The sequence below is a fragment of the Bacillus sonorensis NBRC 101234 = KCTC 13918 genome (assembly GCF_001592005.1).
Classification (GTDB): domain Bacteria; phylum Bacillota; class Bacilli; order Bacillales; family Bacillaceae; genus Bacillus; species Bacillus sonorensis.
Window position 1 is genome coordinate 57672 of sequence record NZ_BCVZ01000013.1, and the last position, 54386, is coordinate 112057.

Genomic DNA, 54386 nt, shown 5'->3' on the forward strand with positions numbered 1-54386 from the left:
GCTTGCGCCGTGCAATATCGCAGGGGCGCATCTCCCGTTCGATGTTTCCTGGACAGGGCGCACATGAACGCCGTAAAGATAATCGACATCGTCCAAAATGCCTTTTTCAATCATTTTTAAAGCGCCTCCGCCTTTTTCTTCCGCCGGCTGAAAAATGAAGCGGATCGTTCCCTTAGGCAGCTCCCGTTGCTCTTTCAAGGCCATTAAAGTTCCAAGCGCCATCGTCATGTGGGAATCGTGCCCGCATGAATGATTGGCCTGAAATGTTCCGTCGACTTCCTGCCAGAGGGCGTCGATATCAGCACGGACAGCTACTACCGGTGAGCCTTCGCCAATTTCGCCGATGACACCGGTACAGTCTGCAAATGTCTTTGTACGGCAGCCGTTTTCTTCTAATTGTTCCTTGAGAAATGCCGTTGTCTGATGCTCCTTCCAGCTGACTTCCGGGTGTTTGTGCAGGTGTTCGAAAATGTTGATCATCTTTTGTTTGATATGGTCTGTTAATGATGCCATCGTCAAACCTCCTAATCGTTTTATTTATGACATTTCATAAAATCAGTTGAAACCGGAGAATGAGGTTGTCTATAATATAGCACATGTATTTATTTTTCTGAATAATTTGATATTTTAGAAAATAGTTGCTGCATTATTTGAAGGAGGAGATTGAAAACATGACCGTACCTGCCGTAAAATCATCGCCCTCGCCTAATAAGAAACAGTTTCGCTTGAAAATGCCGGATGCGTATGTGCTGTTGTTTATGGTTGCCGTTGTCTGTGCCCTCGCCACATATGTCATTCCTGCAGGGGAGTTTGACAGAGTGACAAAAGGTGAAGTCGCAACAGCCGTACCCGGAAGCTATCATAAGGTAGATCAGTCCCCTGTGGGGGTTGTCAGTTTTTTTACAGCAATTCAGGAAGGAATGGTCGGGTCTTCATCCATTATTTTTTTAATTTTATTTACAGGCGGCGCGCTTGCGATTTTGGAAAAAACAGGAGCCGTCGGCGGTTTGATCCATCATGTTATCAGCCGTTTCCGCTCGAAGCAGCTGTTGTTCATCTGCATTGTCGGCGGCCTTTTCTCGATTCTTGGGACGACAGGAGTCGTGGTCAACTCTGTTATCGGCTTTATCCCGCTCGGTCTTATTGTCGCGAGGTCATTGAAATGGGATGCGGCCGCCGGGGCCGCCGTCATTTATATCGGCTGCTACGCGGGATTCAATGCTACCATATTGTCGCCGTCGCCGCTTGGACTTTCACAAAAGATTGCCGATCTCCCGCTGTTTTCTGGTCTGGGTCTAAGGATCGCGATCTACCTCTGCTTTGTCATTTCCAGCTTAATCTATATTTATTTCTATACGAGGAAATTAAAAAAGTCGCCTGAGTCCAGTATTCTTGGTGCGAATTGGTTTCCGGGAAAAGGGCTTGGCGGTGACGCGGATGAGGGGCAGGCCTCATTTACCGGGCGTCATAAGCTGATTTTGGCAGTGGCGGGACTGTCGCTGCTCGGCTTTTTATACGGCGCTTTGAAGCTCGGCTGGACGGATAATCAAATGGCCGGCATGTTTATCTTTATTTCGATTGCTGCAGGGATCATCGGAGGCATGAAAGCCAACGATATTGCCAAAACGTTTATCAACGGCTGTCAAAGTCTTGTATACGGCGCATTAATCGTCGGCATGGCACGGACGATTTCAGTCATTCTTGAACAGGGGAAGCTCCTTGATACCGTTGTGAACGGACTGGCCGGTCTTTTGGATGGATTCAGTCCGGCGGCTGGAGCGATCGGCATGTACATTGCGAGCGGTCTCCTGCATTTTCTGATTTCCTCCGGTTCAGGAGAGGCGGTTGTCTTTATTCCGATTCTTGCCCCGCTTGCCGATCTGATGAACATCACAAGACAGGTGGCTGTCGAAGCCGTCATGCTCGGCGAGGGCGTCGTCAACTGTATAAATCCGACATCGGGTGTCTTGATGGCGGTTCTGGCCGCAAGCGGCATTCCGTATGTGAAATGGCTCCGGTTCATGATCCCCCTTGCATTTATCTGGTTCGTGATCGGACTATTCTTCATTTGTATCGGAGTGATGACGGGCTGGGGTCCGTATTAATCAAAACAGCCGTTATGTCCGGCGGTCGGCATAACGGCTGTTTGCATTAAATTCTAATGGATTTCCCGGCGGCTTTCCATTGCTTTTTCCATCCGGCTTGGACGAACAAAAGGAGGCCCAATGCTATAAAAGCGATCGCGGAAAACGTGAGAAACCCGCTCGAATAAGTGCCTGTGACTTGTTTTAGCGTTCCGAGAATATTCGGCAAAAAGAAACCTCCGATTCCGCCTGCGGCCCCGACGATACCGGTCACCATCCCGATTTCTTGCTGGAAGCGCTGGGGCACAAGCTGAAATATGGCGCCGTTCCCCATGCCGAGACACCCCATACCGATAAACAACGCGGCCGTAACAACCGCAAGCGACGGCAGCGTGCTCACCGTGAACATACAAAGGGCAACTCCGATAAATAAAAATTGCAGCAGGCGCACACCGCCGATTTTATCGGCGATCAATCCGCCGACAGGTCGAAGGCAGCTTCCCGAGGCCACGACAAGGGTGACGAATTCCCCGGCCCTGACCGGAGAAATGGCATACTGTGAGGCAAAAAAATAACTTAAAAAGTTTGAAAGGCCGACAAAGCCCCCGAAAGTCACACTGTAAAGAAGGCAAAAATACCAGGTGTCCTTTTCTTTGAAAACAGCGAAGTATTCTTTTACAGGCTTGGGAGAAGGCTGGTTCGGCGGTTCTTTGGCCATCAAAAAATAGCTGATCAAAACGAGTGTCAAAGGAATGAGGGCAAGACCCATTACGCCATTCCAGCCCACATGCTCCGCGATGCGGGGGCCGAACAGCGTGGCAAGCAGGGTGCCGCTGTTACCCGCTCCTGCGATGCCCATGGCAAGCCCTTGAAGATGAGGAGGATACCAGCGGCTCGCCATGGGGAGGGAGGCGGAAAAGCTCGCTCCCGCCACGCCCAATAAAATACCGATGATATACAGCTCTGCGACCGTCGCTCCGAACAGCCATCCCCACAAAAGGGGAATCATGGTCACAAGCATTCCGCCGACGGCCGTTTTTTTCGGACCGAAGCGGTCGGCAAAAATACCCAACATGATGCGGAAAAACGATCCCGCCAAAGTAGGGATGGCCACAATCAATCCCACCTGGGAAGGCGATAAGTCAAAATCCGCCGTGATATAAACGCCGAGCGCTCCTAATAGGACCCAAATCATAAAGCTGACATCAAAATATAAAAAAGATGACAACAGGGAAGGAGCATGTCCGCTCTTCCTCAAATCCGCCAATTTCACTTGCAACACTCCCTATACGTATATTCTTAAATTTATGATGACAAAATGAAAGAAGGCTGACAGTATTTTTGTTAGCTTTACTTACAAACTAAAAGTTTGAATTTTTAAATTACTATTGCGCTGGAAGCCTTAAGCAGCTGCTGATATAAACGATTCCGCAGCAGGTAGCCGGTGGGAGAGAGAAAGGGAATGAAAAAACAGCCACAACCGGCCCGGCGCCAGTGCAGAGCCGTTGAGAGAGAGAACAGCCTTCAGATATTGCCTTGGTTTATCCTTCCTTCAACCCGCTGGATATTCATGGATGAATATTTATAATATTTAGGTGTTTTATCTAAAAATAGGGCATATATCTACCAGAATTTGTACAAAATTAGAGAAGAAATGATTAGAGACACAAAATATTCACAATTAAAAATGCATAAGACTTGAAAAGGTATGTGAAATATTGCACAATCTAAATGTGAAGAATTTCACAAACAACTTAGAATTAAAACTAACGGCAAAGGATGATGAATAATGGCAAACCAAAAAGTCAATCGTACAGTTTTAATTGGTGCCGGTTTTGTAGGAAGCAGCTATGCATTTACGTTAATTAACCAAGGAATCACAGACGAACTAGTGATCATTGATTTAAATAAAGACAAAGCAATGGGCGATGTAATGGATTTGAACCATGGTAAAGCATTTGCGCCTCATCCCGTGAAAACGTGGTACGGCACATATGATGATTGCAAAGATGCCGATGTTGTCTGCATCAGCGCCGGGGCCAACCAAAAGCCTGGTGAAACCCGCCTTGATTTGGTTGAAAAAAACCTCAAGATTTTTAAAGGAATCGTCGGCGAAGTCATGGCAAGCGGATTTGATGGTATTTTCCTAATCGCCACAAATCCGGTCGACATTCTGACCTATGCTACATGGAAGTTCAGCGGGCTTCCGAAAGAGCGGGTCATCGGCAGCGGTACGACACTTGATACTGCCCGGTTCCGCTACATGCTGAGCGAGTACTTCGGCGCAGCTGCCCATAATGTTCACGGCTATATCATCGGTGAGCACGGGGATACCGAGCTTCCTGTCTGGAGCCATGCGAATATCGCCGGAGTTCCGGTGAGCGAGCTTTTGAAAAAGAATGAGAACTACAAACAGGAAGAACTTGATGAACTGTTTGACGATGTGAAAAATGCCGCTTACCACATCATTGAGAAAAAAGGAGCGACATACTATGGCGTAGCCATGAGCCTGGCCCGGATTACGAGAGCCATTTTCCGCAATGAAGAAGCGATTTTAACAGTGAGCACTTATCTTGGCGGGGAATTTGGAGAAGATGATGTATGTATCGGCGTTCCGGCGGTTGTCGGCCGTAATGGGGTCACGAAAGTGATCGAGCTTAACCTGAATGAAAAAGAAAAAGAGCAGTTCAAGCATAGCGTAGGCGTGTTGAAAGGGATTTTAAAACCACATTTTGCGAATTAATCCAACAAAAAAGAGAGATGATGAACATGTGGCAGCAGGTTTACGATCCGTTTGGGAATGAGTATATCAGCGCTTTTGTTGCAATCCTGCCGATTTTATTCTTTCTTCTTGCGCTGACCGTATTTAAAATGAAAGGGATTTTAGCAGCGTTTTTAACGCTTGCGGTCAGCTTTCTTGTTTCAGTGTTCTGTTTTCACATGCCGGTGGCAAAAGCTGTTTCCGCGGTGTTCCTCGGAATAGCAAACGGGCTGTGGCCAATTGGATACATTGTGCTGATGGCCGTCTGGCTTTATAAGATTTCTGTCAAGACAGGAAAATTCAAAGTGATCAGAGCGAGCATCGCCGGAATTTCATCCGACCAGCGGCTTCAGCTGCTCTTGATCGGCTTCAGCTTCAACGCCTTTTTGGAAGGAGCGGCCGGCTTCGGAGTTCCGATTGCGATCAGTGCGGTACTGCTTGTCGAGCTCGGGTTTAAACCGTTAAAAGCGGCATCCCTCTGTTTGATCGCGAATGCGGCTTCCGGTGCGTTCGGCGCGATCGGGATACCGGTCATTACGGGGGCGCAGATGGGGGATATGACTCCTCTTGAACTGTCCCGTACATTGGCCTTAACACTTCCGGCCATCGCCTTTTTCGTTCCTTTCCTGCTCGTTTTCATTTTGGACGGGTTCAAGGGCATAAAAGAAACGCTGCCCGCCCTTCTGGTTGTAAGCGGAAGCTATACGGCAGTGCAGACGTTTACGATGCTTGTGCTCGGTCCTGAGCTCGCCAACATTTTGGCGGCGCTTATCAGCATGGGAGCACTCGCGCTGTTCTTAAGAAAATGGCAGCCGCGGCGTATTTATAGAGAAGTTGGGAACGAACAGGAGCCGGCTCTCAAGTACGGTGCGCTAGAGGTAGTGAAAGCATGGTCTCCGTTTTACATCTTGACCGGCGTCATTGCCCTGTGGAGCCTCCCCGCTTTTAAAGGGCTTTTCCAGGACGGCGGCCTGCTGAAGCAAACAACGCTTTTGATCAAAATGCCGTTTCTGCATCAGGAAGTGTTAAAAACACCGCCGATTTCCCCGCAAGCAGCACCGCTTGACGCCGTGCTGAAGCTGGATTTGATTTCGGCGACGGGCACTGCCATTCTGCTCGCGGTGGTCATCACCATTTTGCTGAGCCGAAACATTGATATCCGGGGCGGCCTAAGCTGCCTGAAGGACACAAGCCGTGAATTATGGCTGCCGATTCTTACGATTTGTTTTGTAATGGGCTTTGCCAATCTGGCAAACTACGCGGGGTTAAGCTCTTCCATCGGCTTGGCGCTTGCCAAAGCGGGCGGAGTGTTCCCATTCCTCAGTCCTGTGCTGGGCTGGATCGGCGTATTCATCACCGGATCAGTTGTCAGCAATAACGCTTTATTCGGTCATTTGCAGGCGGTCACCGGAGCACAGATCGGTACGAGTTCGGCGCTGCTCATTGCCGCCAATACGGCGGGCGGAGTCATGGCCAAGCTCATTTCCCCGCAGTCGATTGCAATTGCCGCGGCGGCGGTTCAGCAGACAGGCCGGGAATCAAAGCTGTTCAGTCAAACGGTAAAATACAGCCTCGTTCTGCTCCTGATCATCTGTATTTGGACGCTTGTGCTGTCAAATCTCGGATGATATAGCGTAAAAAAAGCCTTTTCCGATTAAGGAAAAGGCTTTTTGATTTGAAGATGTTCTAACCATCCCTTTTTTTGAATACATTGTACAAGTTATCGCGAAGGGGGAAGCGCGGTATGTTGAACATTTTTCTCAGCTATGTGTTTTTAGGCTTGTCATTGGCTGCACCGGTCGGCCCGGTCAATGCGGCACAGATTGACAGGGGAATGAAAGGCGGTTTTTTCCATGCCTGGCTGTTTGGTTTAGGGGCGGTAACAGCTGATGTTGTGTACATGGTGCTGATTTATTTCGGTGTTGCTCAATTTCTGACTATGCCATTTTTAAAAACGTTTTTATGGCTGTTCGGTTTTTTTGTTCTGACCTATACGGGAATCGAAAGCTTGGTCAAAGCCAAGGAAGTCTCGCTGATGAGAGGCCAAAAGGAGAAGGAATCGTACCGCAAATCCTTCTTTTCCGGGCTGGTGATTTCACTATCCAACCCGCTCAGCATCATGTTTTGGCTCGGCATATACGGAAGCATCCTTGCGAAGACGATTGAGTCATATGCTTCATATCAGCTGCTGCTATGCAGCTCGGGCATTTTAATCGGGCTGTTTTTGTGGGATTTGGCCATGTCTTTTCTAGCAGGGACATTCAGAACGTTTTTGAGCCCGAGAATGATCCAGGTGACGACATGGATCGCCGGCATCACGTTAATCATCTTCGGCTGCTATTTCGGCTATCAAGGGATTCAGGAATTGATCCGGCCAGCCCGCTGATCTTACGACCGCGAGCTGGTCCATTTCTTTTTCATCAGCAGTGTCACAGCGGCGATAATAGCGAGAAACAGAAGACTGACGAAAAAGCCCGGCCTGCTGTTTTTCTCAAATAATGTGCCTGACACGGCGAAGACAATCAGGATCAGCGCCGCTGCAATTTGAACGTTCCCTTTCAGCTTCGGCTTTGTCAGTTTTTTGCTAGAAAACAGGATAAACATCCAATTGTAAAGCAGCATCAAGCTGGCGGCCGTTGTCATATGTTCATACAGCTGTTTAGGAAGAAGCAAAGACAGGATGATCGAAGCAGCGAGCACGAGCACGGTCAGCCCCAGCGCCGGCCATGATACTTTGGCGTTTTCTTTTTTAGAAAAGCACGCCGGTGCATCACCGTTTTTCGCCATTGTCCCCATCAGCGTCGTCACCGCAAATAATGAAGCGGTCAGCGTCGAAAAGCCGGCGATGATAAAAATGCCGTTGAAAATGTGCATGATCAAGTCGAGCTTGAACGGTTTTAATGATGTAATAAACGGGCTATCCTGTTCGGTAAAGGCGCCGACCGGAATAAGCAGCAGCGCGAGCCCGATGGAGATGACATAAACCGATGCAAGCGTGATCAGCATCAAACTGCCTGACTTTCCCGCCTCTTTCGGGTCTTTCAAATCAACCGCCATCAACCCCAGAACTTCAATGCCGCCATAGGCGTAAAACGTGTAAATCAAGCCTGTCCACAATCCCATGAAACCGAAAGGAAACAGCTCATGAAGGCGGTCCGGCACCTGGGCATCCGGTGTTTCACCGGGGAGAACGCCGCATAAGGCCAGAATGGCAATGATGACAAACATCAAAATCGCGGCCGTTTTGAGAACGGCAAGCATGTTTTCCGTTTTTTCAAAGCTGCCCCGTCCTGTGAAAATGATGATCAATCCGAGAATGGCGTAAATCGAAGCAAACACCCAAAGCGGGATCTGCTGAAACCAATGGCGCGTGAAAAGTGAAATCGCCGTTAATTGGCTTCCGATAATGAGCATTTCAGATGACCAGTAAACCCAGCCGTTGCTAAAGCCCGCCCAGTCGCCGAACGCTTCTCTGGCATAAGAGCAAAAAGACCCTTCAACAGGATGGTCGGCCGTCAATTTTGCCAGCTGCTGAAAAACGAGAAACGTTCCGAGTGCAGCAAGAAGAAAGGCGGCTAATACGGAAAAACCGCTTTTCCTAATAGCGATGCTTGATCCCAGAAAAAAACCTGTTCCTATTGTGCAGCCGACACCGATCAATGACAGCTGCCACCATTTTAACTTTCCTTTTGCCGTTTGCTGTTTCATGAATTCAACTCCTCTAACCTACTCGTTATTGTGCCAGCAGGAACCGCTTTTATTCCGGCGGCGCTGAAACTGTCATTGTGCGCTCCTTGTTATTCACTTCAGAACGAAAACTGTGCTATAGTTAAAGGAGATCTCATAGTTAAACGGCTCATTCAGACAAAAGATAACAATAAACATAATTCTCTTATATCAGGAGGAATGACGGATGACTTTGCAGGAAAAAATTATCCAGGAGCTGAACGTAAAGCCTTCTATTGATCCGAAACAGGAAATTGAGAAGAGGGTCGGATTTTTAAAGAGCTACATGAAAAAAACAGGCGCGAAAGGCTTTGTTTTGGGAATCAGCGGAGGACAGGATTCTTCGCTTGCAGGCAGACTGGCCCAACTTGCAGTGGAGGAACTGAGGGAAGAAGGAGTGCAGGCGGAATTCATCGCGGTCCGGCTTCCGCACGGCGTTCAGCAGGATGAAGACGACGCTCAGCTGGCTCTTCAATTTATTAAGCCTGACAAATCGCTGGCTTTTGATATTTCGTCAACGGTTAGCTCTTTTGTCTCCCAATTTCAATCTGTTACAGGGGAGTCGCTTGCCGATTTTCATAAAGGAAATGTGAAAGCAAGGGTGCGGATGATTGCCCAGTATGCAATCGGCGGACAAAACGGATTATTGGTCATCGGCACAGATCATGCGGCAGAAGCTGTTACCGGGTTTTTCACCAAGTATGGCGACGGGGGAGCAGATCTTTTGCCGCTAACAGGGCTGACGAAACGGCAAGGCCGCAGCTTGCTTGAGGAGCTGGGCGCCCCGGAGCGGCTCTATACGAAAGCGCCGACGGCGGATTTGCTGGATGAAAAACCTCAGCAGGCTGATGAAACAGAGCTGGGTCTGACTTATAACGATATTGATGATTTTCTGGAAGGAAAAACGGTTTCCCGCGAAGTGGCCGATGCGATCGGGAAGAGGTACCTTGCGTCAGAACATAAGCGCCAAGTGCCGGCTTCCATGTTTGACGACTGGTGGAAATAAATTCGAAAGAGGCTGTGAAAACACAGCCTCTTTTGTTTATATCGGTTATATCATTGCACATTGATTTGTCATATACTAAATATAATTTGTGATTCCTTTAACCAAGGAGATGAAATCTAGAGATGAATGATAGAAGAGCCATTCGTGCGAGCGAAAAAAATATCGTGCTGATCGGGTTTATGGGAGTCGGAAAAACGACAATCGGACAGCTTGTGGCCAAGACATTATCCAGGGACTTTATCGATATCGACCAGGAAATCGAAAAGGACTTTGGGATGACGATTCCCGAGATGTTTGAACAAAAAGGGGAAGCGTTTTTTCGGAAAACGGAAAAAGAATATATTATGAATATATGTGAAAACACAACATGCAAAATCGTCTCTCTTGGAGGGGGCTCTTTTCAGCAGGAGGACATCAGAAAGAAATGCCTGGAAAGCTGCATTGTGATTTTCTTGGATGTATCATGGGAGAATTGGAAGCAGCGCTTGGATCTCTTGATTGAAAACCGCCCGGTTCTGCATAATCGTACAATCGATGAAATGGAACAGCTGTTCAATGAGAGGAGGAGCATATACGCTCTTCATCATTCAAGAGTTGAGACGGACAACCGGGAGCCGGAGGAAGTGGCTGAAGACATTGTGGACATGCTCAAGGTTGACTGGGAGCTGCATCAGCCTTAAACAAACGTTTGATGAAGCCCGGATTTCTCATATAAAATAAGGAGCTGCGACCTTTTGATTGAGTAAGGAGCGATCGGTGTGAATGGCCATGATCCAAGAAAGATATAGGAAATCAACATGTCCAGTTTGTCAGCCAGACGATTACCAAACCGAATATCATCGTCGGCGACTGCACATATTATGATGCAAAACATGGCGAATCTTTTGAGGAGCAAGTATTATATCACTATAAGGGATTGGACGACCGTTTGATCATCGGAAGATTTTGTTCGATTGCCCCAGGCGTCCGGTTTATGATGAATGGAGCCAACCACCGAATGGACGGCTCCACATATCCTTTTAATATTTTCGGCCATGGCTGAGAAAGGCACACGCCGGCTCTGAATGAGCTGCCGTTAAAAGGAGATACGGTAGTCGGACATGATGTACGGATCGGTATGGATGCCGTTATAGTGTCCGGCGTTACAATCGGTGATGGAGCGGTTATAGCGGCGAATTCAGTAGGATGTGCCTCCTTAAAATCGTCGGGGGAAACCCCGCCAGGCAAATAAAAAAACGTTTTTCCGATGAGAATATCGAAGCCTCGCCGGCCATCAAGTGGCGGAATTGGGATATCGGGAAAATCAATAGACATTTGGATGACATTGTGAAAGGCGACCTGAATCTGAGCCGCCGGCGACCATACGAAAAGAGGCGGTGATCTTTTCTGAAGCAACGTATTAATGAAGAATTGGCGAACATCGAAAATATGAATCACGTAAAAATCCTTTTTGCGGTGGAGTCCGGAAGCAGGGCCTGGGGTTTTCCTTCGCAGGACAGCGATTACGATGTCAGGTTTATTTATGTTCATCAAAAAGACTGGTACCTCTCCATTGATGCAAAGCGGGATGTCATCGAGCGCCCGATTCATGAATCTCTTGACATCAGCGGCTGGGAGCTGACAAAAGCGCTGAGGCTGTTCCGAAAATCAAATCCTCCGCTTCTTGAATGGCTTTCATCGGAAATGGTTTATTATGAAGCTTTTTCATTGGCGGAAAAGATGAGAAAGCTTCGCCAGCGGGTTTTTTCTCCGCCGGCCTGCATGCACCATTATTTAAATATGGCTTCAGGAAATGTTCGCCGTGAACTTCAACGGGAACAGGTGAAAATAAAGAAGTATTTTTATGTGCTCCGTCCGCTGCTGGCTTGCAAGTGGATTGAAACCCGCCAGACGGTTCCACCGATCGAAATTCGAGTGCTGATGGATGAGCTTCTTGAAGACGGACGCCTGAAAACGGAAATTCTTAAGCTGCTTGAACGGAAAAAGCAGGGGCAGGAGTTTCAGCTTGAGCCCCAGCACCCTGTGCTGCTGGAATTTATCAAAAACGAGATGAAGCGGCTCCAGCCGGCGGCAAAAGCAAGCAAACCGAATACAGAAGATCTGACTCCCCTTCTTGACAGGCTGTTTCGAGAAACGCTTGACGAAGTGTGGGCATAAAATATATTCCCTTTAAGTATTTTCTTAAGGGGTTTTTTCTTTGTTGTCAGCGGGAATGGTTTAATATACAAGAAAACGTTTTCATTAGAAGGAGATGATGGCTATATTCACAGCTGCTGTCCGATCTGCGCCTTTTTCTTTTGAAAAACTTCTTTTTAATCCTATTGTCGTATAGCTTTAATGTTTTTAGGAAGAAAGTTTCTGTTTGGATGCGGGCGGTTGTCAAACATTGTGGAAAAAACACAAAAATCGTCAGCTTTTTTGTTTTTTCGAAATATTGTGAATCAGCCCTCAGCTCTTATAAAATTAAGAATATAAAGAAATATTTCATGAGATGGCGGGGTGTGATAATGGAAGTGATAACAAGGGACTTTTTTTTATTCTTATCTAAAAGCAGCATCCTGAATCGCCTGGCGAGAAATTGGGGGAGTTCTGTCGCAACTGGAAAAATTATCGGAGGAAAGGATTTTGAATCTTCGATTCCGATTATCAGAAAGTTGAATGAGCAAGGGCTGACTGTTACTGTTGATCATTTAGGCGAGTTTGTGGACAGCAGGGAAGTGGCAAGGGAACGCACACAAGAATGCATTCGGGCCATTCAGCTGATCGCCCAGGAAAAGCTTGAGTCACATGTTTCCTTAAAAATGACTTCATTGGGTCTTGATATTGACCTTGATCTAGTCAGAGAAAACATGACCGGCATTCTGGATACCGCTGAACAGCATCAGGTGATGGTGACGATCGATATGGAGGATGAGGTGCGCTGCCAGAAAACGCTTGATCTGTTTAAGGAATTCAGACAGCGCTACGAATATGTCAGTACGGTTTTACAGGCTTATTTGTACCGGACAGAACAGGATTTGGAAGAGTTAAACCCGTACAAACCGTTCTTCCGTCTTGTGAAAGGAGCATATAAGGAGTCGCCCCAGGTGGCGTTTCCGGATAAGAAGGATGTTGATGAGAATTATAAAAAGCTCATTAAAAAGCAGCTGCTTAGCGGCCATTATACAGCCATCGCAACTCATGACGACAAGATGATTGATTTCACCAAAGAAATTGCGAGGGAGCACCAAATCGGAAAGGACCGCTTCGAGTTTCAAATGCTGTACGGCATGCGCAATAAAACCCAGCTTGAATTAGTCAAAGAGGGTTATAACATGCGCGTATACCTTCCGTACGGGGATGACTGGTACGGATACTTTATGAGACGGCTTGCCGAACGGCCTGCCAATATCGCATTTGCATTTAAAGGAATGACCAAAAAGTAAAACGATAAAAAGGGGAGATTTAGAATGACAACACCTTACAAACACGAACCATTTACAGATTTCGGGAGAGAAGAAAACCGGGCTGCATTTCAAAAAGCACTGGATACGGTAAATGAATGGATGGGTCAATCATACCCTCTTGTTATCGATGGGGAAAGAATCGAAACTGAAGACAAGATCGTTTCGATCAATCCGGCAAACAAAGATGAAGTCGTCGGGACGGTGTCAAAAGCGACGCAGGATCATGCCGAGAAGGCCATTCAGGCGGCGGCGAAGGCGTTTGAAACATGGAGATACACTGATCCGGCGGAAAGAGCGGCAGTTTTATTCCGTGCGGCAGCAAAAGTTCGCCGCAAAAAGCATGAATTTTCGGCGCTCTTGGTCAAAGAAGCGGGCAAACCGTGGAATGAGGCTGATGCGGATACAGCTGAAGCGATCGATTTCATGGAATATTACGCACGGCAAATGCTTGAGCTTGCTAAAGGCAAACCTGTCAACAGCCGTGAAGGGGAACGGAATCAATACGTCTATACACCGACTGGCGTAACGGTCGTCATCCCGCCTTGGAACTTCCTTTTTGCGATTATGGCAGGTACAACAGTGGCACCGATCGTTACGGGAAATACGGTTGTGCTGAAGCCGGCGAGCGCGGCGCCTGTCATCGCCGCGCGGTTCGTCGAAGTGCTTGAAGAAGCGGGGCTTCCAAAAGGGGTCGTGAACTATGTTCCGGGCAGCGGCGCTGAAGTCGGGGATTACCTTGTTGATCATCCGAAAACAAGTCTGATCACATTTACCGGTTCAAGAGAAGTCGGAATCCGCATTTTTGAACGGGCAGCCAAGGTTCAGCCGGGGCAGACCCACCTGAAACAGGTGATTGCGGAAATGGGCGGAAAAGACACGGTTGTCGTTGATGAAGACTGTGACATTGAATTGGCGGCTCAATCGATTTTCACATCTGCCTTTGGTTTTGCCGGCCAAAAATGTTCAGCAGGTTCCCGTGCGGTCGTTCACGAAAAAGTCTATGACCAAGTATTGAAGCGCGTCATCGAAATCACCGAGTCGAAAAAGGTCGGCGCTCCTGACAGTGCAGATGTCTACATGGGACCTGTCATCGATCAGGCGTCATTTGACAAAATCATGGATTACATTGAAATCGGAAAACAAGAAGGCCGCTTGGTCAGCGGAGGTAAGGGCGATGATGCAAAAGGGTATTTCATCGATCCGACCATCTTTGCCGATCTGGACCCGAAAGCCAGATTGATGCAGGAGGAAATCTTTGGACCAGTCGTTGCTTTTTCAAAGGTGAAGAACTTTGACGAAGCTTTGGAAGTTGCCAATAACACGGAATACGGGTTGACCGGCGCGGTCATTACAAATAACCGCGATCATATCAACCGGGCAAAACAGGAATTCCACGTAGGAAATCTGTATTTTAACCGGAATTGTACAGGTGCGATCGTCGGCTACCATCCGTTTGGCGGATTTAAAATGTCAGGAACGGATTCAAAAGCGGGCGGCCCGGATTATTTGGCTCTCCACATGCAGGCGAAAACAATCAGTGAAATGTTTTAAATGACAATCAAGTAGGGGAGAGAAGGCAGTCTTTTAAGGCTGCCTTCAATAAAGAGAAAAGAGTCGAAAAATTTAGACAAAACGGCACCTTGGGGGGATTCTTATCCAAAACGTACAATTGATCATTTCGATTGCAATTTATATGGTTGGCATGCTTTTGATCGGGTATTACGCGTATAAACGAACATCAAATCTTTCAGATTACATGCTTGGCGGACGCGCGCTAGGCCCTGCGGTCACAGCGCTCAGCGCGGGTGCATCCGATATGAGCGGCTGGCTGATGATGGGTCTGCCGGGGGCAATGTTTGCCACGGGTTTAAGCGGGGCGTGGATCGTCATCGGGCTTGTGCTCGGGGCTTGGGCAAACTGGATTTATGTGGCGCCGCGCTTAAGAAGCTATACGGAAATCGCCGGCAATTCAATTACGATACCGTCATTTTTAGAAAACCGGTTTGGCGATAACACGAAAATTCTCCGGATTTTTTCGAGTATTGTCATCATCACGTTTTTTACCTTTTATGTATCATCCGGAATGGTGTCCGGGGGGGTTTTATTTAACAGTATATTGCATTTGGACTACCATACAGGCTTATGGATCATATCGGCCGTTGTCGTATGCTACACGCTTTTCGGCGGATTTTTGGCCGTGAGCTGGACCGATTTCGTACAAGGAATCATTATGTTTGCCGCCCTGATTCTTGTTCCGCTTGTGACGATTATTGAAACCGGCGGCCCGTCTGAAGCCTTTACGGAAATCCGCTCGATTGACCCGGATCTGCTCAACGTATTTAACGGGACGAGTGTTCTCGGCATTATTTCTCTATTCGCCTGGGGGCTCGGCTATTTTGGACAGCCTCACATTATTGTGCGCTTTATGGCGATCTCCTCTGTAAAAGAAATCAAAAAAGCGCGCCGGATCGGCATGGGATGGATGATATTCTCAAGCATCGGGGCACTCTTGACCGGATTGATCGGTCTTGCTTACTATTCCCAAAAAGGACTTCATCTGGATGACCCGGAAACGATATTTATTCAATTGGGCAATATTTTATTTCACCCGATTATCACCGGCTTTTTGATTTCAGCCATTTTAGCCGCAATTATGAGTACAATATCCTCGCAGCTGCTTGTTACTTCAAGCTCATTAACGGAAGATTTATACAAAACAATTTTCAAACGCTCCGCCTCTGATAAAGAACTGGTCTTCTTTGGCCGCCTGGCCGTTCTTGTTGTTTCGATTATCGCCCTTTGGCTCGGCTGGTCAAAAAACAATTCAATATTGGGGCTTGTCAGCTACGCATGGGCGGGATTCGGATCTTCATTCGGCCCCGTCATCATTTTAAGCTTGTATTGGAAGCGGATGACAAAATGGGGGGCTCTTGCCGGGATTGTTGTAGGGGCAGTCACTGTCGTTATATGGGCTGCAGCAGGGCTTTCCGATTTTCTTTATGAAATGATACCGGGGTTTGCCGCAAGCTTATTGTCTGTATATGCCGCAAGCATCCTGACTTCAAAACCGAATCAGAAGGTCGCCGAGCAATTTGAAAATATAAAAATGTGATGCATCTCTTAAAAACGCCTCTGTCCAATGGACAGAGGCCGTCTAAATTTTCAAAAAGTAACATCTATACAAGAATGCAAAGGAGAAGTATGATTAAGTTAAAAACGGGTAGGAGAAAGGATATGGAAGAGCTATTAGAACAAGTTGTTTCTCTTTCAGATATTAACCAGATCATTGATTTTATCAGCGATGAGCTGAAAAAACCGGTCATACTGGAAAGCGCGGATTTTTTCCTATTAGCTTACAATTCCTATTATATCAACCACTTTGATGCGGCAAACCAGCAAACCATTTTCTCCAAAAAATGTCCGCTGCCGATTTTCGAAAAATTTGTCGAAGAAGGAATCATTGATCAATTGAAAACCATTCCGACTCCTTTTCGGGTAAAACAGATTGAAGAGATCGGCCTGAACCAGCGGGTGGTGGTCAGCGCCAAACACAAAGGTGAAATCATGGGCTACATTTGGATTCAGGAGATTGAAAACAACCTGACGGATGAAGAGCTTGATTTCTTATATAGGGCTTCTTTTCATGTTGGAAAGATCATCTACAAGAAAGAACGGCTGAAGCAGGAAAAAGAGGAGCGGGTCGAAGAGCTTTACAGGCAGGCGATCAATGACCAGTTCCAAACGGAAAAAGACCTGAAAGCCGCAGCCGACAAAGCGAATGTTGTGCTGCCCTCCATATTTACCGTGATGGTGCTTCAAGTCGTCGACGGGGAGAATGAGCTGCTTGATGATCTGAAAGAAACGATCAGATCATATTTAAATCTGAAGGACAATATCAGCCACGTATTGGAGGATCATTCCAACATCGCCATTATTGTCGGCAGCGTGTCGCGGAAGCGCTCCGCCATTGCCGCGGCGTCTGAGCTGATCAACAGGCTCTTAACCCATCTGCGCTCACAAATGCTGCCTCTTATCTTCATCGGGGTCGGCAATGAATACAGCAGTCCGCTGATGCTCGGCAAAAGCTACAAAGAGGCTCTGCAAGTTACAAAAGCAGCGGAAATCACCGGAAGCCAGGAGCATATTCCCTATGAGTACCAAAAGCTCGGTCTTTTCAGGTATCTTGATCAAATCGCCGCAAAAAACGACCATCTGCAATATTCAAATCCCGATCTTATGCTGCTGAAAGAAAAAGACAAAGAAAGCCACACCGAATTTTTGAGAACGCTTGAAATTTATCTCGTCAACAATTGCAAAGTCAAACCATCCGCAGAACAGCTGTTTATCCACCAAAACACCTTAAACTACCGCATTAAGCAAATATTGGACATGACCTCGATCGACCTGAATGACTTTAACACGAGATGCCAACTGTTCATCGATTTGATGCTGATGAAAAAAGCCGGCTACAAATCGTGAAAACGCTTCTGCCCGGAAACGCGCTCCCGGGCCATTACAATTGAATAGGAAAAGCCGGTACATCTTGGACCGGCTTTTTAATATGTGCGATAAACGTAAGGATCTTTCGGTTCTTTGATTTTGGACCATTCTGTCACTTGCAGAACCGGAATCGTCGATTTAAACGGCTGGTAGAACTGCGATGTCAGGGTGCCCTTTACATGGAGCCATTGATCATTTTTGATATTGATATCATCGGGAAACTCCACAAGCATGCCATAGACGCCCGAGTCGGCGATACAATGGATGATTCCGAAACGAAGCACAAACAGCTGCCTGTCATGAATCGATTCCCCTTTAAACGCGAAGCCGCTGAATTCGATCGTTTTATCGAGGAATTCTCCGGGAGCATTATAGATGGCTTCCATCCCTTTCAAATAGTCCTCGTCCTGCAAAGCGATCCGTTTTTTTCCTTTATAGTTTTTCAGCGCTTTTTCCATGAGCTCGTCATAGCCGTCCTGCCCATAGTAGATGCTTGTATCAGGACGCAAATATTGCGTTTGGGAATAATGCTCAGGCTGTTCGATCGCTTTAAACGAAAAGCCCTTCGATTTGACGATATTGGAATCAAGCGTGGCAACCGGAAGGAACAGCCCTGTACATAAAGGGAAGATGAACACAAAGTAAATAAACATTCTTTTGAAAAAAGGCTGATCTTTCTCATGGCTGTGATCATGTCCGCACCCGCAGTCATGTCCGCATTCTGTCTCATTCGCCCCTTTCAAATAGAGATAGAATTGCACCGCGGTCAGAATCGCCAGCAGAAAAATCGCAATATAAGAGAGATAAGCATATTTCATATTAATATATTTGGTTAAATTCCCGGAAGCGTGGAGATGAAAAAAGAAAAACGTAAAAAACATCAAAATCAGTGTGCGAAACATGATCTCACCCCTTTACCAAAAGTGATCCGGCCAGAACGATGACAGCGATATAGATGATCAAGAAACAGACAAAGCGTTTTTTAAAGATTCCGAGCATCATCAGCAGGTTTTTCACATCAACCATTGCCCCGAAAACAAGGAATGCGATCAGAGAGCCCAGTGAAAATGTACTGCTGAAGGATGATGCGATAAAGGCATCAACCTCTGAACAAAGGGATAATACAAATGACAGACCCATCATGACGAGCGATGAGGATACGTCATTTTGGCCGATCGCCAAAAGGGTCGATGTTTTAATAAATGTTTGCATCGCAGCTGCCACAAAAGCGCCGATGATCAAGTATTTTCCGACTGAAAAAAATTCGTCTACCGCATGGCGGAGCGTCCCTCCAAGCTTGCTCAGAAAAGACTGCCCGGCATGGCCGTGATGGTGATGGCGGTGAGACTCCCCTTCGATCAGCTGATTTCCTTTAAATTGAAAAGAGATGATGACTCCCGCGATCAGAGAAACCGCAATGGCCAATCCTCCGCGGTACAATACAACATCCCATTTGTTCCCGAAAGCGATAAAAGTAGAAAACAAAACGATCGGATTGATGATCGGAGCCGTCAGCATAAAGGCCACAGCCGCATGGAGCGGCACGCCTTTTAGAATCAAGCGGCGGGCAATCGGCACGATGCCGCATTCACAGGCCGGAAACAATATACCGGCAAATGTACCAGACAGAACGGCAAGAAACCGGTTTTTCGGAATGATTTTCGCCATCATTTCTTCTGTCACGAACATTTGAATCAAACCAGATATAAAAACCCCGATCAACACGAATGGGATGGCTTCTATTAATATACTGATAAAGATGGAATTGAGCTGCAGAAAAGATTGTGAAGCCACAAAAAAACCTCCGTTTCAGTCTAGCATTATATCATAAAACAGAAACGGCGGCGGGGACGGCGCAAAATCTTTGTGATGGCATGAGAAATGCGGACTGACGACAGCCGGTCCGCTTTTGGTCTTTTAAGTGGGCCGTTCAACAGACAGCGTTTCACCCAATGAGGCATAGTTATTTCCCGCAAGCCGGGCGATAGGGCGCAATGCTTCTGTGCGGATATAGCCTTTTTCAGGATCGTACACTTCATCAGCCAAATGGATGCAGACGACCCTTCCAATTAACAGATCATTGACCGTTTCTCCGCCGTCATGATCAAATGTAAGGTGGCGCTCCAGTCTGCATTCAAACCGAATCCGCGCTTCGCGGATGGCGGGAACTGAAATATGATCGCTTTGAATAGTGTGAAGACCGGTCAAATCGAGCTCGCTTTCATGTGCGGGAAGGGAAGCGGCCGTCTTATTCATATCCCCCACAAGATCTTCATCTACAATGTGAACGACGAATTCTTTCATTTCCGCTGCATTCCTGGCTGTGTCTTTCATCACGCCATTCCTTCTGCCGACAGATATAGAAAGCAGCGGAGGGTCGGAGCTGACCACATTAAAAAAGCTGAACGGCGCGGCATTGACAGCTCCGTTGACAGTCGAGACCGTTGTCACGAATGCGATCGGCCTCGGAACGACAGCCCCGGACAACAGTTTGTACGTTTCTTTGCTGGAGAGATGCTTTGGCAAGAGAGTAAACATGTCAGATCCCCTTTCTTTTTTTCTTGCTCCATTATAACGCAGCAGGCGATAGATTTATGGTAGAATATTCGCACAACTAAAAGAAAAGGAGACGAAACAATATGCAGCAGCCTTATGATTTACCGCTTGACCAATTATATTCATATAAACCCGAGCGGACGGCGCCCCGGGATTTTAAGGAGTTTTGGAAGGAATCACTCGCAGAGCTTGCAGAAGAAGAGGCGGAGCCCAAGCTTGAGCGCTTCGATTATCCGGCTGACGGGGTCAGCGTTTATTGGCTGACATACCGGAGCATAGGCGGGGCGCTTATCAAAGGCTGGTATGCGGTTCCCGACGGGAACGGCCCGCACCCTGCAATCGTGAAATATCACGGCTATAACGCGAGCTATGACGGAGACGTTCACGATATCGTCAACTGGGCGCTCCATGGCTATGCGGCATTTGGGATGCTTGTCCGCGGACAGAACGGCAGCGAAGATACAAGCGGCTCCCCGCACGGACATGTGCCGGGCTGGATGACAAAAGGAATCCTTGACCCGAAAACATATTACTACAGATGGGTTTACCTTGATGCCGTAAGAGCGCTCGAGGTTGTCAGCGGATTCGCCGAAGTCGATGAAAAGCGGATCGGTGTCATCGGCGCAAGCCAGGGAGGCGGATTGGCCATCGCGGTATCGGCATTGTCTGATATTCCGAAAGCAGCCGTTTCCGAGTACCCGTATTTAAGCAATTTTCAGAGAGCGATCGATACGGCGATAGAACAGCCATACCTTGAGATCAACTCCTTTTTCAGAAGAAACAGCAGCCCGGATATTGAGCGGAAAGCGATGAATACGCTGGCATATTTTGATATTATGAATCTCGCTGAATCGGTGAAAGCGCCTGTTCTCATGTCAATCGGTTTAGTCGACACCATTACGCCGCCATCCACCGTCTTCGCGGCATACAATCATTTAAACACTGAAAAAGATCTTAAAGTATACAGATATTTTGGCCACGAATTTATTCCGTCGTTTCAAATGGAAAAGCTGGCGTTTTTGAAAAAGCAATTAAAATGATGTATGGGACAACCATCCGGGCGAAATCTCAGCCGGATGTTTTTTTATATCTTGATTAAAGATTATATCGTATATTAAGATATAAAGGAGAGGGTGATGTTGATGCATAAAGAAGAATTCATCGAAGCAATCAATCAAGATTGGACTGACATCTATTACCATTTACACCATAAACACCATGACGGCTTGTCTCACCAGGCTGTCCGTCTGCTGCAGCATCTCGAAAAAAACCGGCATGTCACAATCGGAGATTTGGCCAATCTATTGGAGGTATCCCATAATACCGCGTCAGAACACGCGAAACGACTGATTCAAAAGAAGCTGGTGGAAAAAAAGAGGGATGGGAAGGACGAACGAAAGGTTTATGTGACATTAACCGCTGAAGGCGAGGCCGCCGTAAAACAGCATACCCGGCTTGATCCGGACAAGCTGAAGAAGGTGCTGGAACAATTGCAAGAGGATGAAGTCAAAATGGTAAAAACGGCATTTTCTATATTAAGCCGGGAGGCAAAATCATGTTTTTAATCATCAAAATCGCTGTTTCCGCCGTTCTTATTGGCATCATCACTGAAATTGCCAGAAGGTCGCCGGAAGCTGGAGGAATCATTGCAGCGCTTCCGCTGGTCAGTCTGCTCAGTTTATGCTGGCTATCCCTTCAAGGGGAGTCCCCACAGCATATCAGCCAGTTTGCGGCGGGCGTGCTGTGGGGGTTCCCGGCAACCGCGGTTCTCATTCTGATCGTAGCCGTCTGTTTAAAATCATCGTTTCCGCTGGCGGTTTCTATGATGTTCGGGATATGCGGATGGGGCGGATGTTTGCTGCTCCAAAAAGCTATCTTTGGCTGAAGGCGGAGAAATCAAAAGTTTCGGGAATGGCTCCATATGTTCCTTTAATGCGAATGTTTTTACATTCGCCTTTGGTATTTTCAAAATAAAGCCTGTAAGTCCGGGGCATTCCCGTCATCACATCTTGGGCGGTTCGATCCGGCCAGTCACCGTCATAATCTTTTATACTTAGACTCATAAATCTGCCGGAAAGGTGCATCATCTGAATTTTAATAGTCGTTTTACAGTTTTCTGCATTAAAAATCGTAAACTTATAACCTATGTTCCAATTTGAGTTAAAGTCGATGTCAGGAATAGGTTCTTCATGGGTTCCCGTAAGTGTAATATTCAGCTTGTGCGGAAACGTATAAGCTTCGGCGCTGCTCCCAAAACTTAAAAATCCACAAACCAAAACCGTGATCAGCAAAAAGCGTTTCATCAAATATCCCCTCCTTTTCCATTTTATTGTAGCATAGACAGATTTAAAAAAGATGGAAAAAATGCAAGGCGATTGTTTTGTTTCTTTAACCGAAAGTATAAAGCCCGGAATAAGAAAACATCCTTGGCGGAAATGGAATGTCCTGATCAGCACGAGCTGGCAAAATGGATGTCGCTAAAAATCTGAAGCAGCCGCTTTGTTGGCTGTTTAAACTGATGCGGTAGGTCTGTACCGATTCAGGCTTAAGCTCAACTATACATGCTCCGGCCGAGTGATGATTCATCTGAAACTCTCTAAAAGCTCCATTTTGAAAATGATATAAATATCCTTTTAATTTACATGTCTCTTCGTTTATGAACGAAAGATACATGTCTTCATGGACAATGTTTGCAACCCTGTTCCCTTCCCTGTCAGATAGATAAATAGGTCTTTCTCGTTCTTCTGTGATGGTTTTATGATGGACGGGTTCAAGCAAAAGAGGGGCTGCCTGTTGATCTGCAGCTGCTGAGTTAGATGCGATTTCAAAATAGTAGGCGGCAGCATAATCGGCATTCCAATGCCGGTTTATATCTTCTTTATCTGTTTCATCGAACATGTAGGTCTGGGAGATGATATAAACGATATGGCTTCCTGACGGGATATGCAGGCTGATATGGATGGTTTCGGATGAACGGGGAGGGACTGTCAATTGGAAGGTTTGCGCCGGTTTCGGGCGGCCCTCAATCAACACAGAGATGTGAATGCGGTCTGTCTCATCCGTTTCATTGCAGTATATGTACCGCGCCTGAAAATGGCCGGACGGGTCGGTTTTATACCGCACTTTGCTGCGGTCAATGGTATAGGGGTCCTCGGCCAAAAAATAAGTCGATCTGATCTTATTGATAAAACCGCCTCCTTTTCCTGTATTTCGATTATAGCATAAAAAAGGCCGCCGGCTTTGGGCCTGGCGGCGGCTGTTATTTTTTCAAGTAAGCCTCTGTCCGTTTTTCCAAGTAATCCTGGAACAAGGCGATCACCGAACAAATTCCCCAGTAAATCAAGGCAACCAAAATATACATCGTCATGTAGTCGAATTCCCGGCCGCCGATGATTTTAGCCTGCTGAAATAACTCAGGCACGGTAATCATGGCTGCGAGAGAAGACGCCTTCACAAGATCGAGCATAACGTTCGCCAGAGGCGGCAGGGCGATTCTGACCGATTGAGGTACGATGACATGCCGCATCGTCTGCCAATTGGAAAAACCGATCGATCTTCCGGCGTCCCACTGGCCTTTGTCAACGGAAGATAAGGCTGAACGGATGATTTCGGCTATATAGCCGGCGCTGTTAATGCTAAAGCCGATCAGGGCAGCCGTCAATGCTGTAAATTGAATCCCGATGTATGGAAAGCCGAAATAAAGGATAAATAAAATCACCAATATCGGCACGCCTCTCATAAATGAGATGTAGATCTTCGCCGGCCATCTGAGCAGAGCGAGCCGGGACATGCGGCCGAGCGCAATGAAAAAGCCGAGAACGAGGCCGAAAAACATGCCGGCAAAGGAAATCAAAAGCGTATTCCATATACCCTGCATCACATAAGGGAACGATTTAGCGGCTAATTCTGCGTTGAAAATGTATTCCCACTGAATAGATCCCACGCTTAGATCCCTCTATTGGTTCACATCGACATCAATAAAGTCGATATCCTGTTTTTTTGAAACATCGGCACCGCCAAAGAATGTTTTTGATATCTTCTTAATCGTACCGTCTTTGAGCATATCCTTGATAGTTTGGTCAAATTGTTCTTTGAGCCCGGTATTCCCTTTTTTCATAATCAGTCCCTGCTGGTGCGGATAATATTTAAAGTCCGGGTGGATCGTCAAATCCAAATCGGGCATTGCGGCAAGCGCCAGCTTTTGCAGATAATAGTCGTTTAAAATCACATCTGTTCGGCCATTCGCCACATCTTTTAAATATTGCTCATTTGTTGCATTATCGTAAATGACTTCTTCAGCTCCGTATTTACGGGCGATATCCATATAGACGGTCGTTGCGGCTCCGGCCGCCTTCTTCCCTTTTAAGTCATCCAATGTGCGGATGCCTGATAAATCTTTTTTGCGGACGATCGCTGTGCCGTATGAATATTTATAAGGCTTGGAAAACAAGAACTTTTTCTGGCGGTCCTTTGTCATGGTAATATCATTGGCGGCCGCATCAACTTGTCCGCTGTTTACTGCCGTCAGCATGCCGTCAAAGCCCATCTCTTTAAATTCGACATCCAATCCGAGCCGCTTTGCCGCCTCGCGGACGACTTCGACTTCATAGCCGGTCAGCTTGTCTTTACCGGTATCAGTGTCATGGTATGAAGTGGGGTACAGGGTCCCTGAAGTCGCCACCACGATTTTTCCTTTTTCTTTTAGTTGCTCCCAGGCCGTTTTTTGGTCACGGGTTCCGTTTTGAGCCGTGCTGCATGCAGCCGTTATAAAAACAAACGCCATCATCATCAAAAGCAATGTGAAAGGCTTATAAATGCGAACTTTATTCACTGAAAAATCCTCCTGCCATTCCTTTAGTCAAGTAAACCTTAGCACTGAAGCCGGTAATAGGCAATAAGATATTTTGTATTGGGAAAAAATAAAATCATTTGGTTTACAGGGAGGCTGAATGCATGTCGCTTTACTTTTGCAAACCGAAGGTGAATCATAAAGATATCGGGCAATATAAGCAAATAAGGAGGATGAGGAATGATGAAAAACATTTTAATCATCAACGGACATGAAGCATATCCGCATGCGAGGGGGAAGCTGAACCATACGCTTTTTACAGCGATGGCGGACAAGCTTGGCGAAAAATATGATATTAAAAAAACAGTTGTCACAGACGGGTACGACATTGCAGAGGAGCATGAAAAGTTCAAGTGGGCGGATGCCGTAATTTATCAGACGCCGATCTACTGGTTCAGTCTGCCTGCATTATTTAAAAAATACATTGATGAAATATACGAATACGGCCTCTTTTATAAAGGAACGGAAGATTACGGACGGGGCGGGCTTTTTACAGATAAAAGATATATGTTTTCAACGACATGGAACGCGCCTGAGGAAGTATTCTCAAAAGAGGGAACATTTTTTGAAGGGAAAAGCCTTGATGAAGCTTTGTTCCATCTTCATAAAATGCAGGAATTCGTCGGAATGAAGCCTTTAAAAACCTTCTCTGTCCACGACGTCATCAGCAATCCGGACATTGACCAATACCTTGAGGATCTGGATGCTCACCTAAAAGAAGTATTTTCCATTTGAATGGGTCAACGAAAAGCGGCTGCTATTGGCAGCCGCTTTTATTCATGCACAAAAACAGCTGAATTTAATTTTTTTAATAAAAAAACCTAGATTTTTAATAAAAATTTAGATATTTTTTATTTATGATAATGATTCTCATTTTAAATTAAAACGGAAAAGGAAGAGATGGATGTTGACATACAGCAAGAAATTATCCATATTGTTCGGCATTTTGGCCGTGATGTTGATCATTGCGTCCGGATGTTCCTCCGGCCAAAAGGAGAACAGCGGAGCATCACAAGGAGAAGGAAGAGAGATTAAGCATGAGCTTGGAACAGCCCATGTAAACGGAACCCCAAAAAGGGTTGTCGTTTTGGAGCTGTCCTTTCTTGACGCGGTAACAAAATTGGGTGTGAAGCCCGTTGGAATAGCGGATGACAAGAAAAAAGACATGATCGAAAAGCTTGTCGGCGGACCGATCGAATATACATCGGTCGGAACCCGCAGTGAGCCGAATTTGGAAATCATCAGTTCTCTTCAACCCGATCTAATCATTGCAGACGCTGAGCGCCACAAAAATGTGTATCGGGACCTGAAGGGGATTGCGCCTACGGTTGTTCTAAAGAGCAGAGAGGCGACGTATCAAGAAACGATTGACGGCTTCCAAACAATCGCTAAAGCCCTCAATAAAGAAAAAGAGGGAAAACAGGACTTAGCCGAACATCAGAAGCAAATGGACGGGCTGAAAAGCAAATTGCCTAAAAACGAAAAACGCACGATTCTGCTCGGTGTTGCCCGGACTGATTCTTTTAACATTCATACGTCATCCTCCTATGACGGGGAGATTATGGAGGAGCTCGGCTTTAAACATGCGGTCCAATCAAAAGAAGCGTATAAAGATGTCAGCTTGGAACAACTGAGCGAAATCAATCCGGATATCTTGTTTATATCCAGCAATGAAGGGCATACGATTGTTGATGACTGGAAGAACAATCCGATTTGGAAAAACCTGAAAGCCGTCAAAAATGGTCAAGTTTACGACGCTGACCGCGATCTTTGGACAAGATTCAGGGGAATCAGTTCAAGCGAAAAGCTGTCAAAAGACTTGATCCAAAAAGTGTACGGCAAATAATCAAAATAACAAGAAGCGGGAGCCATTCCTTGCTTCTTCTTGTTTTATCAAGGGTGCAATAAGGAAGTGGGCCATTTGAATGTTTCAGCAAACAGATTTCTTATTTTTATCACTGCTTTTATTTTATTCATAGCGGGCATCGGTTTAAACTTGTCCGTCGGGGCATCACACATCAGCTTTGCTACCGCTTTAAAATCGCTGGTGGTCTGGGATCATTCGAAAGAACAGCTGATCATCACGACCCTTCGGCTTCCGAGAACGCTGCTCGCCGTTTTTGTCGGAGCGAACCTGGCTGTGGCAGGGGCTTTGATGCAGGCCATGACGAGAAATCCGCTGGCTTCTCCGCAGCTATTTGGAGTGAATGCGGGGGCATCATTGGCTGTGGTGGCTTCAATCGTTTTGTTCCCTCATCTAAACGCTTTTTCTTCTGTCGGTTTTGCCCTCATCGGTGCGGCAGCCGGAGGTTTCATTGTGTATTCTTTTTCTTCCTCAGGGGGAATGACGCCGGTAAAGCTGGCGCTGACCGGTATGGCCGTCCACCTTTTTCTATCTTCATTTACACAGGGGATCATCATCCTGAACGAATCAGCGGGTGATGTACTGTACTGGATGACCGGGGCGATTGACGGGAGCAATTGGCAAGATGTATCGGTTGTCTTGCCGTTCACAATCATCGGCATCGGACTCGCTGTCATTTTCTCCGGAGCGGTTTCCATTCTTGGATTGGGTGATGAGACGGCAAAAGGGCTTGGCCAAAATACAAAAGGAATCAAAGCGCTCGTCAGCATATTGATCCTGATCCTTGCCGGTTCTTCCGTCGCCGTTGCCGGGCCGATCGGATTTGTCGGTCTGATGGTGCCGCATATCGTCCGGAAACTGGCAGGCGAAAATTACAAATTCGTCATCCCGTTTTCCGCTTTGTTCGGGGCCCTGCTGCTTGTGTACGCCGATGTACTCGCAAGGTTTATCGCCTTTCCGTATGAATCTCCCGTCGGTATTGTGACAGCCGTTCTTGGAACTCCGTTTTTCTTATATTTGGCGAGGAAAGAGAGGAATTTAAGGTGAAAAAGAGTCTCCATATTAAACATCCTTACATGATGATCATTCTTCTTTTTCTAGTCATGCTTGCCTGCGTCATCATCAGCATGGGATATGGGGCGCTTTATATCGCACCTGGTGACGTGGTGAAAAATCTGTTCGGGATCAGCGGCGAATATCAGTTTATTATTCAAAAATACCGGCTTGCAAGGGTGGTTTTGGCGGTTCTGGCCGGAGCCGGTCTTGGCGTTTCTGGTGCGATTTTGCAGGGGGTGATCAGAAATCCGCTTGCATCCCCCGATGTTATTGGAATAACGAAGGGCGCCAGCCTGGCGGCGATGATCGTCATCCTGATTTTCCCCGCTGCGCCTCTTATCGTTTTGCCGTTGTCTGCATTTGCCGGAGCCGGTCTGGTTGCTGTATTGTTAATGATATTCGTACGTAAAAAAAATGCCAGGCCTTCAACGATCGCGTTGGTTGGAATCGCCTTGGGCGCGGTTTGCCACGCGGGCATGCAATATATGATGGTCAAGTTTCCGGGGGATGTCAATGCCGCTTTGATTTGGGTAACCGGGAGCTTGTGGGGAAGGAACTGGGATGAGATCAAGCTCCTTGCTCCATGGCTGATGATATTTTTGCCGATTCTCTTCCTTTTGGCGTCCAAGCTTGATTTAATGTCCCTTGGGGATGAGCTTGTCGACGGTTTGGGAGAGCGGTCGGCCCGTCTCAGGTTTATTTTAATATTTGCAGCTGTCGGCCTTGCCGGCAGCTGTGTGGCAGTCGTCGGTTCAATCGGATTTATCGGTTTAATAGCTCCGCATATTGCCAGAAGGCTTGTCGGAACAAAATCGAAGCATCTGCTCCCTGCTTCAGGGCTTGCGGGTTCGATCATACTGCTGGCCTCTGACAGCCTTGGAAGAGGGCTGATGCCGCCTGTAGAAATACCGGCCGGTATATTGACTGCGATTATAGGCGCTCCTTATTTTCTTTATTTACTAAAACAGGAAGCGGGAAAAAAGTGAGAGGAGGATGATGACGGTGAAACTAGCGGCGGAAAAGCTGACTCTTTCTTATGACACATCGACAATCATCAACGAGATTGATTTGGAAATACCAGAGGGCAAGATCAGCGTTCTGATCGGCTCAAACGGCTGCGGGAAATCAACGATATTGAAAGCCTTGGCAAGGATCATGACGCCTGAAAGGGGTTCTGTGTATCTGGACGGAAAAGAAATTCACAGGCAGCCGTCAAAAGAAATCGCGAAAAAAATGGCGATTTTGCCCCAATCGCCCCAGGCGCCGGAAGGGCTTACCGTGGAGGAGCTTTGCTACTTCGGAAGACATCCTCATAAAAAACTGCTTTCCAAGCATACAAAAGAAGATCATGACATGGTTGACTGGGCTTTACAAGCTACGGGAATGGAGGAGCTGCGCAATCGGACGCTTGATGCCCTTTCCGGCGGACAAAGGCAGAGAGCCTGGATTTCCATGTCTTTGGCGCAAGGCACGGATCTGCTTCTGCTTGACGAACCTACAACTTTTTTGGATATCGCGCATCAGATCGAAGTATTGGAGCTGTTAAAACAACTGAATCGGGAGCATGGCCGTACAATTGTCATGGTACTGCACGATTTGAATCAGGCGTCACAGTACGCCGATTATTTAATCAGCATATTGGACGGGAAAGTATACAGCGCCGGAGCTCCTGTTGAAGTATTTACACCAGCGCTGTTCCGAGACGTTTTTGGCCTTGAATGCTGCATTATGAAAAGCCCGGTCGACCAAAAGCCGATGTGTCTGCCGACCGGATTATGCGGCAGAGCGCTTGTAAAAACAACGCGAAATATGAACGGATGAGGTTTGAGCTTACAGGCCAAACCTCTTTTTTCGTTTTAACAGAAGAGTCGTGTTACAGTAAAAGTAAAAGCCTAAGCGGGTGATGCCATATGTTTTTAAAAAAACTGACTTTGCTGCAAGAAAACATTTCTGATGATTCAACATATCCCTTTTCAATTCCGGCTATCAGACACTTGAATGAATTAACCTTTGAACAAAATGTTGCGTTTTTTGTCGGGGAAAACGGCTCCGGGAAATCGACCCTGCTTGAAGCAATCGCTGATAAATCCGGATTCAACACGGCAGGCGGTGGAAGGAATCATACATATAAAGTGCATGCATCAGGCTCTTCCTTGGGAGACTATATCAGGCTTTCCTGGCTTCCAAAAGCAACAAACGGCTTTTTCCTGCGTGCTGAATCCTTCTATCATTTTGCGACTTATATTGAGAAAGTAAATCCGGGATTAAGGGGCTATGGTGGCCGGTCCCTCCATCAACAGTCACATGGCGAATCATTTTTATCGCTTTTCAAACACCGTTTTGACGAAAAAGGGATCTATCTTCTCGATGAGCCTGAAGCTGCATTATCTCCGGCAAGGCAGCTGACTTTTTTGAAAATCATCCATGATTTGACCCGCAGCAGGAAAGCCCAGTTCATCATTGCTTCCCACTCCCCGATTTTGCTCGGATATCCGGAAGCGCAGATTTTCAGCTTTGACGGTGAAAACATTGCTGAAGTGAGCTATGAGAATACCGATCACTATATGCTGACAAAATATTTCCTTCAGCATCGCGAAAAGCTTCTTGCCGATCTGTTTTCAGAAGATGTTTGATGTGAAACGCGTTTCATAGGATATGATAAGATGCAAACAATTCAAATAGGAGTGAAACCATATGATTCATCAGGATTTGCGATCATTTCACGAACATTTTTTGTGGGGCTCTGCCTCTGCCGCCTACCAAGTGGAAGGAGCTTGGGACGAGGATGGGAAAGGCGCCTCGGTCTGGGACGTATTCACAAAAATTCCGGGTAAAACGTTTAAGGGCAGCAACGGAGATATTGCAGTCGACCATTATCACCGTTTTAAAGAAGATGTCGCTTTGATGGCTGAAATGGGATTGAAGGCATACCGCTTTTCAGTAAGCTGGCCGCGGATTTTTCCAAAAGGCAGGGGAGAGGTGAATGAAGCCGGTTTAAGATTTTATGACAGCTTGATTGATGAATTGCTGGCGCATGACATCGAACCTGTTTTAACGCTTTATCATTGGGACCTTCCCCAAGCTTTAATGGAAGAGTACGGGGGATTTGAATCAAGGCGGATCATCGAGGATTTTGACAGATACTGCGTGGCGCTCTACAAGCGGTATGGAGACAGGGTGAAACATTGGGTATCCCTTAATGAGCAAAACTACAACTTTAACCACGGATTTATTACGGCCATGCATCCTCCGGGAGTAAAGGACAGAAAACGGTTTTATGAAGCCAATCATATCGCATTTTTAGCCAATGCCAAGGCGATAGATTCGTTTCGCCGGTATGTTCCGGACGGAAAAATCGGGCCAAGCTTTGCTTATTCGCCGGCCTATCCGCTATCCAGCCATCCGAACGACATCCTCGCTTTCGAAAACGCCGAGGAATTCACAAATCACTGGTGGCTTGATGTATACTGCCGGGGAACATATCCGGCTATTCCTTTTCAGTATTTGCAGGAAAAAGGCTGGGCACCGACGATAGCGGATGGAGATATGGATTTGTTGGCAAAAGGGAAACCTGATTTTGTGGGAGTGAATTACTATCAGACCATCACCTATGAAATGAATCCGCTGGACGGTGTTTCAGAAGGGAAAATGAACACAACCGGCCAAAAAGGAAGCAATCAGGAAACAGGAATGCCGGGTTTGTATAAAACGAAAAGGAACCCTCATTTAGAAACGTCAAACTGGGACTGGGCCATTGATCCAATCGGCCTCAGAATCGGTCTGCGCAGAATTTCAAGCCGCTACCACCTTCCTGTATTTATTACGGAAAACGGATTGGGAGAATTTGATAAAGTTGAACAAGACGGCACGATTCAGGATGATTACAGAATCGCATATTTGCGCGCCCATCTGGAACAATGCAAACAGGCTGTGAGCGACGGAGTAGATTTAATCGGCTACTGCAGCTGGTCGTTTACGGATTTATTGAGCTGGCTTAATGGATATCAAAAGAGATACGGATTTGTCTATGTGAACAGAGATGAAGAACATGTAAGAGACTTAAAGAGGATCAAAAAGAAAAGCTTTTATTGGTATCAGGACGTGATTAAGACGAACGGAGATAACCTTTAAAGCAAAGAGAAAGCAAGGCGCTGAACAGCATCAGCGCCTTCATTATTTTGGGGCGCAGCAACTCGAATCAAACACAAGATGAGGATATTACAGATGATCCGATATATAAAGTGAAGACAATCTTGTTTTCCCTTGTAAAAAATAGAATAGCTAATGTAATTTGCTGAGGATTTGAAAATTTCTTTGGGTGAAAAGAAGGTTTTTAAGATGAAAAATCTAATTTTCCCATAACAAAGAAAAATGTTATACCTCTGGGAACCCCTATACAGGAGCTTACCCAACGAATGTTATAAAATAACCTGACAAGGAGTGGATGGATGTGCTACGCAAACTTTTGAAATCGTTAAAAAACAGCAGTTACCGCAAATACAGCAGCAGCGACTATGGAAGGCGCCCGAACAAAAAGTACAGCAGCAGCGATTATAGAAAAAAAGGCTATGGTCATCATCATTACAAAAGAAAACATAAGAAATTTTACAGCAGCTGATTTCCTGTGAAAACGGTTCTAAGATGGGTATTTGACCGCCCGTTAAAAAAGGGAACAGAAATTGCCGGACGATATCACATCAAACGTGTTCTGGGGATGGGGAGCTACGGCATCACATATTTAGCCGAACGGCTTGACGGCGGAGGCCCTTGTGTCGTCAAACAGCTGCGAAAAACAAAAGGATGGACACAAGGCGGCCGGAAGTCTTTTGCCCGGGAAGCGGGGATTTTAAGCAAATTGGCCCCTCCTGCAGCGCCCCGCCTGTATGATGTATTGAAAATCGGGCGGAACCGCTTTATCGTGATGGAATATATTGACGGAAAAACGTTCGAAGATTTGATTTTTTATGAAGGCCGTATTTTTGACGAACGGCAAACTGTTTTAAGATTGCTTGAGGTTCTTCAAATCGTCTCTTCGATTCATGGCTGCGGGTTGATTCACCGCGATTTGAGAATACCCAATATTCTTGACGCGGGAGGAAGCATTCGCATTATCGATTACGGGCTTGCCTGCAGTCTGGCAGACCGTGAAAGGATAGTTTACAGGCACCCGGAAAAAAGGCTGATGCGATCCGTTTCTGTGAAAAGCGATTTTTATGCATTGGGGCATTTTACGCTGTTTCTTTTGTATTCAGGATATACACCTATAACAAAAGATGAAAAAAGCTGGGAAGAAGAGCTTTCTGTATCTCCCGGGCTAAAAGCCGTTTTACGAAAAATGCTGCAGATTGATCCTCCGTATGAAAGTGCCCAAGATATCATCGCCGACCTGAAGTCCTTCTGTTTAACCTCCGGGCAGGCAATAAAAGAAAATATGTAATCAAAAGGGATGGTCATGAATGAATTCAATTTTGATCACCGGGGCGGGACCGACAGGATTGGTGCTTGCGCTTTATCTTGCAAGGCGCGGGGTGCCGCTTCGCATCATTGACAAAAATTCAGGCCCGGGCCGGACATCCCGGGCAATGGCGGTTCATGCCCGTACACTTGAATTTTACCGGCAGCTTGACATCGCCGATGAAGCCGTTGCAAAAGGGATTAAGGTCAATGAGCTTCATATTCGCGGAGGCAGTAAAGAAAAGGGACGCGCCGAACTTGGGGATATGGGAGGAGGACTAAGCCCTTATCCTTTTGTTCTTAGCTTTGCCCAGGATGAACATGAGCAGTTTTTGCTTGAAAAGTTAAAGGAGTCCGGGATCGAGGTTGAATGGGAAACAGAGCTCAGCTCATTTATTGATGAAGGCGGATATGTAGCGGCTGAGCTAAAGAAAAACGGCAAAACGGAAACGGTCAAGGCCGCTTTTCTATGCGGGTGCGACGGCGCCCACAGCACCGTACGGCGCGGTTTGGGCCTCGATTTTCACGGAGGCACGTATGAGCACACCTTTTATGTCGCTGATGCGGAAGCATCAGGTGACGCCGCTTCAAAACATGATCTGAATATGTGCCTTGGTGAAGACGGATTTTGTATTGTGTTCCCAGTAAGGAGCACGGGTTTAAACCGATTCATCGGCATTCTCCCCCCGGCCTTGGAAGACCGCGGGAAGCCGGCGTTCGAAGATGTTGCTCCATTTATAGAAAATCTGCTCCAAAATTCACGGTGTGAACTGGTTTTCGACGTATCGCGTTCATCATCGTGTGGCCGGTAAATTCCGCAAAGGGCGGGTTTTTATTTTAGGAGACGCCGGACATATTCATAGTCCGGTGGGCGGCCAAGGGATGAATACGGGCATCGGTGATGCCGTTAATTTAGCATGGAAGCTGGCGGCGGTTCTTCATGGGCGGGCCGATGAAGCGGTTTTGGACAGCTATGAAACGGAACGGCGTGCTTTTGCCCGGCAGCTTGTCAATACGACAGACAAGGCTTTTCATGCCATCATCGGTCAAAACCTTACGGGAAGGCTCGTCAGGACCGTTCTTATTCCTCATGTCGCGCCGTTTCTCCTGGGTTTTTCAACGGTGAAAAAGGCCGCATTCAACACTGTCTCACAAATTCGCATCCATTATCGAGACAGTGCGCTGAGCGTGGGAAAGGCCGGGAAGCTTCAAGGTGGGGACCGTCTCCCTTGGGTCAGCGGTGATGGGATTGATAACTTCGCGCCGCTCATATCCGCTGATTGGCAGATTCACATCTATGGTGAGGCAACCGAGGAGATGCGTGAAACTGCGGGAAAACACAACCTTGCACTGTATGAGTTTAAATGGAACCCGGCCTGCGGGAAGGCGGGATTTCTGCGCAATGCCCTCTACCTTGTACGGCCGGATGGACACATAGGACTTGCAGACAGCAGACAGGATATTCCTAAGCTGTCCAATTATTTATCATCATTTGGAATCGGACAAAAATGAAAAGCTGCCGGGATAACGGCAGCTTTTTATTTAAATGATCCGATGCAGATGATCGGCTATTTCTACATGCTTACTGCGGAGGCTGTCACCTCCATTGCGGCAAACTGTTCCTCTGGCAGGCCTGCGACTTGCGGTTTCAATTTGCCATTTAGTCATCTTTTCAAGTCTTTTTCAAACGATTGTCTGACTTGCCTGTTCTTTATGTATGTTTGCCATTTTCCGGGCTTCGGCCTGGTCTTTTTTTAATTTGATATAGACTTCAACCCGTTTATGTATGTTTTGTTTCAGTTGATAGGCTTCACTGCCCTGATAAGCTTTGGCATTGTAGCGAATGGGAGCGGCGCTTTTTCCCCGGCCGGTTGCGCTGATTAAAGCAGAGTAGTCTGCGGCGGCTAATTGCTGTGCGATTTCTGATGCTTCGTATTCTCTCTTGAGTAAGTGGTCAAGATCATTGACCGCTTGAATGGTGTCTGTAAGCACTTTGTTTGCGGCATCTAAATAATGTTTGAATTCAGCGGCTGAAAATGTCTCTAAGGAAATTAAGTCATTGATTTCCTCTAATATGCTTTTGAGTTCCTTTTTCTGTTCAGAAACCATCGTTTTCGAATTCAGATAGGCGTGAGCCAGCTGATTTTCAAGAAACTCCATGTCCACAAACGTGTCGCCCGAAAGATTGGCATCGGCCATCATGCCTGAGACCCCGTTCAAAAACTGAATCTGCATATCGGCCAGATTGAGCCAGTCGTCGACAATACCGGCTTGATCCTTGTAAAACGCTTTAATGTTGTCCGCGCCTCTTCCCTGAAAGTCGTCGTCCAAATCGGCTATGCCCTGAAAAGCTTTTTTTAGGCTGACAAGATCTTCTCTAAACCTTTTGTACTCTTCCAGCCGCTCCTTCATCGCTGCTAATAGGGAGTTTGCTTCATAAACTTTCATTCTTCATCCCCTTCCCTCATCTTTTTAGTGAAGAGTTTACCACTTTGTAAAAGGGAGATGGTGAATAAATCCTAAAATTTAATGAAAATGAATCCTTTAGATCAGGAATTACAGGTTCGATTGTCCTGTTGTTTGGCCGGAGAGCTATCAGACTGGTTATTTTGAAGGCCAATTTTCCGAAACAGGTTTTAGGAAAGAGTATCTTTATTCGTTAAAAATGTGAAATACTGTGAACAACCATAATAGAATTGGTGTTTTATGCTATCTTAAAATCAAAAAATGATAGAGAAAAAGACTGGGAAAATGAAGGAAATAAATTTGACTACTTTGTTTCACTTTATTAATATTATAGTCACATATTTTAGAAAATAAGGGATTTTTGTCGAAATTTGTCTTGTAGAGGGAGGAGACGGGCTTTGAGTGCAGATAGATACCGCCTTGGAATCGATATTGGAGGAACTTTTACCGACCTTTCGTTGCTGAATCCGGAAGATGGGAGCCTGACCGCGGTAAAGACGCCGACAGTTCCGGATGATCCGGCACGGGGCATTATAAATGGTTTAGCTCTGTTAAAGGAGAAGGAGATTCACCCTTCGAACATTCATTATTTTGTGCATGGCATGACGATTGGCTTGAATACGCTGCTGCAACGGAAGGGGGCAAGAATCGCCCTTTTTGTGACCGAAGGTTTTCGCGACATTCTTTCTCTTCAGCGTCTGCGCCTTCCGATTCCGTATGATTTCAGATCGCGAATGCCTGAGCCGCTTATTCCCCGCAAATACGTTTTTCCGATTAAAGAGAGAATGCTTTATGATGGATCTGAAAAAATTCCGCTCCATTTGAAAGAGGTTGATGAAGCAGTCGACAAAGTTTTGGAAGAAGGCCTTGAAGGCATCGTCATATCCTTCCTGCACAGCTACCGCAGCCCTTTGCACGAACATCAAGCTGCAGAGCGAATCAGGCAGAAAGCGCCGGAATTGGAGGTAGTGACATCTTCAGAGCTTTGGGCGCAAATGAGAGAATATGAACGTACGGTCATGTCTGTCGCCAATTTATATATAAAATCAAATGTACGGCACTATTTCGACACGCTGAAAGAGAGGCTCGCCACAGCGGGAATTCCGGCGACCCCATTTATTACCCAGTCAAACGGGGGCTTAATGGATATTGAATCGGCTGCAAAGGCGCCTGTCAAAACGCTTTTTTCCGGGCCGGCCGCAGGAGTCATCGGGGCGATTCGGGCTGCCGAATCTGCCGGAATACGCAATGTGATCACGTTTGATGTCGGGGGGACAAGCGCAGATATTTCAATCGTTGAAGAAGGAAAAGCTGCGCTTACACAGTCCAACCAAATCTCCGGTTTCCCGGTGGCCATTCCGTCCGTTGCAATGTATTCGATTGGAGCGGGCGGCGGTTCCTTTGCCTGGATCGATAAAGGGGGACTTTTGAAAGTTGGACCGGAATCGGTCGGATCACACCCTGGGCCGGCCTGTTATGGAAAAGGGGAAAAGGCCGCTCTTACCGATGCGTTTCTCGTTTGCGGCTATTTAAATCCCGCCCGGTTTGCTTCCGGGAAAATGAAGCTTTACTGCGAAAAATCAGAGGAGGCGCTCCGGCCGATCGCCGCTTATTTAGGTACGGATGTGCGGGGAGCAGCGGATCAAATGATTCAGGTGGCTGTTGCCAATATGTATACGGAGTTAAGCAATGTGATGGAACAGCGGGGATTTGATCCGAGAGAATTCAGCCTGTTGGCATTCGGAGGAGCCGGACCTGTGACGGCAAATTTTCTGGCGGAGGAAATTCAGGCGAAAAACGTGCTCATTCCTCCGAGCCCCGGTACATTATCGGCTTTGGGGGCTTTGACTGCAGACTTTGTCTATGATGCTGTTTATTCAAGACAGGTGCTGCTTGAAGATATGACCATGAGCGAATTGAAAGAGGAATTTGCAAAGCTGACGAAGCAAGCCGAAAAGTGGCTTGATAAACAGCGTGTACAGTCTTTGGCGGGCACGTCCCTCCTATTCTTGCTTGACGCCCGTTATAAAGGACAGGCGTATGAGATAGAGCTTCCGGTTTCACCGGAATGGCTTGAAAGCAGCAGTCAGGCAGAAATTGCAGAATCCTTCCATTTGATCCATGAACGCCAATACGGACACAGCGACGAAAAAACGAGCATTGAACTGATGAATATGCGCGTGAGGATCATAGGAAAAACGCCAAAACCGCCACTAAAAGAAATCAGCCGCTGCACGGGCTCAAATGCGGAGCCGGCAAGCAGAAGGACGATCATGTTAAAAGGCCGAACATATCAGGCTGATGTTTATGACCGACGCGCCCTTGCAAACGGGCAGAGCATCGATGGCCCCGCCATTATTGAGCAGGATGATTCAACGACGCTGATTCTGCCAAATTGGCAGGTTACTGCTGATCAAGCGGGAAACCTTATCATTGAACGGAAGGAGAGCGGACGATAATGCGTACAGATCCTGCACGTTTGGAAATGATGAGAAGCTATTTCAACGCTATAGCCTCGGGAATGGGCCATGTCATCGAACGGACCTCTTTTACAACATTTGTAAAGGAATCTGCCGATTTTGCGACTGCTTTGGCTACACCTGATGGAGAATTTTTCGTGTATCCGAAGACAGTGGGTGTGACGATCTTTTTGGGGTTGTCGTTAAAGCGTGCAATTGAAGAAAGCGGCCCGTTTGAACCCGGGGACATCGTCATCACGAATGACCCCTATACAACCGACGGATTGGCGACTCATCTGCCTGATATTCACGTTTTTAAGCCTATTTTTATCGATGGGGAGATTATCAGCTATGCATGGGCATTCGTCCATTGCAGCGATGTGGGGGGGATGGTTCCGGCCAGCATTTCGCCTACTGCAACTGATATTCACCAGGAAGGTTTGAGAATACCCCCGGTGAAAATTTACAAGGCGGGTAAGGAAAATCGTGAAGTATTGCAAATCCTTCGGGCCAACAGCAGGGTTCCGGACTTAAATGAAGGAGACATCAACGCCATGATTGCGGCGGTCAAGACAGCCGAAAGCCGTTTGAAGGCGATGATCGGCAAATTTGGAAAAGATGCCGTCCGTCAGGGAATGGATGATTTGCTTGAACAGGCGTCAATGAGAGCCGGCAAAGTCATCGGCCGCATTCCAGATGGAACGTACAGCTTTTCAGATTATCTTGATGATGACATGATCTCGGACGTTCCGATTCGGCTTGCTGTTTCGGCAAAAGTCGCCGCTGAAAAAATCGCCCTTGATTTTTCTGACTGCGACCCGCAGGTGCAAACCGCTTTTAATCTTGTAACAAACGGAACAAAACATTCGTTTTTATACCAAGGTTTGATTAATTATATCATTAGTGAAGACCCTTATATTCCGGTTAACGGCGGACTTACGAGACCGATTGAGGTCATCGCTCCGAAAGGAACATTGGTTCATCCGGAATATCCGGCAGCGGTAGGGATCCGTCACTCCATCACGATGAGATTGTATAATGCTGTTCTTGGCGCGCTGGCAAAAGCGCTTCCTGAAGCGGTGCCCGCAGCCGGTGCCGGCCAGTCGGCCATTGTTGTTCTGTCTGTGCCTGATGAATCTTCAGGCGGCAGAAAGATGTCTGTCGTCGAACCGATGGGCGGCGGAGGAGGCGGACAGCATGATATGGACGGAGCCGACGGAATCGACCATGCGTCTGGATTTTTAAAAAACACGCCGATAGAAAGCTTGGAACAGCATATTGATATTTATGTTCACCGTTATGAGCTCGTCAAAGACACTGCCGGAGCGGGCCTGCACCGCGGCGGCCATGCGATTGGACTGGAGTTTGAGGCGGTTGCACCCGAATCGATCGTAACCGCCAGAGGAATGGAGCGCCTGCGTTTTCAGCCTTGGGGACTTGCCGGAGGAAAGGCAGGGTCTCTGGGCCGCGTCCGGCTTCACCCGGGTCAGTCCGATGAAAAAATGATGCCGAAGATTGATGTATTGAAGCTGGAACAAGGGGACATCGTCAATCTTCAATCTCCCGGGGGCGGCGGATGGGGTGATCCGTTCATCCGGAAGGCCGAACTGGTGTTGAAAGAAGTTGAAGAAGAACTGCTGAGTGAGGAGGCCGCTTTACAGCGCTACGGCGTGGCACTGAGGAAAAATGAAAGCGGCCGTCTCAGCATAGATGATGAAAAAACGAATCAAATCAGAAGAGAGAAAGCAGGAAGAGCAAGGAAGCATTGGGATTTTGGCAGGGCAAGGGAGGAATACGAACAGCGCTGGACCGAAGAGGCCAGTACAGCTCTGGCCAGAATGTTGCGAAAGCTTCCGGCGAATCAAAGATCCCATGTTAAACATCTGGTCCATGATTATGTTTTGAAAAAAGGCCGCAGCCCGGTCAGCAAAGAGGCTGTTGCAGCTGTTTTTGAGAAACTGGGAGTAAAAAATAATGCGAAAATGGAGAGATAACAATGAAAAGAAAAATATCTGCTTTGTTTATTCTGTCTCTTATCAGTATGCTGCTTCTTTCGGCATGTGGCGGCAGCGGCGGCCAGGGGAATAAAAAATCCGATACCGTTGTAATCGGCGTATATGGCGGTGATTGGGAAAAACATATCAAGCCGAGCATTGAAGGATTTGAGAAAGATACGGGGCTGAAAGTCAAAGTTGTTTCCGGGACAGACTCTGAGTGGCTCACAAAGCTTAAAGCGTCGAATGGACAAAATGCTCCATATGATCTTTTGATTTTGCAGCCGGATTCAATTCAGCGGGCACAGTCAGCAGGGCTGCTGCAGCCGATTGACCAGAAGAAAGTTCCGAATATAAAAGATTTGTATCATTCCGTTCAAAAGCGATTCACTGTTGACGGTAAGCAATATGCGGCAGGGTTCAGCATGGGGCAGCTCGGTATTGCGTACCGAAAGGATCTTGTTCCGCAAGAGCCGAAACGATGGACCGACCTTTGGAACAGCAGCTATCAGGGGCATGTCGCCGTTTCTTCCCCGACTTATTCGGCCGGCCTCCAATTTTTTGCCGGTTTAATTAATGCGCAAGGCGGCTTGGAATCGAATAAAAAAGATGTGGATAAAGCGTTCAATAGTTTAGCGGATTTGAAGAAAAATGTGACGGCATATCCTGATAACCCCGGTTCGATTCAAACGCTTCTAGAGCGCGGGGACGCGTGGGTTGTTCCTTTTTGGGACGGCCGGGCCTATTCTCTTGAGGATGCCGGTCTGGACGTAGGTTTTGCCTACCCTGAGGAAGGCGCGGTTGCAGCCCTCGCAAGCTGGGCCGTAATGAAAGGGAGCCCTAATGAAGACAATGCTTACAAGCTGTTAAACCATTTGATCAGTCCTGATGTGCAAAGGGATTTTTCAGACAGGACATTCTATGGCATGACCAATAAAAAAGTGAAATACAGCGATAAGCTCAAGGGAAAAGTTAAAGTTGGAGAAGCTTATTACAGCAATTTAAAATGGGTTGATTATGAAATTGCAACGACAAAAATAAGCGATTGGACAAATCGCTGGAATCAAGTACTTGGCGGAAAATAGGTGGCAATCATGAGCGCAATTCAGATTCAGCATGTCAGCCGGCATTTCGGGAATAACATCGCATTAGAAGACGTACAGCTTGAAGTCAGGGAAGGAGAGTTTTTCTCGCTCCTTGGCCCGAGCGGCTGCGGAAAGTCTACGCTCCTTAATATTATAGCCGGATTTCTTAAACCGACTTCAGGCTTTATATCTATAGGGGGACAGGATGTAACTGATTTGCCGCCTTATCATCGAAACTGCGGAATGGTTTTTCAAGATTATGCTTTATTTCCGCATTTGAATGTTTTTGAAAATGTAGCATACGGTTTAAAAATTCAAAAAATGCCTCGGCAAAAGCTCAAAGAGCGGGTGGTGGAAAGCCTTTCATTGGTCCACCTTGAAAAATACGCAAAACGCATGCCCCATCAGCTTAGCGGCGGCCAGCGGCAGCGGGTGGCGATCGCACGCGCTTTGGCGGTACAGCCTTCGGTATTGCTGCTTGATGAGCCGTTAAGCAATCTGGATGCAAAACTTCGAAAAGAAATGCAGTTTGAGCTGCGCCGCATTCAAAAACGCGTCGGCATAACAACGATTCTGGTGACACATGATCAAGAGGAAGCGTTAAGCTTATCAGACAGGATCGGGGTGCTTGGCAATGGCAGGCTTCAGCAGCTTGGAGCTCCTTTGGACGTATACCGCAAGCCTGCCAACCGGTTTGTCGCAGAGTTTATCGGACAGGTCAATCTCCTCGAGGCCCGGGCGGAAGAAAGGCAGGATTCAACAGGCGCATATCGTTATGAGGTTCCCGGTTTTGAAGTGCGGGAAGGTGTTCCGCTTTCTTTTGAGGTCAGCCGGAATGTTCTGAAGAAGCCTTATTCCTCTGTATTATTTATGCTGCGTCCCGAACGAATTTCGATTTGGCTTAATCATCCTCCGGAAGGTTCGGAGAATAGAAGACGCGTAACATTGACAGATGTCAGCTATATCGGAAATGCCATTAGACTAAAGGCGGCTTTTGCAAAGGGAGAGCTGATCATTCAGGTGCCTGATCCGCACTTTCCGAAGCTGCCGAAGCCGGGAGACGAGATGTATATAGCATGGGAGCCGGAAGACCTTGTTCCTCTTGAGATAAAGGAGGATGAACATGGCTGTCGATAGTCAGAAGCGGTTTTATTGGTTTTTGCTGATTCCGGCTCTGTTGTTTTTTGGGGTTTTTCTCGTACTTCCGTTCGTTCTTTTACTGATATTAAGTTTCAAGGATGTTGACGGGATGATGAATACGCTGGATTCGTACAGCTTTTCCCAATATATCGAGGTATTTGCGTCAGACGTTTACTTGAAAACGATCGGGACAACGCTGTGGACGGCATTGAAAACCACCGTCTTATGCCTCTTGATGGCGTATCCTGCCGCTTATTTGCTGGTTAAAGCACCAAACCGGAAATGGCGTGCATTATTCTACATTTTGCTCGTATCGCCTCTTTTGACCAGCGTCGTCATCAGGACGTTTTCCTGGATTGTGCTGCTTTCGCAAAACGGGCTGATCAATGAGGCGCTGATCAGTATGAGATTGATCGAAAAGCCGCTGCCGCTTTTATGGAATATGAATGCGGTCATTATAGCGTACGTCCAGGTTATGCTTCCATTTGCGGTTTTGCCGATTGCCACTTCTTTGAACGATATCAAACCGAATTTGAAGCATGCTTCCATGAGCCTTGGGGCGGGAAGGCTGCGGACGTTTTTCTCTATTACGCTGCCGCTGACAATCCCCGGAACGGCCACCGGTGCGGTCATTGTATTTTCGCTTGCCGCCGGAAGTTATATCACCCCACTTTTAGTCGGGGGACGGATGCAGCCTCTGCTGCCGTTGTCGATCTATCAGCAGGTGCTGCAAGTGTTTAATTTACCGCTTGCCGCCGCCATGTCCTTTACTTTATTGGCCGCAGTATTTTTGATTGTCGGTATTCTCGGAATCATTCTTAAACGCTGGGAGGCGAGGATGAATGGGTGGTCATAAATTCCGCCGAACATCTTCCGGTAAGTGGATTGATATGTGCGTTTGGACGACCGGTCTTTTTGTTTACCTCTTTTTGACGCTGCCCGTTTGTGTGATTGTTCTGTCGGCGTTCAGCCCGACAGCATATCCAAAGTTTCCTCCGACAGAGTTTTCGATTCGCTGGTTTGAGGGGATTTTCAACAGTCCGGAATGGATGGAATCGATTTGGATCAGCGGGGTATTGCTGGTGATCGTGACGCCGCTGACAGTCATACTCGGAACAGCGGCATCATATGCTTTGGCAAGACTGCAGTTTCCGGGGAAAAACGCTGTCCAATCTTTTATTCTCTCGCCGCTGATGATTCCCCAAATTGTGCTGGGAGTGGCGCTGCTCTATTTATTCACAATGATGGGGATCAACGGAACGATAACGGGATTGGTAATCGGACATATGCTGATCAGTCTTCCGTATGTCGTTCGCACGGTCGGCGTCAGTGTGGCAAATTTGGACCCAAAGCTTGAGCTTGCATCAATGAACCTTGGCGCAGGTCCCGTGCATACCTTTTTTAAGGTGACTCTCCCGCTGATTAAACCGGGAATGATTGCCGGGGCCGTGTTTTCCGCCGTAACGTCATTTGGAGAGATTTCCATCAGTCTATTTGTATCTTCTCCAATGGTCACACCCGTTCCGGTCAGGACGTTCAGCTATATTGAACAGACATTTGATCCGAGCGTCAATGCCATTTCTGTCATATTTATCGCGGTATCTGTGATCGCCCTCGTCATCATTGAGCGGACGATCGGGCTGTCAAAAACGATGTAGGATGTTATGTTATAAGACAAGCAGGCTTTTTTTAGCCTGCTTGTCTTTTTTTGTTAATTAAGTGTTGACAATCTCGCATGAACAGTAGTAGTATTTTTAAATACTAGTAGTGTTTTTTAGAACTACTAAGAAGGGAGCGGACATTATGGAAGAATTGAAAAAACTCGGGCTGTCAGATTTAGAAGCCCGCTGTTATATGACATTGCACGAGCAGCCTGATATGACGGGGTATGAAGTGGCCAAACGGGTTTCAACATCCAGGTCGAACGTGTATGCCGCACTGCGGGCGCTTGTTGACAAAGGAATTTGCCGGGTGACGAAGGGAGATACCGATAAGTATGCTGCTGTTCCGATCAGGCAAGTGGTCAAATATTTGCAGAGGGAGTTTGAAAAAACCTCAAGCGTTTTGGTTGATAAATTGAACACGCCGCCCGAGCCGGCGCCGTCTTTTTATCATTGGGAAGGTGAAAAGCATCTGAATACGGCGATTAAAAGGATGATTGCCAATGCGGAAAAAACGCTTGTCGTCGATATTTGGGCAGAAAATCTGCACAAGGTTGAAGATGAGCTGTTAGCCGCGGAGCAACGCGGAGTCACGGTTATTGTCATTACATTAGGAGAATGTGAAACACCGCTGCAACATGTTTTTGTTCACCGGCGCAAAGATTTAGAGAAGTCTTGGCCGCGGTATGGGGCGAAAAAGGTTTCCGTGCTGGCGGACAGCAGGAATGCGATTGTCTGCAGCCTTGACGGCCTATTAAAGCCGTCGGGCGTAGAGACGAATCATCCTTCAGTGATTGAGCTGCTGAAAAATGCATTTTTCGATGATCTCGTGATGATGCATATCGAAAAAGATTTCGGTGATAAGATTGCCGAAAAATACGGCAAGGATTATGAACAATTAATGGATTATTATGCCAAAGAAAAAGGCTGGGATATTTAGGAGGGGAAAACATGACCAAACAAAAATATGGATTGATGACGCTGCTGCTTTTTTGGGCGGGGTTTGCCGTGATGTCGAGCTTATACATCACCATACCGTTGACAACGGTATTCATGAATCAGTTTGCGGTGTCATCGGATCAGGCGGCTTGGACGGGCAGCATTTTTTCAATCTTTTTTGCACTCGGCTGTTTAATATACGGGCCTGTTTCTGATCGATTTGGCCGTAAAAACGTCATTGTCATCGGCCTTGGTTTTTTAGCCGTTTTTACGCTGATGATCAGTTTTGCAGAGAACTTGTCTGCGCTTATTCTATTTCGCGCTTTGCAAGGCGCAGCAGCCGCATCATTTTCGCCGGTTGCCCTGGCTTATGCCGGGGAAATGTTCCCTCAGGAAAAACGGGGAACGGCCATCGGGTTTATTAGCACCGGATTTTTAATGGCCGGGATTGGCGGTCAGGTCGTTTCAAGCTATATCAGCGAGGTTTGGAATTGGAATGCCATCTTTTTGCTAATGTCCGCCGTCTATGTACTGACTTTGTTTTTGAACATGTTTCTTTTGCCGAAAGGGGATGTCAAGCGGCATGACGGGCATATGTTTTCTTCTTTCAGTCGAATAGGTGACGTGCTTGGCAGCCGCTCCTTAATGTTCGGCTATGTGATCACGATTACCATCCTCTTTACATTCGTCGGTATGTATTCAGCGCTTGGGCATTATTTGACCCATTCATCGTATCATCTTTCCGGCAACCAGCTGTTAGCGGTTCGTTCAGCCGGCATTCTCGGAATGATCTGTTCGCCGATAGCGGGGCGGTTCATCGGCAAATATGGGAGTCTTCCTGTTCTGCGCTTCGGTTTAATCACGGCCGCGGCCGGGCTGCTTTTGATGAGTTTCAGCAGCGGATTGGCGCTTCTCATCGTCATGAGCATCGTATTTGTGCTTGGAATCGCCGTTGCTACGCCGTCATTGATTTCTTTGATCGGACAGCTTGGCGGGGAAGTCAGAGGGCTTGCCGTCTCCATATATACCTTTATCTTATTTATCGGAGCAAGCCTGGGACCGATTTTTACAGCCGTTCTGTTGAAAACGGCCGCAGCATCACTGCTTTTCCTTGTTTTAAGCCTGGTGCTATGCTTCAGTATTGTTCTGTCCTTTCTCATCAATATGAAATCAAAAGCCGTACAAACGGCAAGCTAAGCGGCATATTTTTGATTATATCGAAATAATTTATTTTTTGATGAAGTATGTTGAGGATTTGTGAAAAAATGTAAACAATCTTTATATTTTTTTGAAATAAAATTTTTATAAAATATATTAAAATCATAATCCCTCTAAAAAATTTATAAAATGTTAATAAACTATTAACTTTCCACTTAAAAAATTGCGGATGTAAACGATATTTTTTCGTTTTTCCGCATATTTTTTTTGAAATTTCGGAATCGCGCATATTATTCCCGTCTGGATTTCGGCATCCCGCATGAATCTTTTCACCTATTTTTCGGTGAAAAAAACAATTTTTTCATTTAAAGTGAACTATGGACAGAAAATGAATTTATTTCAGTAAAAACGATAAAGGCAAACCTGCGGAAACGCAGGGACGCAAAGCCATGGCCTAAGGCACGGATAGTGCTACGGTTGACAGGTTGCCGAATAGACAGGGAGTCCACCCGGTTTTTATTCGGGTGGACTTTTTCATTTTTTTACAGTATAACTTTTTATTGGAAATGACAAATCTGTGACAGCGCTGTTTCATTCATTGCAAAGCCGCAATTCTGTATTGCGGATAAGCGTAAGGCCATCACAAATCAAACATACGAAGGAGGAACATAAGATAATGGACAACACTACTTATTATCCGCTGACACATGCTCAAAAACGAATTTGGTATACAGAGACATTTTATCCCGGTACAAGCGTTTCAAATTTGAGCGGTTTTGGAAAGCTGAAATCGGAGTCAAGAATAGATACAGACTTAGTGGCTGAGGCGATCCGGCAATTTGTGCGCACGAATGAAACAATGCGTTTTAGACTGAAGCTTGGTGAATGGGACGAACCAAAACAGTATATAGCCGAGTATGAACCTTTCGATATCAAATATATGGATGCTGCAGAGACCGGTGATATAAACCGGGTTCTTGAATGGGGACAAGCTGAGGCGCAGCAGCCTTTGCCGCTTTATGAAAGCCCGTTGTTTACCTTTGCCGTCATTCGCATCAATCCTTTTGAAAGCTGGTTTTTCGCAAAGGTTCATCATATCATCGCTGACGGTATTTCTATGACGCTTCTGGGCAACCGCATCACAGACATCTACTTGAAACTGGCTAAAGGAGAACATGTCCCTGACGTACAGGCTTCATTTACGGAGCATATTCAGAGCGAATTGGAGTATGAACATTCCAAACGGTTCCAAAAAGATAAAGCATATTGGAATGCCCAATTTGAATCGATTCCGGAACCCGTATCTCTAAAGCAAAGCGATTCATATCAAATCCGTTTAGAGGCTGCTCGCCTTTCAAAAGAGATTTCTCCTTCCCTTTATCAAAAAATTCAAGCGTATTGTCAGGAAAACAATGTAAGTGCACTCTCCTTGTTTCTATCAATCTTGCACATTTATATGCATAGAGTAACAGGCCATAAAGATGTCGTGCTCGGCACATTTATGGGGAACAGGACAAATGCAAAGGAAAAGCACATGCTCGGAATGTTTGTTTCGACGATTCCGATGAAAGCGCACCTTGATCCGCATCAAGACTTTACTGCATTTGTGCAGGAAAGGATGAAAGATCAGCTGAAAGTCATCAGGCATCAAAAATATCCGTATAATCTCCTGATCAATGATTTGCGGGACAGGCAGCCGAATCTAAATAAGCTGTTTGCCGTCTCTCTTGAATACCAGGTCATGCAATGGCAGCAAAAAGAAACGGTTTCATTTTTAACCGAGCCGATTTTCAGCGGATGCGAGGTTAACGATATTTCCATTCATATAAAGGAAAGATGGGATACGGGGACACTTGCCATCGACTTTGATTACAGAAGCGAATTATTCAGCCGCGAGGAAATGGTCATCTTCTCCGGGCGGCTGATGACACTGCTGGAAGATGCCTTGACAACGCCCCATAAACGAATCATTGATCTTGATGTAATGTCGAATGAAGAAAAACAACAGCTGTTAAACAGGGCATCCGCCTCTTCTTTAAAAGCTGAACAGGAGATGACGCTGCACGGATTGTTCGAATCAACAGCAGCTGAGATTCCTGATAAAACAGCGCTGTTCTATGAAGGGAAAAAGCTGTCATACCGGGAGTTAAATCAGCAGGCCAATCGCCTGGCAAGGGCGCTCCGCAAAAGGGGGATCGGTCCCGACATCCCGGCTGCCGTGTTGATGGAGCGGTCAGAACGGACGCTGACGGCCATTTTGGGCATCCTCAAAGCAGGAGGAGCTTATGTTCCGATCGATCCGGCTTTTCCGGAAGAGAGAATTCGATTTATGCTGAAGGATTCAAATGCCAAAGTGGTCATTACCGACAGCGCGTTTCATATTGATACGGCTGAAACACTGCGGTTTGACGAAGCGGTCGCCGAAACGGAAGAGAGCGGAAATCTGCCTTCTTTGGCCGGAGCGGAACATCTCGCATATATCATTTATACATCCGGAACAACCGGCCGCCCAAAAGGAGTGATGATTGAGCACAGACAGGTTCACCATCTTGTGAGGGGGCTTCGGCAGGCGGTGGATACATTGAAGCACGGGGATTTGAAGCTGGCGCTTTTGGCTCCGTTTCATTTCGATGCTTCAGTGCAGCAGATTTTCACATCTCTCGTACTTGGCCAATCGCTGTATATCGTTCCAAAAAAGACCGTTTCCGACGGATATGCTTTGGCTGCCTATTATCGCCGTCACCGCATTGACATGACAGACTGTACACCGTCTCATTTACAGCTTTTGATTGCGGCTGATGATCTCCGCGGAATCAGCCTGAAGCATATCCTCGTCGGCGGAGAAGCGCTCTCGTGGGTCGTGGTGGAGAAGCTGTTTCAATTATTTGCAAAAACGGGTGCGCCGGCGCCGCTGATCACAAATGTTTACGGACCGACAGAAACCTGTGTCGATGCTTCGGCATTTACAATTCCAGGCGACGGGCCACGACGGTATGAAACAGCCTATGTCCCGATCGGCAAGCCTCTCGGCAACAACCGTTTTTACATTTTGGACGAAAACGGGGCCCTCTTGCCGGACGGTGCGGAAGGCGAATTGTACATAGCTGGCGCCGGTGTTGGCCGGGGATATTTGAATCTTCCGGAGCTGACCGGCGAAAAATTTTCAGCGAACCCGTTTGTACCAGGAGAAATGATATATCGAACAGGTGATGCTGCCAAATGGCTCCCGGATGGCACGGTTGATTTTATCGGCCGTAAAGATGACCAGGTAAAAGTCCGCGGTTATCGGGTTGAGCTCGGCGAAATCGAGACGATTCTGCAGGGAGCGACGAATATCGGAAAAGCGGCTGTGCTCGCCCGTCCTGGAGAAAACAACAGTCTTGAGCTTTGCGCCTATGTCGTGCCGAAAAAAGCCGGAACGGTGTCAGTTCCGGCATTAAGGGAGCACCTGTCAAAGCGGCTGCCTGATTATATGATGCCTTCTTACTTTGTCGAGATTGATGATATGCCGCTGTCACCGAGCGGCAAAGTGGATCGAAAAGCACTGCTTTGCCATGAAGTGCCGGCCATAGGCGGAGCCGAATATACCGCGCCGAGAAACGAGTACGAAGAAAAAATCGCGCATATTTGGCAGGATGTGCTCGGTGCCGGGCAGGTCGGAATATATGATCAGTTCTTTGAAATGGGAGGCCATTCGCTGAAAGCCATGACGATGCTGACGAAAATTCACAAAGCGTTCGGCGTCGAAGTTCCGCTGCAGGTCCTGTTTGAAAAGCCGACTGTGTCCGCGCTTAGCCAGTATGTATCTGAAGCCGGGCGGAAAGAGTTCAGCGAAATCATGCCGGCGGCAGAAAGTCCAGACTATCCGTTGTCACTGGCTCAGCAGCGGATCTATATCGTCAGCCAGCTTGAGGACGCCGGGATCGGCTACAATATGCCGGCCGCCGCAATGCTTGAGGGGGCGCTTGATCTTCCGCGGCTGGAAACCGCTTTTCACAAGCTGATCGCCAGACATGAGGCGCTGCGCACTTCCTTTGTGTCAGTCAATGGTGAACCGAGGCAAAAAGTTCATCAAAAGGTTCAGTTCAATATTGAACTGATCGAGGCCGGAAGCATGGCTGAAGATCAGATTTTGACATCCTTCGTCCGCCGCTTTGACATCGGAAAAGCTCCGCTGATGAGAGTCGGGCTCGTCCGCCTTGATGACAGCAGGCATATGCTTTTGTTTGACATGCACCATCTGATTTCTGACGGAGTGTCGATTTCGATTATTTTACATGAGCTGGCAAGCCTGTATAAAGGCGAAGACCTGCCGGCTTTGCGTTTGCACTATAAAGATTACGCTTCTTGGCAAAGAATTCAGGCTGAAGGCGGATATCAAAAAGAAGAGCGCTACTGGAAGAACGTTTTTTCCGGAGAATTGCCGGTATTGCAGCTGCTGACGGATCAGCCGAGACCAGCCGTCCAAAGTTTTGAAGGAGACAGGGTGTCAGCCGTCCTGCCAAAAGCGATGAAGGACAGACTGAACAGACTTGCGGAGAAAAACGGGGCGACCCTGTACATGGTGATGCTTGCCGCTTACAATACAATGCTTGCTAAATACACCGGACAAGAAGACATCATTGTCGGGACGCCGACGGCGGGCCGCAGCCACTCTGACCTGGAAGGCATCGTCGGGATGTTTGTCAATACGCTGGCGATCCGTTCAAAGGTGGAGCTTGAGCAGACTTTCACCGAGTTGCTTGATCATGTGCGGAAAACGGTGCTTGATGCATTTGAACATCAGAACTACCCGTTTGAATGGCTTGCCGAAAAGCTGAATGTTCCGCGTGATTTAAGCCGCCATCCGATATTTGACACGGTGTTCATTCTGCAAAATTCACTAGAAGAGATTCCGCTGATCGGCGATTTGCGCCTTTCAGTTCAAGAGACGAATGTCAAGATCGCCAAATTTGACCTGACGCTTCAGGCAAAAGAAGAGCGGGAAGAAATCATCATCGATTTGGATTACAGTACAAAGCTGTTCAGAAAAGAAACGGCTGAACAAATGCTGAAGCATTATATCCATCTGCTTGAGGAAATAACAGCCGACCCTTTTCAAAGGCTGGGGGAGTACAGCCTGTTGACAGAGGAAGAGATGAATCGGCAGATTGTTGCGTTCAATCCTGGAGAAAGCGACTATCCAAGAGAGCGGACGATTGTGCAGCAATTTGAAGAACAGGCGGAACAAGCAAAAGACCGTCCTGCCCTTCAATTTGAAGGCAATGTATTCACTTATGGGGAGCTCAACACTAAAGTGAACCAACTGGCAAGGCGACTGCGTGAATGCGGGGTTGAAACAGGTGCGACAGCCGCTATTCTCACCGCCAGATCGGCTGAAATGGTCGTCGGAATTCTTGCTGTGTTAAAAGCCGGAGCTGCATATGTACCGATCGATCCCGATCATCCAAAACAGCGGATCAAACACTTTTTCGAAGACAGCGGTGCTTCCGTGCTATTAACGCAAATGTCGATGAAGCCGCTTGCCGAAACAGCGGGATTTGCGGGCGAGGTGATCATCCTTGATGATGAACAGCTCTATCAGGGAGATGCGGACAACTTGAATGTTCCAATTTCTCCGGAAACGCTGGCGAACCTGACGTACACTTCGGGCACGACAGGCATGCCGAAAGGCAACATGGTAACCCATCGAAACATCTTGCGTACTGTGAAAAATCCGAACTATATGAAGATCATGGGAACGGATATCGTGTTTTCCATATCCAACTATGTATTTGACGCGTTCATGTTTGATCTGTTCGGTTCACTGTTAAACGGAGCCAAGCTGGTGATCGCTCCTAAGGAGACGATACTTGACATGGGGCGGCTTGCCAATGAAATTGAAAAAGAAAAAGTCTCGGTATTAATGATCACGACGGCCTTGTTCAATCTGCTTACAGATATGCGTCCCGACAGCATGAAGAACCTTCGCGGAGTGCTGTTCGGCGGTGAACGCGCATCGGTTGGCCATGTCAGAAGAGCGCTGAAAGCCGTCGGAAAAGGAAAGCTTCTTCACATGTACGGGCCGTCTGAGAGCACAGTATTCACGACCTGCCATCCGGTCAATGAGCTGCCGGACGATGCGCAGTCCGTGCCGATCGGAAAGCCTGTCAGCAATACGGAAGTCTTGATTCTTGACTCGTTTGGAAACGTCCAGCCGAGAGGTGTTGCAGGAGAACTCTGCGTCTCAGGAGACGGCCTTGTCCGCGGTTATTTTAATCGTCCTGAGCTGACGGCTGAAAAATTTGTCGCCCATCCATTTAAAAAGGATCAAAAGATGTACCGCACGGGCGATCTGGCAAGATGGCTTTCTGACGGACGGCTCGAATTTATCGGCCGGATCGATCATCAGGTGAAAATTCGCGGGCAAAGAATCGAGCTCGGCGAAATTGAGCATCATCTGCTGACACATAACATGATTCAGGAAGCCGCGGTTTTAGCAACCGACACGGCAGCGGGCGACAACATGATCTGTGCGTACATTGTTGCAGATCGAGAGCTGTCAAACCGCGAGCTTCGCGAGCATGCAGCGGAGGGGCTGCCAGGCTATATGATTCCGTCCGTGTTTATGCAATTGAATGAGCTTCCACTAACTGGAAATGGAAAGGTTGACAAAAGGGCATTGCCTGAGCCTGATGTCACGCAAATCGGCCAAACGGAATATACGGCGCCAAGAAATCAGACAGAAGCAAAGCTTGCTGAGCTCTGGCGGGAAGTCCTCAATATTCCGAAGGTCGGCGTCCATGACAATTTCTTTGAACTTGGCGGACATTCCTTGATCGGGATGACGCTCACCGCCCGGATTCAGAAAGAGCTGAATGTCGATCTTCAGCTGAAAGACTTGTTCAAATCGCCGACAATTGAAAGCCTGGCCCAGGCCGCGGCGCAGGCGGAGAGAAAATCATCCGTCTATATTGAAGCCGCCGAAGAACAAGAGACATATCCCGTATCATCAGCTCAAAAACGGCTGTATGTCCTTCAGCAGCTTGAAGGCGCCGAGAAAAGCTATAACATGCCGTCTGTACTTCACCTTGAAGGCAAGCTTGATGTGGAACGGCTGAAAGAATCCGCACGCCGGCTCATCAACCGCCATGAAGCTTTCCGGACCTCATTTGAAATGAAGGATGGCGAGCCTGTACAGCGGATTTGGAAGGACGTCGGCTTTACGGTTGATGTGATAGACGCCGGGGAACGTGAAACCGAACAGCTGATTGATGATTTCATCAGGCCGTTTGATTTAACAAAAGCGCCGCTTTTCCGGATGAATCTCATCCGGCTTGCAGAAGAGAAGCATCTTTTGCTTGTCGATATGCACCATATCATTTCAGACGGAGCATCCGTCAGCGTTTTGATCGATGAACTGACACGGCTTTATGCCGGGGAGACGCTTGCGCCGCTTCGGATTCAGTATAAAGATTACACGGTTTGGCAGCAGAAATCGCTTCAAACGGAACATGATAAAAAGCATGAAGAGTATTGGCTCAAGAAGCTGAGCGGCGAACTGCCGGTTCTCACGCTGCCGACTGACGACACCCGTCCGGCTGTTCAGACGTTTGAAGGGGACCGCCTCGCCTTTGCGATGTCGCCTGAGCTTTTGCGATCCTTGAGAAAGCTTGCCCAGGAAACGGGAACAACATTATACATGGTTCTGCTCGCGTCCTACAGCGCGTTTTTGGCCAAACTCAGCGGACAGCGCGACATTGTGGTCGGTTCTCCGGTTGCGGGAAGACCTCATGCCGATGTAAGCAAGATCATCGGGATGTTTGTCAATACATTGGCAATGAGAACGTATCCGCAAGGAGAAAAAACATTTGCCGCCTTTTTGCAGGAAGTCAAGGAAACAGTGCTTGAAGCGTTTGAGCATCAGAATTATCCGTTTGAAGAATTGATTGAACAGTTGGGTGTCCAGCGAGATATGAGCCGAAATCCATTATTTGATGCCGTTTTCTCCATGCAGAACGCCGATATGCGGGCATTGACAATGGAAGGCATCACCCTCAAACCGCATGAATTTGCCCACAAGACGGCAAAGTTTGATTTGACGCTGACCGCAGCAGAAGAGGACGACCTTATGCGATTTGAAATGGAATTTAATACAGCTCTTTTCAAGCATAAAACGATCAGACGCTGGAGCGCGTACTGG

45 protein-coding genes, 1 pseudogene and 1 riboswitch (1 of these 47 only partly in view) are annotated in these 54386 nt (G+C 47.1%); of the genes and pseudogenes, 35 read left to right on the forward strand and 11 right to left on the reverse strand.

Going from position 1 to position 54386, the window contains the following annotated elements:
- Positions 1-513 carry the start of a M20 peptidase aminoacylase family protein gene (locus BTR1S_RS14525; RefSeq protein ID WP_006640136.1) on the reverse strand. 639 nt of this gene lie to the left of the window's left edge, so the window shows 513 of its 1152 coding nt (coding positions 1-513); it begins with the start codon at positions 511-513; the stop codon falls past the left edge of the window.
- A 158-nt stretch (positions 514-671) separates the two neighbouring features.
- Here BTR1S_RS14525 and BTR1S_RS14530 point away from each other — a divergent pair, with 158 nt between their 5' ends.
- A complete protein-coding gene (locus BTR1S_RS14530) occupies positions 672-2105 on the forward strand; it encodes a YfcC family protein (RefSeq protein ID WP_029419423.1) in 1434 nt (477 codons plus the stop codon).
- A 46-nt stretch (positions 2106-2151) separates the two neighbouring features.
- On the opposite strand, the gene BTR1S_RS14535 is transcribed toward BTR1S_RS14530, so the two are convergent.
- Positions 2152-3357, reverse strand: coding sequence for a nitrate/nitrite transporter (locus BTR1S_RS14535; protein ID WP_029419422.1), 1206 nt, complete (start codon positions 3355-3357; stop codon positions 2152-2154).
- A 516-nt stretch (positions 3358-3873) separates the two neighbouring features.
- Here BTR1S_RS14535 and BTR1S_RS14540 point away from each other — a divergent pair.
- The 3 genes from BTR1S_RS14540 to BTR1S_RS14550 all read left to right on the forward strand — a co-directional run bounded on the left by BTR1S_RS14540 (position 3874) and on the right by BTR1S_RS14550 (position 7231).
- The gene (locus BTR1S_RS14540) at positions 3874-4827 is read left to right on the forward strand and encodes an L-lactate dehydrogenase (protein WP_006640138.1); all 954 of its coding nucleotides are present in this window, start codon (positions 3874-3876) and stop codon (positions 4825-4827) included.
- Between the two features lie 26 nt (positions 4828-4853).
- Positions 4854-6473, forward strand: coding sequence for an L-lactate permease (locus tag BTR1S_RS14545; protein WP_006640139.1), 1620 nt, complete (start codon positions 4854-4856; stop codon positions 6471-6473).
- 119 nt (positions 6474-6592) lie between these two features.
- Entirely contained in the window at positions 6593-7231 is a 639-nt protein-coding gene (locus BTR1S_RS14550) for a LysE family translocator (RefSeq protein WP_006640140.1), read from the forward strand.
- 2 nt (positions 7232-7233) lie between these two features.
- Here BTR1S_RS14550 and BTR1S_RS14555 read toward each other — a convergent pair whose 3' ends face one another.
- Positions 7234-8553, reverse strand: a complete 1320-nt coding sequence (locus BTR1S_RS14555; protein WP_006640141.1) for an amino acid permease — start codon at positions 8551-8553, stop codon at positions 7234-7236.
- A gap of 205 nt (positions 8554-8758) precedes the next feature.
- Here BTR1S_RS14555 and nadE point away from each other — a divergent pair, with 205 nt between their 5' ends.
- The 8 genes and pseudogenes from nadE (at position 8759) to BTR1S_RS14600 (ending at position 17502) form a co-directional block, all read left to right on the forward strand.
- Positions 8759-9577 (forward strand): NAD(+) synthase, encoded by an 819-nt coding sequence (gene nadE / locus BTR1S_RS14560; RefSeq protein ID WP_006640142.1) that lies wholly within the window; start codon positions 8759-8761, stop codon positions 9575-9577.
- Between the two features lie 122 nt (positions 9578-9699).
- Positions 9700-10257 carry a shikimate kinase gene (locus tag BTR1S_RS14565; RefSeq protein ID WP_006640143.1) on the forward strand — a complete coding sequence of 186 codons (558 nt, stop codon included), beginning with the start codon at positions 9700-9702 and terminating at the stop codon, positions 10255-10257.
- A gap of 104 nt (positions 10258-10361) precedes the next feature.
- A pseudogene (locus BTR1S_RS22080) lies at positions 10362-10957 on the forward strand (CatB-related O-acetyltransferase).
- Positions 10958-10963: 6 nt separating this feature from the next.
- On the forward strand, positions 10964-11734 hold the full coding sequence (locus BTR1S_RS14580) for a nucleotidyltransferase domain-containing protein (RefSeq protein ID WP_029419419.1): 771 nt from the start codon (positions 10964-10966) through the stop codon (positions 11732-11734).
- 356 nt (positions 11735-12090) lie between these two features.
- Positions 12091-13002, forward strand: a complete 912-nt coding sequence (locus BTR1S_RS14585; protein ID WP_173400971.1) for a proline dehydrogenase family protein — start codon at positions 12091-12093, stop codon at positions 13000-13002.
- A 24-nt stretch (positions 13003-13026) separates the two neighbouring features.
- A complete protein-coding gene (gene pruA / locus BTR1S_RS14590) occupies positions 13027-14574 on the forward strand; it encodes an L-glutamate gamma-semialdehyde dehydrogenase (RefSeq protein ID WP_006640147.1) in 1548 nt (515 codons plus the stop codon).
- A gap of 118 nt (positions 14575-14692) precedes the next feature.
- Positions 14693-16135: a sodium/proline symporter PutP gene (gene putP / locus BTR1S_RS14595; protein ID WP_006640148.1), complete on the forward strand. Its 1443-nt coding sequence runs from the start codon at positions 14693-14695 to the stop codon at positions 16133-16135.
- Positions 16136-16257: 122 nt separating this feature from the next.
- Positions 16258-17502 carry a PucR family transcriptional regulator gene (locus BTR1S_RS14600; protein WP_006640149.1) on the forward strand — a complete coding sequence of 415 codons (1245 nt, stop codon included), beginning with the start codon at positions 16258-16260 and terminating at the stop codon, positions 17500-17502.
- A gap of 77 nt (positions 17503-17579) precedes the next feature.
- Here the strand turns inward: BTR1S_RS14600 and BTR1S_RS14605 are convergent, their stop codons facing one another.
- The 3 genes from BTR1S_RS14605 to BTR1S_RS14615 all read right to left on the reverse strand — a co-directional run bounded on the left by BTR1S_RS14605 (position 17580) and on the right by BTR1S_RS14615 (position 20061).
- A complete protein-coding gene (locus BTR1S_RS14605) occupies positions 17580-18425 on the reverse strand; it encodes a TIGR03943 family putative permease subunit (protein WP_029419418.1) in 846 nt (281 codons plus the stop codon).
- 4 nt (positions 18426-18429) lie between these two features.
- The gene (locus tag BTR1S_RS14610) at positions 18430-19317 is read right to left on the reverse strand and encodes a permease (protein WP_006640151.1); all 888 of its coding nucleotides are present in this window, start codon (positions 19315-19317) and stop codon (positions 18430-18432) included.
- Between the two features lie 123 nt (positions 19318-19440).
- Positions 19441-20061, reverse strand: a complete 621-nt coding sequence (locus tag BTR1S_RS14615) for a flavin reductase family protein (RefSeq protein ID WP_006640152.1) — start codon at positions 20059-20061, stop codon at positions 19441-19443.
- Between the two features lie 101 nt (positions 20062-20162).
- On the opposite strand from BTR1S_RS14615, the gene BTR1S_RS14620 reads away from it, so the two are divergent.
- The 3 genes from BTR1S_RS14620 (at position 20163) to BTR1S_RS14630 (ending at position 21964) form a co-directional block, all read left to right on the forward strand.
- Positions 20163-21119 carry an acetylxylan esterase gene (locus tag BTR1S_RS14620; RefSeq protein ID WP_006640153.1) on the forward strand — a complete coding sequence of 319 codons (957 nt, stop codon included), beginning with the start codon at positions 20163-20165 and terminating at the stop codon, positions 21117-21119.
- 102 nt (positions 21120-21221) lie between these two features.
- Positions 21222-21644, forward strand: a complete 423-nt coding sequence (locus BTR1S_RS14625) for a MarR family winged helix-turn-helix transcriptional regulator (protein WP_006640154.1) — start codon at positions 21222-21224, stop codon at positions 21642-21644.
- Complete coding sequence (locus BTR1S_RS14630) at positions 21635-21964, forward strand: DUF3147 family protein (protein WP_006640155.1); 330 nt, start codon at positions 21635-21637, stop codon at positions 21962-21964. Before BTR1S_RS14625 ends, BTR1S_RS14630 begins: the two co-directional genes overlap by 10 nt.
- On the opposite strand, the gene BTR1S_RS14635 is transcribed toward BTR1S_RS14630, so the two are convergent.
- From BTR1S_RS14635 to BTR1S_RS14650, 4 genes are all read right to left on the reverse strand, one after another.
- Positions 21951-22382, reverse strand: coding sequence for a hypothetical protein (locus tag BTR1S_RS14635; protein WP_006640156.1), 432 nt, complete (start codon positions 22380-22382; stop codon positions 21951-21953). The two genes, BTR1S_RS14630 and BTR1S_RS14635, sit on opposite strands and share 14 nt — an antisense overlap.
- 85 nt (positions 22383-22467) lie before the next feature.
- Positions 22468-23238 carry a hypothetical protein gene (locus tag BTR1S_RS14640; protein WP_006640157.1) on the reverse strand — a complete coding sequence of 257 codons (771 nt, stop codon included), beginning with the start codon at positions 23236-23238 and terminating at the stop codon, positions 22468-22470.
- A 100-nt stretch (positions 23239-23338) separates the two neighbouring features.
- Positions 23339-24022: an amino acid ABC transporter permease gene (locus BTR1S_RS14645; RefSeq protein ID WP_006640158.1), complete on the reverse strand. Its 684-nt coding sequence runs from the start codon at positions 24020-24022 to the stop codon at positions 23339-23341.
- Positions 24023-24034: 12 nt separating this feature from the next.
- Complete coding sequence (locus tag BTR1S_RS14650; RefSeq protein WP_051056709.1) at positions 24035-24868, reverse strand: transporter substrate-binding domain-containing protein; 834 nt, start codon at positions 24866-24868, stop codon at positions 24035-24037.
- Positions 24869-25111: 243 nt separating this feature from the next.
- Between BTR1S_RS14650 and BTR1S_RS14655 the strand changes: the two genes are divergently transcribed.
- From BTR1S_RS14655 to BTR1S_RS23625, 11 genes are all read left to right on the forward strand, one after another.
- Positions 25112-25663 (forward strand): NAD(P)H-dependent oxidoreductase, encoded by a 552-nt coding sequence (locus BTR1S_RS14655; RefSeq protein WP_029419416.1) that lies wholly within the window; start codon positions 25112-25114, stop codon positions 25661-25663.
- A 169-nt stretch (positions 25664-25832) separates the two neighbouring features.
- Entirely contained in the window at positions 25833-26774 is a 942-nt protein-coding gene (locus BTR1S_RS14660) for an ABC transporter substrate-binding protein (RefSeq protein WP_006640161.1), read from the forward strand.
- Between the two features lie 66 nt (positions 26775-26840).
- Complete coding sequence (locus BTR1S_RS14665; protein WP_034326564.1) at positions 26841-27839, forward strand: FecCD family ABC transporter permease; 999 nt, start codon at positions 26841-26843, stop codon at positions 27837-27839.
- Complete coding sequence (locus BTR1S_RS14670) at positions 27836-28834, forward strand: FecCD family ABC transporter permease (protein WP_006640163.1); 999 nt, start codon at positions 27836-27838, stop codon at positions 28832-28834. Before BTR1S_RS14665 ends, BTR1S_RS14670 begins: the two co-directional genes overlap by 4 nt.
- Before the next feature lie 10 nt (positions 28835-28844).
- The gene (locus tag BTR1S_RS14675; RefSeq protein WP_034326611.1) at positions 28845-29669 is read left to right on the forward strand and encodes an ABC transporter ATP-binding protein; all 825 of its coding nucleotides are present in this window, start codon (positions 28845-28847) and stop codon (positions 29667-29669) included.
- An 89-nt stretch (positions 29670-29758) separates the two neighbouring features.
- Positions 29759-30481 carry an AAA family ATPase gene (locus BTR1S_RS14680; protein ID WP_006640165.1) on the forward strand — a complete coding sequence of 241 codons (723 nt, stop codon included), beginning with the start codon at positions 29759-29761 and terminating at the stop codon, positions 30479-30481.
- A gap of 61 nt (positions 30482-30542) precedes the next feature.
- Positions 30543-31979: a glycoside hydrolase family 1 protein gene (locus tag BTR1S_RS14685; RefSeq protein WP_006640166.1), complete on the forward strand. Its 1437-nt coding sequence runs from the start codon at positions 30543-30545 to the stop codon at positions 31977-31979.
- A gap of 319 nt (positions 31980-32298) precedes the next feature.
- Positions 32299-32466 (forward strand): hypothetical protein, encoded by a 168-nt coding sequence (locus BTR1S_RS22865; RefSeq protein ID WP_167373806.1) that lies wholly within the window; start codon positions 32299-32301, stop codon positions 32464-32466.
- 6 nt (positions 32467-32472) lie between these two features.
- Entirely contained in the window at positions 32473-33285 is an 813-nt protein-coding gene (locus tag BTR1S_RS14690; RefSeq protein ID WP_006640168.1) for a serine/threonine protein kinase, read from the forward strand.
- Between the two features lie 19 nt (positions 33286-33304).
- Positions 33305-34114: an FAD-dependent oxidoreductase gene (locus tag BTR1S_RS23620; RefSeq protein ID WP_326187435.1), complete on the forward strand. Its 810-nt coding sequence runs from the start codon at positions 33305-33307 to the stop codon at positions 34112-34114.
- The gene (locus BTR1S_RS23625; protein ID WP_369692097.1) at positions 34104-34814 is read left to right on the forward strand and encodes an FAD-dependent monooxygenase; all 711 of its coding nucleotides are present in this window, start codon (positions 34104-34106) and stop codon (positions 34812-34814) included. Before BTR1S_RS23620 ends, BTR1S_RS23625 begins: the two co-directional genes overlap by 11 nt.
- Before the next feature lie 171 nt (positions 34815-34985).
- On the opposite strand, the gene BTR1S_RS14700 is transcribed toward BTR1S_RS23625, so the two are convergent.
- A complete protein-coding gene (locus BTR1S_RS14700) occupies positions 34986-35750 on the reverse strand; it encodes a T7SS effector LXG polymorphic toxin (protein ID WP_006640170.1) in 765 nt (254 codons plus the stop codon).
- A 416-nt stretch (positions 35751-36166) separates the two neighbouring features.
- Here BTR1S_RS14700 and BTR1S_RS14705 point away from each other — a divergent pair, with 416 nt between their 5' ends.
- The 9 genes from BTR1S_RS14705 to BTR1S_RS14745 form a co-directional block, all read left to right on the forward strand.
- Positions 36167-38227, forward strand: coding sequence for a hydantoinase/oxoprolinase family protein (locus tag BTR1S_RS14705; protein WP_029419415.1), 2061 nt, complete (start codon positions 36167-36169; stop codon positions 38225-38227).
- The gene (locus tag BTR1S_RS14710) at positions 38227-40221 is read left to right on the forward strand and encodes a hydantoinase B/oxoprolinase family protein (protein ID WP_006640172.1); all 1995 of its coding nucleotides are present in this window, start codon (positions 38227-38229) and stop codon (positions 40219-40221) included. Before BTR1S_RS14705 ends, BTR1S_RS14710 begins: the two co-directional genes overlap by 1 nt.
- A gap of 2 nt (positions 40222-40223) precedes the next feature.
- Positions 40224-41306 (forward strand): ABC transporter substrate-binding protein, encoded by a 1083-nt coding sequence (locus tag BTR1S_RS14715; protein WP_029419414.1) that lies wholly within the window; start codon positions 40224-40226, stop codon positions 41304-41306.
- Between the two features lie 9 nt (positions 41307-41315).
- Positions 41316-42443, forward strand: a complete 1128-nt coding sequence (locus BTR1S_RS14720; RefSeq protein ID WP_029419413.1) for an ABC transporter ATP-binding protein — start codon at positions 41316-41318, stop codon at positions 42441-42443.
- Entirely contained in the window at positions 42430-43302 is an 873-nt protein-coding gene (locus BTR1S_RS14725) for an ABC transporter permease (protein ID WP_006640174.1), read from the forward strand. The genes BTR1S_RS14720 and BTR1S_RS14725 overlap by 14 nt, the downstream gene beginning before the upstream one ends.
- The gene (locus BTR1S_RS14730) at positions 43289-44104 is read left to right on the forward strand and encodes an ABC transporter permease (RefSeq protein ID WP_029419412.1); all 816 of its coding nucleotides are present in this window, start codon (positions 43289-43291) and stop codon (positions 44102-44104) included. The genes BTR1S_RS14725 and BTR1S_RS14730 overlap by 14 nt, the downstream gene beginning before the upstream one ends.
- Positions 44105-44246: 142 nt before the next feature.
- Entirely contained in the window at positions 44247-45047 is an 801-nt protein-coding gene (locus BTR1S_RS14735; protein ID WP_029419411.1) for a TrmB family transcriptional regulator, read from the forward strand.
- A gap of 11 nt (positions 45048-45058) precedes the next feature.
- Positions 45059-46243, forward strand: a complete 1185-nt coding sequence (locus BTR1S_RS14740; RefSeq protein WP_034326561.1) for an MFS transporter — start codon at positions 45059-45061, stop codon at positions 46241-46243.
- Between the two features lie 367 nt (positions 46244-46610).
- Positions 46611-46697, forward strand: a riboswitch (cyclic di-GMP riboswitch).
- Between the two features lie 183 nt (positions 46698-46880).
- A partial coding sequence (locus BTR1S_RS14745; RefSeq protein ID WP_061781680.1) for a non-ribosomal peptide synthetase occupies positions 46881-54386 on the forward strand: 7506 nt, incomplete at its 3' end.

Bases quoted from the DNA above. Each gene is read 5' to 3' on its own strand.
- BTR1S_RS14530 (WP_029419423.1), top strand. From the start codon at position 672: ATGACCGTACCTGCCGTAAAATCATCGCCCTCGCCTAATAAGAAACAG.
- BTR1S_RS14540 (WP_006640138.1), top strand. From the start codon at position 3,874: ATGGCAAACCAAAAAGTCAATCGTACAGTTTTAATTGGTGCCGGTTTT.
- BTR1S_RS14545 (WP_006640139.1), top strand. From the start codon at position 4,854: ATGTGGCAGCAGGTTTACGATCCGTTTGGGAATGAGTATATCAGCGCT.
- BTR1S_RS14555 (WP_006640141.1), bottom strand. From the start codon at position 8,553: ATGAAACAGCAAACGGCAAAAGGAAAGTTAAAATGGTGGCAGCTGTCA.
- nadE (WP_006640142.1), top strand. From the start codon at position 8,759: ATGACTTTGCAGGAAAAAATTATCCAGGAGCTGAACGTAAAGCCTTCT.
- BTR1S_RS14565 (WP_006640143.1), top strand. From the start codon at position 9,700: ATGAATGATAGAAGAGCCATTCGTGCGAGCGAAAAAAATATCGTGCTG.
- pruA (WP_006640147.1), top strand. From the start codon at position 13,027: ATGACAACACCTTACAAACACGAACCATTTACAGATTTCGGGAGAGAA.
- BTR1S_RS14600 (WP_006640149.1), top strand. From the start codon at position 16,258: ATGGAAGAGCTATTAGAACAAGTTGTTTCTCTTTCAGATATTAACCAG.
- BTR1S_RS14605 (WP_029419418.1), bottom strand. From the start codon at position 18,425: ATGTTTCGCACACTGATTTTGATGTTTTTTACGTTTTTCTTTTTTCAT.
- BTR1S_RS14615 (WP_006640152.1), bottom strand. From the start codon at position 20,061: ATGTTTACTCTCTTGCCAAAGCATCTCTCCAGCAAAGAAACGTACAAA.
- BTR1S_RS14620 (WP_006640153.1), top strand. From the start codon at position 20,163: ATGCAGCAGCCTTATGATTTACCGCTTGACCAATTATATTCATATAAA.
- BTR1S_RS14625 (WP_006640154.1), top strand. From the start codon at position 21,222: ATGCATAAAGAAGAATTCATCGAAGCAATCAATCAAGATTGGACTGAC.
- BTR1S_RS14630 (WP_006640155.1), top strand. From the start codon at position 21,635: ATGTTTTTAATCATCAAAATCGCTGTTTCCGCCGTTCTTATTGGCATC.
- BTR1S_RS14635 (WP_006640156.1), bottom strand. From the start codon at position 22,382: ATGAAACGCTTTTTGCTGATCACGGTTTTGGTTTGTGGATTTTTAAGT.
- BTR1S_RS14650 (WP_051056709.1), bottom strand. From the start codon at position 24,868: ATGATGATGGCGTTTGTTTTTATAACGGCTGCATGCAGCACGGCTCAA.
- BTR1S_RS14655 (WP_029419416.1), top strand. From the start codon at position 25,112: ATGAAAAACATTTTAATCATCAACGGACATGAAGCATATCCGCATGCG.
- BTR1S_RS14660 (WP_006640161.1), top strand. From the start codon at position 25,833: ATGTTGACATACAGCAAGAAATTATCCATATTGTTCGGCATTTTGGCC.
- BTR1S_RS14675 (WP_034326611.1), top strand. From the start codon at position 28,845: ATGACGGTGAAACTAGCGGCGGAAAAGCTGACTCTTTCTTATGACACA.
- BTR1S_RS14680 (WP_006640165.1), top strand. From the start codon at position 29,759: ATGTTTTTAAAAAAACTGACTTTGCTGCAAGAAAACATTTCTGATGAT.
- BTR1S_RS14685 (WP_006640166.1), top strand. From the start codon at position 30,543: ATGATTCATCAGGATTTGCGATCATTTCACGAACATTTTTTGTGGGGC.
- BTR1S_RS23620 (WP_326187435.1), top strand. From the start codon at position 33,305: ATGAATTCAATTTTGATCACCGGGGCGGGACCGACAGGATTGGTGCTT.
- BTR1S_RS14700 (WP_006640170.1), bottom strand. From the start codon at position 35,750: ATGAAAGTTTATGAAGCAAACTCCCTATTAGCAGCGATGAAGGAGCGG.
- BTR1S_RS14710 (WP_006640172.1), top strand. From the start codon at position 38,227: ATGCGTACAGATCCTGCACGTTTGGAAATGATGAGAAGCTATTTCAAC.
- BTR1S_RS14715 (WP_029419414.1), top strand. From the start codon at position 40,224: ATGAAAAGAAAAATATCTGCTTTGTTTATTCTGTCTCTTATCAGTATG.
- BTR1S_RS14720 (WP_029419413.1), top strand. From the start codon at position 41,316: ATGAGCGCAATTCAGATTCAGCATGTCAGCCGGCATTTCGGGAATAAC.
- BTR1S_RS14725 (WP_006640174.1), top strand. From the start codon at position 42,430: ATGGCTGTCGATAGTCAGAAGCGGTTTTATTGGTTTTTGCTGATTCCG.
- BTR1S_RS14730 (WP_029419412.1), top strand. From the start codon at position 43,289: ATGGGTGGTCATAAATTCCGCCGAACATCTTCCGGTAAGTGGATTGAT.
- BTR1S_RS14740 (WP_034326561.1), top strand. From the start codon at position 45,059: ATGACCAAACAAAAATATGGATTGATGACGCTGCTGCTTTTTTGGGCG.